Below are 57,671 nucleotides of genomic sequence, written 5' to 3' on the forward strand. Positions count from 1 at the left end.
TTCAAAAGTGCTGCTGTAGAAGTTGAGGTTGGCAGGAGAAATATTCTGGATGGTATATACGCCGGGCGTATTAAGACCGGTACCGTCCTTCGTAGAGGTGGTAACGTTGCTGCCTGTCTGGTAGCGCATATTACCACCGGCAGAAACGGAAACATCGAAATGATGAATGGCTTTTTTATAGGTAAGCAATACATCCATATTCCGCTCGTAGTTATCGAGGTTGATGATGCCATAGGCGCCACCGGGATTATTCAGGTAGCTGTTGGAAATTTTGGTTTCTCTTTTTTCGCCGTAGGTATCCAGTGCATACCGCGCCATAAAAGTAAGGGACGGCAGTATTTTCCAGTCGGCCCGGATATTACCAAACAACCGGTCTCTCACAAATCCGTTCTTTACTTCATACGCGAGGAAGTAAGGATTATTAAACACGCCGTTATATTGGGTGCGTTGCTGTAATCCTTCCTGCCCGGGCATCCAGTAGTTTGCCAGGTCGCGTATATCAATGTGCGGGGAAACGCTGTATACCGCCTGCAGCGGGTTGGCGCCACGGTCGCCGGCAGCGCGGTTGTTGGAGTTGTTGCGGCTGAAATCAATATTGGTACTTAAACTCAGCTTTGAGTTTACCTGCAGGCCGGAGTTCAGGCTCAGCGTATTTTTATAGAGATCGGTATTAGGAATAATTCCTTTGTTCGACATGTTTGCATAGGAAATGCGATAGGAGATCTTATCGTTGTTATTGGCAACAGAAGCACCGGCAATGGTAGTGATGCCGGTGTTCACGAAATTCTTCACGTTATCTTTGTGCGACACCAACGGCATCGGTATTTTTTTGCCGTTTGCATCGAGGGGACTGTTCCACTGCACTTCTTCATAACCCATATCCAGTTCGGCGCCGAAGGTGCCATCCACATTTTCCTGGATGATAGTGCCGAATGGATTGGTGAGCAGGTTGCCACTGCGGGAGAAAGGAATACCTGCCAGTTGACCGGAGCCGAATTTCGTTTGCCAGTTCAGGTATTTATAGGGAATATCGAATACGGAGTTTACATACGCATCAACGGTTACCGTATTAACTTTTCTGCCTGTTTTGGTGGTGATGAGTACTACGCCGTTGGCCGCGCGGGAGCCATACAATGCGGCGGCGCTGGGGCCTTTCAGGATGGTAACGCTTTCAATATTATCGGGGTTGATATCGGAAATGGCATTGCCATAATCCACCATGTTATCTTTACCGATCTGGCTGATGTTGTTCACCGTGTTGGCTACGGGTACGCCGTCTACTACAAATAGCGGCTGGTTATCGCTGCTGAGGGAGGTAGCGCCGCGTATGATCATGCTTACAGACGACCCGGTGGTACCGGTGGAGTTGATGGTAACGCCGGCCACTTTTCCCGACATGGAGTTGAGCAGGTTTTCCTGTGTTACGCGGTTAAATTCCTTGCCGCCCAGTTCTTCCACAGAATACCCCAGGGCTTTCTTTTCTCTTTTAATGCCCAGTGCCGTTACCAGCACCTGGCTTAACTCTTCTACTTTTTTTTTCAGGACCACCGATAAAGACAATTTGCTGGAGTCGTTGATCATATATCCGCGCAGCGTGTCGGTGGTATAACCCATTTGTGATAACACGAAATGATAGGGGCCGCCAGCAGGCAGTTTAGCAAATGTAAAGATGCCTTTTTCATTGGTGACGGTGGTGGCTAATACTTTATGGTCTGCATTCTCCATTTTCACCATCACACCGGGCAGGCTTTCATTACTTTCATTTTTGATGAGGCCAATGGCGGCAGGGCGCGGGTTTTGCGCCAGTGCGTTTCCGGCCATCAGTTGCCAGAGCAACAGCAAGAGCCAGATGATGGTGGTGGGGCGTGATTGTTTGATTTTTACACACATAATATGTTCGTTTTAGGCAAAAGGAAGTCCGTGCAGCCTCATGGAGGTTGCCTGTGTTGTAAGTATGGGAAATTAGTTTCCGGGATTATTGTACTATGTAGATAACATCATCTTTCTGATTAATAGTAAGATTATTTAACGTACCAATAGTTGTCAGGAACTCTTTTAGTGTTTCTTTGCTACTGTCGAATGTTCCGGTGAAATTCATGCCTGTAAGGCCGCTGGCTGTATATTGGATGCTGACGTGGTGTTTTTCAGACATCTGCCTGAAAACGCCTGTCAGCGGTTCATTGCTGAAAGTAATAATTTCGTTTATGCGTGAAGGTATTTTATCTTTTTTGATGACATCATTCACGGTTACCAGCATTTTTTGACGGTCGTAGCGCAGTGCCTGGCCGGGGCGCAGGTAAACGCCTGCTGCATGATCCGGTTTCACTACTACCTTGCCGCTGATCAGTTGAACTTGTGTGATCGCTTTCCGGTCCCACGCCGTTATTTTGAAAACCGTACCTAATGCGGTGGTGCCAAGCTGGCCTGCATATACGGTGAATGGCTGCTCTTTATTTCCGGTTACATGGAACAGGGCCTGTCCTTTTAAATAAACATCCCTGCGGTTGCCGGTGAACGGCTCCTGGTATTTCACTTCGCTTTGCGGGGCCAGTTCTACAACGCTGCCATCGCTCAGCTGCAGCGGCATTGTTTTACCGGTGTTGTTCATTACGGTACGTAATGCTGTTGCGGGAGCGGTATTTGTTTGCACGGGTTTTACCGCCATTGTTTTGTTGATAGGCAACGGGCGTAATATCGTCCATAGCAGTCCGCCGGAAATAATGAGCACAACGGCTGCTGCCGCTGCATACCAGCGCCTGTTTACCTGCTTCTTCTGAAAAGTCTGCCCTTCAATTACCGTCATCATTTTACCGGAAACCGCTTCCGGCAATAGCTCACCTGGCTGGAAGGAATGCCAGCTTTCTTCCGTTAAGTAAGGTTGTAAAGCCTCCGGATGCTGCGCAATGTATGCTTTTACCCATTGCTTCTCGGCTTCATTGCATTCATCCCGGAGAAACTTTTCAATAAGTGTTACTGAATGCTTCATAGTATGTATTCGTTTGAAAACGGTAAATCCCTCACTGCGTCACATTTAGTTAACAGATCAGCAGGAACAGCAGTAGCAGCAGGGAATTCTTTAACTGGCGGATCGCCCGTACAATGTGGTTTTCAACTGTTTTAGGGGAGATGGATAACTGCCTGGCAATTTCTTTATGCGGGAGACCTTCAAAGCGGCTGAGTTTAAAAACATTTTTCCGGATGGGGGATAGTTGTTCTATACTGTTATATACGCGCTTCAGTTCTTCCTTTACAGAGATATCTGTTTCCACATGCCAGTTGGTGTTATCCCTTACCAATGTTTGCGTATGGCGGTCGCGCACCTGTTGTTTGCGAAGGAGGTCGGTCATTACGCTTTTGCCTATACGAAAAATCTGTGTGGAGATATTAAAGCTGGTAGACAATCGTTCCCGCTTTTCCCAGAGGAGTATGAAAGTAAGTTGCACAGTTTCTTCCGCTATGTAAACGGAGTGTGTACATTTCAGAACGTAGAAGTAAAGTTTTGTGTGGTACTGTTGGTATACCATCTTAAAACTTCCGATATTCCCATTGATAATATCCTGTACAATACTTTCCATAATTGCCAGCAAATATCTGATCAGTCTAAACAAGATACAAGGAATTACCGATTATATTATTGTTATTTTCAACAATAGCATGCGATATCTCCGCGGTTCGTTTATTTCTTTAATTTTAATATTAGAGGTATAGTCGCTACACCGGGGATCGTTACCGTAAGGGAAAGATCCAGGTTGGTGCTGCTGATATTTTCAATCCAGTGCGGATCATTTTCTCCTTTGGCAGAAATGAGTTTTAACACCGAATCGTGTACGTCCAGGTCCCAGGTGCCGCTGTTGCCGGCAACAGGCAGGATCAGCGTGGTGCAGCCATCAATCGCAAAGGAGCCGTCGCCGTTAAACTGGTAGGTGTTATTCACGGTACAGGTGAACAGGGCGCCGCCAGGGCCGAGCAGGGGCGCCAATGCAATGATGCTGGTGCCTGCTGGAATGTTCTGTTTATTCAATTTAACGGCTACTGCCAGCACGATGTCCTGTTGTTTCCAGGTACCCGTCACCAGTTCATACTTAGGCGATTTTTGGGGTGTTGCAGGCTTATCTTTTTTACACGCGCCTGTAAACAGGCAGTATACAGGCAGTACAAGAAACAGATAACGGGGGATAAAAAAGCGCATGAGTGTTTGGTATTAAATGATGGAAGGAATTTCGTTCCTTCTATATATTCGTTTTGAAACGCCATATCCCTCACTGCTTCCCACTGCTTAACAATTGGGTAATATCATTCAGCCCTTATCCCTGAATTTTTTTGGGGATACCCCCATGATCAGTTTAAACGACCTGGAAAACGTGTATTGATCCGGGTAGCCCATTTCCTGCGCAATTTCTTTTACGGTCAAACGGGTATCTTTCAGCAGCTGGCTGGCCTTCTGCATCCGCAGGGAGGTGAACAGCTGGATGGGAGAGTAGCGTGTTTTTTCTTTAAAGAGGGCCGACAGGTACGATGCGGAAATACAGGTTTCCCTGGAGAGGTCGGCCAGGGTGAGGTGCTGGTCCAGCTTTTGTTTCATGAGCTGGATACATTGTTCAATAATATTATCTGCGCCCTTCTTCATATAATTGAAAACCGTGAGCCGGAAAGTGCCAAGGAAACTATAGAAGCGGAAATTGGCGTACAGCAGGTTCTCTATATTATTCATGAGGTCGAGATGATGGAGGATATCATCGAACTGTGCATTGCGTCCTACGAGAGGTGGTATAGTATGCGGTTTCAGGCCGGTGCCCAGGTAGCTGTATATGTCGTCTGCCAGCTTGCCGGAAAACTGCACGGCATAGATCCGCCACGGTTCCCCTTCAGCAGGACCGGAGCGGAAGGCGGCGCCTTTTGGAAAAAGCAGGTATTGATTGGGTTTGATAGTCACTTTCTTTTTCCCCGTTTCCAGCCATCCTTTTCCATGTGTTACATATAATAAGGTATACACCGGTGCGCCCTTTGGTTCACTGATTTCCAGGGCAGCATTTTCAGGATAGAGCCCAATGGTGGTGATAAAAAGGTTTCTACCAAGCGGATGCTTTTCCAGCTTGCGTTTCAGGTGGTCCGGTAAGTTCCAGGTGGTCGGTGTGTTGGCGGCCAGGTTGTTCATCTCAATAGTAATTTAAGCTATTCTTTTCATAACATTCAACATTGTTTGATCCATAAAAATTAGTAATCTTCGTGTAACGACTGTAATTTTTTTATCCACGTATTGAACTGGTTTTATCGACCAATCGGAGATTCATTATGCACCAACTGCCAATAATTGATCTGGCTGTAATTGCCATTTACCTGCTATGTATGATTGGAGTGGGGGTATGGTTTTCACGGAAAAACAGGAATGCGGCACAATTTACCACGGCGTCCGGAACTATACCGGGCTGGGCTTTGGGGCTTTCGTTGTATGCCACGTTTTTAAGCAGTAATACTTTTCTCGGCGTGCCGGGGAAATCATTTGGCAGTAACTGGAATGCTTTTGTATTCAGTTTATCTATGCCGCTGGCTGCTTTTATTGCAGCAAAATATTTTGTGCCGTTTTACCGCCGCAGCGGGGAAGTGAGTGCATACACGCACCTGGAACACCGGTTTGGCCCATGGGCCAGAACCTATGCGATGGTTTGTTTTATCCTGATGCAGCTTGCGCGGATGGGCTCTATCTTTTTTGGGGTAGCGCTGGCACTACAGGCGCTTACGGGACTTGAAATGCGTACTATCATGACCGTTACAGGGATATGCATCATTATATATACCGTGTTGGGAGGTATGGAAGCGGTGATATGGACGGAAGTACTGCAGGGTATTGTGAAAACTGCCGGCGCCGTAGTGATCCTCTGGCTGGTGATTACAGGCATGAATGATGGGGTGAAGGATATCTGGAAGATAGGAATGGCAGACGGGAAATTTTCACTGGGAAGTTTTTCCCTGCGGGATTTCAGCACGTCTACTTTCTGGGTGGTGTTCCTGTATGGCTTTTTTATTAACCTGAATAATTTTGGTATGGACCAGAACTATGTGCAGCGCTACCATACTGCCCGTTCAGAAAAAGAAGCGTCGCGCAGTATATGGCTTTGTGTGTATTGGTATGTGCCGGTGAGCATGGTGTTCTTTTTTATTGGCACAGCCTTGTATGCGTATGCGCAACAGCACCCGGAACTGCTGCTGGCGCTGAAACAGCAGGTGGCGGCGGAAAGGCAGGTACCGGTTGCATCGCTGCAGCCAGCCGATTACGGCGATAAGGTATTGCCCTGGTTTATGGTTACCAAAGTGCCGAAAGGACTCATGGGTTTAATCGTAGCAGCGATTCTTTCTGCGGCAATGAGTACGGTCAGCAGTGGTATGAACAGCACGGCTACTGTTTTTCTGAAAGATATTTATCAGCGGTATGTTGATCCGGAAATCACGCCTGCAAAGGAGATGCGGGTGTTGTATATCGCCACTACCTTATCGGGTTTGATGGCTATTGGTTTTGGTATTTCAATGATCGGTGTAAAGAGCATCCTGGACATGTGGTGGGAGTTGTCCGGCATATTTGCGGGAGGTATGCTGGGATTGTTTTTGCTGGGCATTATCTCCAAAACAAAAAATGCCATAGCGGTTACCGCTACCATCATTGGTATTGTAGTAATCCTGTGGATGTCGTTATCAAAGTATCTCCCCGCCGGGTTAGTCGGTCTGCGCAGCCCGTTGCATGCGCATATGATCATCGTGGTGGGAACTTTATCAATATTCCTGGCGGGTATGCTGCTATCGCGGCTGCAACGCTTTAAAACTTCCTGATTATTTAAACCCGTTTGTTATGCAAAAGAAATTTGTACCGGTGATGATCACCCCTTTTAATCTGAAAGCGCAGATTGACCATGACATGGTGGAGCACCTGGTAGATTTTTATCTGGATGCCGGCGTAAAGGGCTTTTTCGCCAATTGCCTGTCGTCCGAAATGTACAGTATCAGCGAGGATGAGCGACTGGAGCTCACCCGCCACGTAGTGCAGTATGTTAATGGCCGTGTGCCGGTAGTGGCTACCGGGTCCTTTGGCCTTACGATCAAAGACAAGGCGCTGTTTACACAAAAGATCTATGACACCGGTGTGGATTCCGTGATCATGATCACCGGGCACTTTGCGAACGTAGACGAACCGGATGCCGTACTGCTGCAAAGATTTGAGGAATTGTTTTCCCTCACCGGCAATATACCCTTAGGACTATACGAATGCCCGGCGCCTTATAAACGGGTGATTACACCGGAGATCCTGCAAACCTTACTGGCTACCAACCGCCTCATCTATCATAAAGATACTTCCTGCAAGGTGGAAAACGTGCGCGCCAAACTGGCCGTGACAGCGGGAAGCCGGCTGGAATTCTACGACGCCCATACGCCTAATGCGGTAGCCTCCATGCAAATGGGAGCAGCTGGCATGTCGTCTATCTCCGGAAATTTTTATCCTGAAATACTGGTATGGCTCTGTAATCATGTAAATGATGAAAGCCGGCAGGAAGATGTACATTGGATACAATCGGAGTTACAAAGAGTAGACCCGCTGATCCACGTAGCCTACCCGCTGAGCGCAAAATATTTTCTGCAGTTAAGGGGCATCCCGGTGCGCACCATCAGCCGCGCGCATGCGCTGGAGCTGACGCCGGAGCAGAAGGAAACCTTGCAGCAGATTTACCGTGATTTTAAAGGCTGGTGCGAGCGTTTACAGATCCGGGAAGTGGTGTCGGCGCCTTTGCCCTCACATTAAATCGATGTTATTTCTGACAGGAAGTTATGACGGCAACCGGCCAATGTGTAGTTTAGAGAAAGATCCTTATGCTAATTCACACAATAGATGTCAAGCAGCCCATACAATCCTCAGCAAGATGAACAGCTCCTGTGGGTCCGGCTCTGTAGCGGAGACCGGGACGCCTTCGGAGAAATATACCGGCGCTACTTCCCGTTGCTGTTCCGGTACTGTATCCGGTTTACAACAGACCGGGCGCTGGTAAAGGATATGTTGCAGGACTTCTTCTCGCAGTTATTTGCGCAAAGGGCCGGTCTTTCGCTTCCTGTCAGCCTGAAAAGCTACCTGATGGTATCCGCCAGGAGAAAGCTATTCAGGTACCTCGACAAGTCGGCCCACGGCCCTGCAAGTCTCGACGAAGGCGCCGCCTCTACTTTCGCCCTGGAGCTCTCCCCGGAAAGTATCCTCATCAACCGGCAGCATAGTGAAAACACCACCCGGTTGCTGCAACAAAAACTAAACGCCCTCACCCTCCGCCAAAAGGAAGCCGTATACCTGCGCTTCTACGAAGGCCTTTCCTACGAGGAAATCGCCGACATCATGGTATTGAAAGAAGTAAAGTATGCCCGCACCCTCATCTACCGGGCTATCGCCGAATTAAAGGAGCTGCTCGCACAGGACGAGGCCGCGGCGCGAATTTTGTCTTTCTCAGGATTACACTGATTTTACGGATTAATTTGATTTTACTTTTTGGATTTTTTATGATTTTATAAAGGAGAGAGGGAGATATAAGCGTATACAGTCGCTTATATCTCCCTTTGCTATTAAATCAAAAAATCCAAAAAAATCCAAAAAGTAAAATCAAATTAATCCGTAAAATCAGTGTAATCCTGAGAAAGACAAAATCCGCGGAAAAAGTTCCATTTCCGTGAGGGTATTTTCCGCATCCGCGTCTCTTACTATTGTACAAGGTGTTTTTTTTATGAACTATAGTGAATTTGAGGCAGCAGATTTTGCTGCGGATGACTTATTCCGTGCCTGGGTGCTGGAGGATACTGCTGCGGCTTTCTGGGAAAGCTGGATAGCGGTACACCCGGAGAAGGAGGCCGTGTTGCAGGATGCCCGCGCATTGGTGCTGGCACTACGGTTCCGTACCAACGAAGTAAGCATGGAAGAAATGGAGGCTGTGAAAGCCCGGATAGACCTGTTGCTGGACGAACCCGTTATTAAAAAAAATAACGTAGTTGTCCGCAGGCCGTGGTACTACGCACTGGCTGCCGCTGCTGCTGTGCTGCTGTTTGCCGGCATATGGTATGCACAGGGAAGTGAGCCATCCGTTGAAAACATTTTTGTTCAAACCGGCTTTGGTGAAACCAAAACCCTGCAACTGCCCGATGGCTCTGTTGTACAGCTGAATGCCAATTCATCTGTTTCTTATCCCCGCAAATGGACAAAGGAAAATGTAAGGGCCGTAACGCTCGATGGCGAGGCCTATTTTAATGTGTCTAAATCTCCCGCCGGGCTGCATCCTAAATTCCGGGTATTGATGCCGCAGGTAACTATTGAAGTAAAAGGAACCGCCTTTAATGTATATCACCGTCATGATCAGGTGAAGGTATTGCTGGAAGAAGGGAAGATTGTGGTGAACGACAGCCTGGATATGAAACCCGGCGATATGATGTCTTTTACACCGGGAGAACATCACCGGCTGCAGGCAGATCCCGTGCAGCTCACCGCCTGGAAGCAACGCCGGCTCCTGTTCAGGGATACGCCGCTGGCAAGCGTTGCGCAGCAACTGGAAGATATATATGGTTATAAGATTCAGTTCAGGAATAAGAAAATGGAAAGCCTGTTATTCACCGGCTCTGTGCCTGCTGATGATCCCCCGATGTTGTTGAAAGCTATAGCTACCGTGCATCAGCTGAAAATGAAACAAGATAATTCAGTCATCATTTTTGAATAAGGTTTTTAAAATTTACAGTTATGCAAAAGAGCTTTACGAAGCTTTATGCTCCCTGGAGAGCGATGCTGTTGTTGTTGCTGCTGCTGAACACCGAAACCAGCGCACAGCAATTAATGGTAAGAAGCGGAGATACTCCGGGGGAAGCAGGAACCATCCCACTCCGGCAAATGCTGACCAACCTCGAAACAAGGTTTAACATCAGCTTTAATTATTCGCCCACACAAGTGGCGGATAAATTTGTTGCGGGGAAACAACTCCGTGTTACCAACAGCAACCTGGAAGCACAGCTAACGAAAGTGCTTACACCACTGGGTTTGCAGGCGGTAAAATTAAGCGACCATGATTATGCGATCCGCCCTGCCGGCGGAGAAACAGGCGCCACAAAAATGCAGGAAGTAACCGTAAAAGGCATGGTAACCGATGAAAGCGGTGTAGCCCTTCCCGGTGTAAGCGTGCATGAAAAAGGCACATCCAATGGCACGGCCACTAACGTAGACGGACAGTTTACCATCAAAGTAGCCGGCAGCAATGCCGTTTTGGTATTCCGTTCCGTAGGCTATCAATCAAAGGAAACGGTGGCCGGCAGCGGTACACTGCAGGTACAGCTGGTGGCTACCATACGCAGTCTGGATGATGTGGTAGTTACCGCGCTTGGTATTAAACGCCAGGAGAAAGCGCTCGGTTACTCCATCGCCACGCTGAAAGGCGACCAGGTGAGCACGGTAAAAGAAGTAAACATTGCGAACGCTTTAGCCGGTAAAGTAACCGGTGTAAACGTAAGAAGCACCAGCTCCGACCCGGGCGGTACCTCGCTGGTTACCATCCGCGGGCAGAGCAGCCTGGAAGGCTATAACCAACCGTTGTATGTAGTAGATGGTATTCCTATTGCACCGGCGGTGCGTAATCCTAAACAGCCCGTAGGACAGGTAGTAGTGGATTATGGCAGCACCATCTCGGATATCAACCCCGATGATATTGCCAGCATCTCGGTACTGAAAGGCGCCAGCGCTTCCGCTTTATATGGCTCCCGTGCTATCAACGGCGTGATCCTCATCACTACCAAATCCGGCTCAGGTACTACAAAAGGATTAGGCGTTTCCGTTAACTCCAGCGCGATGTTTGATCAGCCCTGGCTGTTCCCGAAATTCCAGAATGAATTTGGTTCCGGCGACCGCGAAGGTTCTGATGAAACTATTTCTGACGCTTCCTGGGGACCGCGACTGAACACAGGCACCAAACACGTACAATGGAATAGTCCTTTGGATGCGAACGGACAGCCCATTCCTACCGACTGGGTATCTTACCCCGACCGGCATAAGGATTTCTTCCGCACCGGATCTACCTTCACCAACAACATTGCCATCACCGGTAATAACAAGGATGGTAACTTCCGGTTGTCGTTTACCAACCTGAAAAATGAAGGCATCATTCCCAATACCGACCTGAAAAGAAATACGCTCAACCTTGCAGCAGGATATAATTTGAATTCCAACATCAAGGTGAGTACCAATATCGGCTATACGAAAAACAGCAGCGGCAACCGGCCTACCTTTAACCGGGGAAGCGTGAGCAACATTGTATATACCACCACGCCTAACGTGGACATAAGGCAGCTGCGCAACTACTGGCTGCCCGGTAAAGAAGGATTGGAGCAGTTTTCACATGTGCCTGGATCTACCGATAACCCTTACCTCGTGGCATACGAATTTATCAACGGGTTTGACCGTGACCGTATGACAGGCAACGTGGAACTGAATATCCAGATCACGAAAGACCTCTCGCTCATGGGTCGTACCGGCATGGATCTTTATTCTGAAACCCGTGAAAGTAAACGGCCTTTCAGTGCGATAAAGAATCCAACCGGCGCGTATGCTTTTGAAACAGAATTTTTCAGGGAACAGAATACCGACTTCCTGTTAAGCTATAAGAAGAATATCAACTCAGATTTCTTTGTATCTGTTTCCGCAGGCGCCAACCGTATGAATCAAATCACTAAAGGCTCAAGCCAGAAATCAGAAGCACTGGTGATTCCCGGCTTGTACAATATTGCCAATGCCAAAGCCGGTTCGGTAGTAAATACTTCCGGCAGGTATACCAAACGTATCAACAGCGTGTATGGCATGGGGCAGGTGAGCTTCCGCAATTATGCATTTCTTGATCTGACTGCACGTAACGACTGGTCCAGCACATTGCCCGCCGGCAACAATTCCTATTTCTACCCTTCGGCTTCACTGAGCCTGATTGTATCTGATATGCTGGGCATTAAATCGGATGTGTTGTCTTTTGCAAAGATCCGCGCTAACTGGGCACAGGTGGGTGGCGATACAGATCCTTATAATTTGTACAACACCTTCAGCTTTGGCCAGGACTGGGACAAAACAAAACTGGCGAATATCAGCAACGTGTTGAAAAATAACCGGCTGAAGCCACTGATTGCTACCTCGCATGAATTTGGTGCAGACGTTCGTTTCCTGAAAGGAAGAATCGGCATCGACTTTACTTATTATAACACCGTAAACCGTAATCAGATCATCAAAATACCGGTAACAATGGCCACCGGGTATTCCAACATGGTGACCAACGCTGGTAGGATCAGGAACAAAGGTATTGAGATCGGGTTAAATGCAACACCGGTAGCAGGACCGTTCCGCTGGGATCTGCAATTAAACTATACCCGTAACCGTAATAAAGTGCTGAAGCTGATAGATGGCTTGAACAGCTACCAGTTAGGCAGTGCAGAAGGTATCCGGTTCCTGGTAGAAGAAGGTGCTGAAATGGGAGACATGTATGCACAAACCTGGGCTACTGTACCGGATGGTGAATTTAAGGGACAGCCTTTATTGAGTAGTGAAGGTGGTTACCAGCAGTTAAATGAGTATGTGAAGATAGGGAACTATAATCCTGACTTTATGCTGGGTATTAATAACACCTTTACCTACAAAGGATTTACCCTGAATGTACTGATCGACTGGCGCCAGGGCGGTAACTTCTTCTCTTATGTGGCAAAGAACCTGTTGAGCGATGGCCGCACACAAACCACTATCCCCGGCCGTGATCCGAAAACCGGTGGCCTCGCCTGGAAAGATGCGGATGGCAACAACCGTACAGATGGCATGATCCTTTTCGGTTATATAGATGACGGGAATGGCAAGTACAAGCTCAATGATAATGTTACAGATCCCGAAAACTATTATGGTGAATATTACTGGGACTATGCCGGCCGGTCTACTTTCGATGCCAGCTATGTAAAGCTCAGGGAAGCATCACTTACCTATACCTTTTCAAAGAAAACACTGGGCAAGCTGCCACTGGGCAACCTGAGCGTATCACTGATTGCACGTAACCTCTTCACCTGGACCGCTGCAGAACAGGGTTACGATCCGGAAACGGCGATGACGATCTCCAATGGTAGTTTCTCCCCGGGAGTAGCGAGCTGGGGATTGCCTTACACCCGTTCATATGGCGCTAAGGTAGGTTTCAATTTCTAAACCAATAATTATATGGTTATGCAACGCATGCCTTTTAAATACCTGATACTGGTCTTCGGCGTCCTCTTTGCTTCCTGCGAAAAAGGACTGGAAGATATCAATGTGAACCCGAATGAATCGGAAGTGATCAATCCGGAATTCCTGTTATCCTCCGTGTTGATTAACACCGCTTATGATTACCAGAAGGAGGCTTACTTCGATAAACCTGCTTCTGCCGGCCGTTATATCACCATGGTGCGTAATGAGGGAAATGATAAGTTCGACTGGGGTCCTCAAAGTTGGGATAGTTACTATTCAAAGCTGTCGGCCAACCGGGAGATGATGGACCTGGCAAAGAAGCTGAATGCACCGCAGTATGTATCTGTGGGCAAGGTGCTGGAAGCTTTTAATTTTGCCTATACCACTGATTTGTTTGGTGACATTCCTTATAGTGAAGCGTTGCTATTGAAAACTCAAACACTGGCCCATCCGAAATATGATCCGCAGCAAACGGTATACCCTGCTTTATTGCAAACGTTGAAAGAAGCAAATGATGAGCTGTCTTCCGTTACCAATAAGATAGATACATTAGCAGATGTGATGTACAAGGGAGAACCGTTGAACTGGCGCAAGTTTGCCAATTCGCTCCGTTTGCGGATGCTGTTACGCATTTCCAAGAAATATCCCACTGCCTTTACGGAAATGCAGGAGATCCTGAACGATAACAACAAATACCCCATTTTTGAAAGTAACGCAGATAACGCTGAAATCATTTACCAGGGTACCGTGAGTGCCAATAGCTGGCCGGGTAGCCCGCTGGGAAGTTCCTTTGATGAATTTGATAAGCGCAAACCCAGCAAAGAAATTGTAGATGCTTTAGTACAGCGCAATGATCCCCGCCTGAAAGTTTGGATCGCGCGGGTGGATTCGCTGACAGGAGGGACAACCAACCCGAATCCTTATGTGGGCGTACCTAATGCGATTCCTGCACCTTACGATTACAATGGTGGTAAGTATCATATTTCCCGCCTTTCTTCTTTGTTCAGCAGCCCTAATGGTGCTATGCTGAGGGGCAGCATGCTTACCTATGCAGAAGTTTGCTTTATCCTCGCTGAATGCGTGCAGGCAGGCAAAGTAACGGTGCCGGGCAAAACAGCGGAAAGCCTGTATTATGATGGCATCCATGCCAACATGAAATTCTATGGCGTAGAGCAGGCTGCTATTGATGCCGGCTACTTCAACCAGGCTTCTGTAAAATACAATGGTACCCTGGAACAACTCATTGGCCAGAAGTGGATTGCCGGTTTCCTGAAAGGCGCTGAGGCATGGTTTGATAACCGCCGCACGGGCCTGCCTAAGTTTGTACTCGGCCCAATGGCATCTACTACGGTGCTGCCTAAACGGTATATTTATCCTACCGGCGAAAGAGATACCAATGAAGACCAATACCAGAAAGCACTCACTGTATTTGGAGCAGATAAACAAACCACGCTGATGTGGTACCTGAAGTAAAAGCTATGAAGAAAATATTGATAAGCGGGTGGCTGCTGGCCACCTGCTTTTTACAACAAGTATACGCCCAGCGTTTGCGGCCCGACAGGATTGTATTAAATGTAACAGCCGACCCTTCCCGCTCAGCGGCGGTTACCTGGAGAACGGGGGAGGCGGCAGCGGTTAGCTATGCAGAGCTGGCGCCGGCAACTGCCGATCCGCGTTTCACGGCAACGGCTACACGGTATACGGCTGTTACCACGCCGCCTTTCGCAGATTCCTTACCGGTGCGGTATCATCACTTTACTTTCGATCACCTCCAACCCAATACCAATTACGTGTACCGCGTAGGGCAGGAGAACGACTGGAGCGAATGGTTTGCTTTCCGTACAGCAGGATTGCCGGGTGAACCCTTTTCGTTTATTTACCTGGGAGATGCGCAGGCGAATATTTTTTCCATGTGGTCAAGAACTATCCGGAAAGCCTGGTCCATGGCGCCGGATGCACGCCTCATCATTCATGCGGGCGACCTGGTGAACAGGGGCAATAATAACAACGAATGGCAGCAGTGGTTTGAAGCGGGTGGTTTTATTCACAGCACGGTGCCCGGTATGATGACGACCGGTAACCACGAATACTATGAAAACGCCGCAGGCCAGGATGTGCCTTCTGCTTTCTGGCGGCCGCAGTTTACCTTACCGGAAAACGGCCCGGCCGGATTGGAGGAAACCTGCTACTATACCGATGTGCAGGGCATGCGTTTTATTTCACTGAACTCGCAGGAAGTGGAAATATCCGATACGTTGCTGGCCCGTCAAAAGGTATGGCTGGAACAGCTGCTGAAAAATAATCCCAACCGGTGGACGGCCATCACGTTCCATCACCCGGTACTGTCGACCAAGAAAAGTCGCAACAACGAACGGCTGCGGGAAAACTTTAAGCCGCTGTTCGACCGGTATAAAGTGGACCTGGTGTTGCAGGGACATGACCATACTTACGCCCGTGGACGCGACGGCAACAAGGGACCGGTATACGTTGTGTCTGTAAGCGGACCCAAAATGTCGGAGATAGATCCGCAGCCGTGGATGACCCGGACGGATTCTTATACACAGCTGTTCCAGGTAGTGGATGTTAAGCCCGCGGTGGTATCTTTCCGCGCCTATACAGCTACCGGCGAGTTGTATGATGCTTTTGACCTGCAGAAACAAACCAACGGAGAAAATCTTCTGAAGAATACAATGAAATAACCGTCCTGCTATTCCTTTTTACAATCATCAGTTTATGAAATAATGAGAGGATTCCTGATCATATTATTTTTCATTCCGCAACTTTGTGCCGGGTCTGTATCACAACCCGTAACCATTGTATCAAAAGATAAGCAGGTTGCCGCGCAGGTACTACAGGAAGAAGTGAAACGCCGTACCGGCCTGGTATGGCCCATCACGGCGCAGGCTCCTGAAAATGGCGTGGTGATCATCTTCCAGACAAAGCCATGTGCACCGGAGTCGTATCATATCCGTAGAACAGGCCGTACCATTCTCGTAGAGGGCGATGGCTCCCGTGGTTTGTTGTATGGCGCCGGCTATTTGCTGCGTATTATGGAATACCGCCAAAAGGCGGTGGTGTTGCCGGAGCAGATAAATGTAGATGCCACGCCAGAGAAAGGCATCCGCGGTCACCAGATCGGGTACCGCAACCTGGCTAACTCCTACGACGGATGGACACCGGAACAATATGAACAGTATATCCGTGACCTCGCCATCTTCGGAGCCAACAGTATAGAAGCGATTCCGTTTATGCCGGCGTCGCCGCATTTCACCGTTTCTTCCAACGAGATGACCCGCCGGATCAGCGGGTACTGTAAAAAATACGACCTGGATTTTTCGGTGTGGACACCCGCTACGTTTGACCTGAAGGATACTATCAAGCGGCATCATTTCCTGATGCAGTTTGATACGCTGTTCCGCGAGGCAGTGCGGCTGGATGCTGTATTTTTTCCTGGCGGAGATCCCGGCAACAATGCGCCGCAGCTGGTGCTGCCGTTGCTGGAGGAGTTGGCGGTTCCGTTAAAACAGTATCATCCGCAAGCCGCCATCTGGTTGTCGCTGCAAGGCTACGATTCCACGGAGTGCGCTTTCGTTTATTCGTATATCCATCAACGTAAACCTGTGTGGTTAGGAGGTATTGTAGTAGGGCCCTCCAGTCCTTCGCTGGAAGATACCAGGGCCGCTTTACCGCCGCAGTACAAGATCCGTCATTACCCGGATATTACCCACACGGTTCGCTGCGATTATCCCGTAGTGTGGTGGGACCCGGCATTTGCGTTTACCCTTGGCCGTGAGCCGGTGAATCCGCAGCCGGTATATTATGCAAACATTTACCGTTTTATTGCGCCTGATATGGATGGCTTTATCAGCTACTCCGACGGCGCGCATGACGATATTAATAAGATGCTCTGGAGCATGCTGGGCTGGAATAGTAGGGCCGATGTGCGGGAGATGATGATCCAGTATGCCAATTACTTTTTTCCTTCTGCCTCACCGGAATTAATAGCAGACGGGATCCTGGCACTGGAAAAGAACTGGGAAGGACCGGTAGCGGATAACGGCGGTATAACAGCCACGCTTACACTGTGGCAACAACAGGAACGGCTACACGGAGAGTTGGCTGGTAATTGGCGCTGGCAGATGTGTTTGCTGAGGGCGTACTATGATGCGTATACCCGTGAGCGTGCCATCCGGGAAGCTGCGCTGGAAGCGGAGGTAAACCGCACCTTGCTGGAACATAAGGGTAATGAGATAGCTAACGCGGAAAGGATATTGCAACAGGCAGATAAAAAAGTAAAGCCGCAATGGCGGGATCGTATTGTGGCGTTGTGCGACGACCTGTATAAATCGGTATCCCTGCAAACCAGTGTGGCAAAGTATAAAGCCGCCGGGCCGGAACGCGGGGCGGTACTGGATTTCCTGGACCGCCCGTTGAATAATCGCTGGTGGCTGGAAGATAAGTTCCGTTATATTAAAACACTTCCTTTAGCTGAGCAGCGTAAGGCGCTGGATACTTTGGGGAGATGGGAAAACCCGGGGCCGGGCAGTTGCTACGATGATATTGGCAATGTATCGAAATCGCCACATGTAGTCCGGAAGGAAGACCTGCACACCGATCCGCTGATGCGCCGCAGTGATACGCCGGGTTTCGACTGGTGGGAAAGTGGTTACAGCCGCAAGCGGTTGTCGTGGATGGTGAGCCTGCGCTGGCCTGCTGCCATGCGTTATGATCACCTGGATACTACCGCGCATTACGTGGTAAGAATAACAGGTTATGGCGAAAGCCTGCTGCGGGCGAATGGCGTATTGCTGAAACCATCTCTTTATAACAAAGGAACAGGAGAGATAAAAGAATTCCCCATACCTGCTGAGATCAGCAAAAGCGGTACACTGCTGCTGACATGGGATGATATCAATGAAGAACATTTAAACTGGCGACAACATTCAAGGGTTGCAGAAGTGTGGCTCATTAAATTATAAAATTATTATTGGGATGAAGAAAATAGCTTTCCTGGCAGCAGCTGTGCTACTGTCGTGCTCCGCCCGTGCCGCGTCTGATCAGCCTTTTATACAGGCGGTTTCCGTTAAGTACTACGTTCCGCAGGGACTGGAGCTGATTAAAGTAATCACCGACTATAACGATAACGTGCAGGTGCTTACGAAGCAAGGCTTTTATCGGCTCAGCGGAAACGACCTCGTGCGCGATCTGCGCTTCCGCCCACTGGCACAGAAGATCCCCGTGGATGTTACCACGCGGGAAGGGAGCGGTCATTTGTATTATCTCTATGCAGATAAATGCCTGACCAATGGTTATGCGGGCATCCCGTATATTAATCTCCCGCAGGGGAAATTTAACCGGGTGGCGGTAGATGCTGCCGGTCGTATGCTGTTGTCCGGCAAGGATGCATTAGCCATTGGCAACAATGGAAAACTGCAGGAGCTGCCGCTGATCCCGGAGGGTGTGCAACGGATGGAAGCCAACGGAGGTACATTCTTTATCTTAACCAATAAGGCAGTGTATGCGCTGAAGGAGCAGCGTTTTGTGGTGGTGCATACGGTGAAAGATGCTACTGCCATGGCTTTCAAAGGAAATGATATCCTTCTTGGTACGGCGAATGGCTACTATGGTATTAACCGCAATACCGGCGATACGAGTATGTCGTTGCAAACACGTGTGCCCGTACCCGTTATTAATGAACTGCTGGTGACGAATGGACATATCTGGGCTGGTACCGGCGCCGGCGCTTTTATGCGCACTGATTCCGGTACTTATCGCTACTTCGCCTCCAAACGATGGCTGGATCAGGATATGGTAAAAAGTATGGCTGCCGACAGTCACGGGGATGTGTATGTACTCACCGGTACCGGTCTTAATAAAATTGCTTTTATACAACAAACACTGGCGCAGAAAGCGGCCTACTTTGAGCGTAAGATCCGCGAGCGGCACATCCGCTATGGCTTCATTGCCAACCTTCACCTGAACCCGCCGGGAGATGTAGGATCAGCTGAAATGGCAGATACGGACAATGATGGTTTATGGAGCAGTTTTTATCTCGGCAGTCAGGCTTTCCGGTACGCGGTTACCCACGATTCATTGGCTAAAAGATATGCCTGGGAAGCTTTTGAAGCCTTTGAAAGAATTTTATCCATCAACCAGTTAACAGGTTTTCCTTCCAGGACATTTGAAAGAAAAGGATATAAAAATTCTGATCCTGAAAGATGGCGTGATTCTCCCGATCCTGAATGGGAGTGGAAAGGTCATACCAGCAGCGATGAGTATGTAGCCTATATCTGGATCACGGCAATATTGAATGAAATGGTGGCGGAAACACCGGATGAAAAGAAGCGGGTCACTGCTTTTATTGATAAGATCATGACGCATATTGTGGATCATAAGTATACAATGGTGGACATCGACAACAAGCCCACACTGTGGGCGCGCTGGAACCCGGAGTACATCAACTGGTACCCGACTACCATTGGCGACCGGCGATTGGGCAGCACCACTATCATTGCGGGTTTGCAATTGGCGTATCAGTTAACCGGCAAAGAAAAATATAAAACAGAAGCCTATAAGCTGCTTAACAGGCACGGCTATCTGAAAAATATACAGATCGACTACCGCACTATCAAACCAACACCGGGATACCTGCACCAGGGAATTGATATGGGCATGGGCGACTGGAATCATTCTGATGATGAGATGGCCTTTCTTACTTACTGGGTGCTGTATAAATACGCCTTCACAGATGAGTTGAGGGCGCAGTATAAAGGCGCTATCCGCAATCACTGGGAAGTGGAGCAACCGGAGAAGAATGCCGTATGGAATCTTATTGCACTGGCTACCTCGGGTGATTACGACGCACCGGCTACTACCTGGTGGCTGCAAACTTTCCCGATGGACCTGATCACCTGGAAGGTTACCAATTCGAACCGTAAAGACATTACGCTGCTTCCGCCTAATTTCCGGCATCAGTACACGGAAGTGTTGCTGCCGCTGGATGAACAGCCGGTGCATCGTCATAATGCCAACGCCTTTACCCTGGATGGTGGCGGTAATGGTGAATCCGAACTGGCGGGGGATGAATATTTGCTGCCTTATTGGATGGCACGTTACCTGAAAATACTGGACTGATTTAAAATATGAAACAGATACAACGACTTTATGCAGCGGGTATCCTGGTGTTGCTGGCGGCTACCGCAGCAGCGCAGGCGCCCGCATCCAAACCACGGATTGTAGTGGGCATGATGGTAGACCAGATGCGTTGGGACTACCTGTACCGGTATGCCGCGAGGTATGGGAATGGCGGCTTTAAGCGCTTATTGCGCGAGGGTTTTAAATGTGAGCAAACCTACATCAATTACGCGCCTACGGTAACGGCCTGCGGGCATACATCGGTGTATACCGGCAGCAGCCCGGCGGTGCATGGCATCGTGGACAACGACTGGTACAGCCGCGCATTGCAGCGATCCGTGTATTGCACGGAAGATAGCACCGAAACCACGGTGGGAGCAGAAGGGAAAGCAGGGAATATGTCGCCCCGCAATCTGCTGGTATCTACTGTTACAGACGAGCTGCGGCTGGCGACCAATTTCAAAAGCAAGGTGGTAGGCGTTGCATTGAAAGACAGGGCCTCTATTCTTCCTGCAGGTCATACGGCCAATGCAGCTTTCTGGTATGATGGCAGGTCGGGTAACTTTATTTCAAGCAGCTATTACATGAAAGCATTGCCGGAATGGGCGCAGCGTTTCAATGAACAACAGTTGCCCGTGAAATACCTGGCAAAAGGCTGGGAAACACTATATCGCATCACCACCTATACACAAAGTGATGCGGACAATAAAGACTATGAAAAATCATTTGGTCATGAAACGGCGCCGGTGTTTCCACACGCTTTCACCGGCAGGGAAAAGAATTCCATACGCACCACTCCTTACGGCAACACCCTTACTTTTGCCTTTGCCAAAGCAGCTATAGAAGGTTATGGCCTTGGCGCCGGTACGGAAACAGATTTTCTTGCGGTGAGCTTTTCTTCTCCCGACGCCGTAGGGCATCAGTTTGGACCTAATTCTATCGAAGAAGAAGATCTATACCTGCGTCTTGATAAAGACCTCGAAGCATTCTTTACCTATCTTGATAAAAGATTCGGCAAAGGTAACTACCTCTATTTTATCACCGCTGATCACGGCGTGTCGCAGTCGCCCGGCTTCCTCGAAGAACACCGGCTGCCCACCGGTCTGCTGGATGCCGACATTGTATTGAAGGATATTAATACCGCTATTGCCGAACAATTTGGCGTAGCAAAAGGCGTCGTAGCTTTATCGGCCTACCAGTTATACCTCGACCGCTCCGCCTTTGCGGCGCGGAACATTCCGTTGCAACAGGTTATAGCATTAGTCATAGAAAAACTAAAGGCAACTCCCGGTATAGCCGATGCCGTTAGTTTGCACGATCTTGGTACGGCTGCATTGCATGAGCCTTTACGCACCATGCTGATAAATGGTTACAATAAGCAGCGTGGTGGTGATGTGATCCTGCTCATGCAGGCCGGCTGGAAAGATGGCGGCCGAAGTGGCGCCACACACGGCTTATGGTATCCTTATGATGCGCATATCCCGCTTGTATGGATGGGCTGGGGGATAAAGCCGGGGAGTACCTACCGTACCACCGGTATGACGGATATAGCACCCACCGTGGCGGCGTTGCTGAATATCCAGGTGCCCAGTGGGAATATCGGGGAGGTGATTTGGGAGATGTTTAAGTAGGTTTTTGTAGCGGAATATGATCCGGTGATTTTATATCTTCGGAGAAAATAAATTTGTGCGTAATCCAACCCGGAGAAACAGGAACATTGGTACTGCCAAACAAGGCCATGGCCAGCAAAATAAGCTGGTTATACCAGATGGTAACAAAGACTTCAGGATATTTTACGAGCGCCTGGGAACATATGAAAAGCAGGAGCGGGTTATTAATGGACATACTTTTCTTTTTGTTATTGAAAAGAATACGGCGTCTTTCCGACATGCCTGTACCGTAAAGGATGTCGAAAGGATGCTTAGCTATATCTCTCCCGCTGACTATGGCAGCTTAAAGCTCATTGTATTACGCCAGCCCAAAAGAAAAGAAGCCATACTTTCACCGGTTTGGGGCCGGCTTATTTACGCTTATGAGTTTGAGGACGACTTTTATCCGGCAGTTATACTGGAAGCCGCTGACTATAACAGCAAATTGAAATGGTCGCGCAAGCTGGACCCTGATGATCAGCAGGAGCTGGCAAGGCTTCGCCGCGACGGGCATAACTTTACAGAAAGCAAAAGAAATTATACTGCATTGCTGGAAGCTGATCATGTTAGAAGCACCCAACTATACAGAACATTGCTTCATGAATTTGGGCACTATGTACATCATCTGCAAGTGGTAAAACCATTTGCGGAGGATCAGGAAAAGGGGGAAGAGATCTACCTGCAATTGCCTAAGGATGAGAAAGAAAAATTTGCACATCAATACGCGGATAAACTGCGGGAGCGGTTACTGCTTGAAAAATTGATCCCTTTTGAAAGACAGGTGTAACAGTTACCCCACGGATACCTCTCCCATGCTTCAGCCTTGCGTATATCATGGAGTATCCATGCGCTTTCAATACGGTTAGCATGCACTCCCCATGGACTACTGATGCACTCCCCATGCACTATGAATGCACTATCTCCCCTTAAAGCCGCTCCGTAAGCTTTACCGTTACGGTATCCCCGGCTTCTTTTCCCAGCAGCTTTCTCAGTTCCACTTTTACCGGCAGTTTATGAGTGCCATCGCCCAAAGCCATAAACGAGCTTTGAAAAGGGTGGTTGTCGATGGTGCCTTTTACCTTTACCAGGCCACGGGTGCCGAAAAATGCCACTGAATCCGGCCATATTACGTAGGTCCAGCCACCAGCGTTGGGGCTTTTCTGCAGGGTTGCGCTAAACTGCTTGTTCAGCTTGCCTTTTGCGGGTTTTTCTTTTACAGTTGCCATGTGAATATGATTTTGTAAGATAAAGGTAGCGCTGTTACTGTGATGAGAGGGTGGGTTAAAACGACATTCTTGAGGGCGATATGCGACAATTGTGAGAATGGCCCGCTCTCAAAGCGGGCCATCTATGAGCAGTGTTACTCAAATATCCAGAACAATACTCACCCGGCTTAACCCTTCATCACTCCACTCAACGGTTTCCGGCTATCGGCCTTGCCGGCAGACATGGCAGTTAAGCTATCTAGGAATGTAACGGTCAGTTTATCTCCTTCAAAAACACATTGAATCCTGTCGCCGTGCAGTGTTTCCACAAAGCGGAGGTTCAGCTGCAACGTATTATCGTTGATCCAGGTAGCGGTGCCGGCTACTTTGGTGGGCTGATGATTCAATCCCACTTCCGGAAATTTATAGAGCTGCCGTTCTTTGTTCAGTACCCATTTTTCCCAACCCAAACGGATACTGGCCACGCCTTCGGCTGTTTGTGTGGTCCAGGTGCAACCGGCTGGTGAGAAATCGAACTGCATGGTCGTGGCGTTAAAATCGTTTTTGTCCAGTGTCCAGGTTTTGCGCTGGTACCGGGAGGCGGTGTCTTTAGCCATGTTGCCTGTTACCACGGGCAAGGCTAAACGACCCAGCGCTGTTTTGAGTGCCGACTGTTCCGGTGGATTATCCGGCAGCACGCCGTCATGAAGTGCGGGGAGCAGGTGTTCCCAGATGATGTTAAGGGATTGCTGCATATCGGCGGTTTGACTGGTCACTGCCAGCACCGCATCTTTATCAGGCATTACGATGCAGTACTGTCCGAAAGCACCATCGCCGCGGTAGGCGCCGTGCCTGCATTGCCAGAACTGGTAGCCATATCCCTGCGCCCAGTCGCCATTACCTTCCTGGGAGGAGGTCTGGTAGCCGGTGGCATCTTTTACCCAGCTTTCGGTGAGAAGTGTTTTGCCATTCCATTTTCCTTTTTGCAGATATAGCTGCCCCAGTTTGGCGATATCTGTTGTTTTAACGCGGAGGCCATACCCGGCGGTATTCAGCCCCTGCGGCGAGGTTTCCCAGTCGTACCCGGTTATATCCAGCGGCTCAAACAGGCGCGGAGCCAGGTACTGCTCCAGGGTTTGCCCGGTGATGGCGTGGAGGATTGCACCCAGCATATAGGTAGCGCCGGTGTTATACAGGAAATGCGTGCCGGGTTCAAATTCCACCGGTTGTTCCAGGAAAGTTTGTACCCAGGTTTTAGTTGATTTAAGCATGGGGGGCAGGGTGTCTGCGCCATTGCCGGTGTTCATGGTGAGCAGGTGTTTGACCGTCATTTTTTGCAGGTTAGGCGATGGGTTAGCCGGTATGTCTTTTGGGAAAAACGACACGACCGTGCTTTGGATATCCAGTTTGCCTTCTTTTACCAGCATGCCGATTGCGGTGCTGGTAAAGCTTTTCGACAAGGAGTACAACGAGTGTGTAAATTCCGCCGAGTAAGGATTCCACCAACCCTCGGCTACAATATGCCCGTGCCTTAATAATACGAAGCTATGCCAGCTGATGCCGGAAGCATTGGCGGCTTCGATAAAAGAAAGGATGCCGCGGGAAGATACTCCCTGCGATTCAGGAAGGGCGTGTGGTAGCAACACGGAGGGTCGCCATAGCTGACCAACAGGGCCCAGCACAGGAAGAAACCCGATCCCTGCGAGGCCAAGCCCCGCGCTTTTAATAAAATGTCTTCTGGATTGCATCGTGTTCATGGAAATTAGCGTGAAACGTGGAATGATTAAATAAATTTACATCTTACTAATAGCTGTTATGCCACCGGTGCTGTATCTTCCGGGGCTTTGCGCCTGCCGGCTATTACCTGCGCTATAACGAATACAACTCCTTCTCCTGTCAGTATTAACAGGTAGTGCAGCGACCTGGTTTCATATTTCCCTGACACCCAGAAAAACAGCAATGCAGAGAATGCGCATACGATGCCGGTTAATAACAGGATCCATTTGGCAAACACCATTTGTTGATATGCCTTGTGTACTTCGGGAGTGGAAGGCGTTACGCCTGGTTTTATTTTATTGAGCAGGTAGCAGTTTTCCATTACATCAAACAACCACGCGATGAGCTGAAGCCATGCCATGCATTCAAAAAATATTTCGCCGGCGGGCGTCATTTTATTTGCCACCTGTATGCATAACAAAAAGATGCTGCCATAAAAGGCCGGCATAAAAAGGAAGTCGACCCACAGCTGCCCGTGGAGGGCTGAAAGTGTGCGTGATTGCTGCGGGGCAGGCAATGCGTAGATCCCTTTGATCAGCTCCGGGATTTCTTTGGAAGAAGCGGGGAACTGCAGATCGATGATACTGAACTTGCGTACCACCACATCCAGGAGGAAGAACTGGCGCGCCTGCCGGAGCATAATAAAAGCGGTGACCAGCAGCAGGGCCGCAGAAAAACATAACCAACACCAGGCATTTGAAATAACGAGTTCCATATTTATTTTTTGAGTTGGATTTGAAGATCAGTGCGGTCGTTTTTATAGGTTTCCCAGTCGAAGTTTCTTAGAAATTCGCAGGCCGCTTTGGCGCCAAGTACAAACATGTCGATTTTATCTTTATCAGACAGGAAGAAGTTGAGCCAGTTGTACTGATCGGACGACAAGTCCACTTTTCCCACACCGCGCTGATACACTTCATTTTTAAGCAGGAAGTCTTTATCGTAGTAGTTACGGATGGTATTAAACATACGTCCGAAATACCCGGTGAGCGACCAGCTGAAGGCATTTTCCTGTTTATCGGCAGGCTTGCTGTCGTCCAGGTCGATGCCAAAGGAGGGCAACCTCGGCACCGTTACGTTGGGATTAAAAAAAATGCTGATCGGGAAATTAGACAGGATCCCCCCATCTACAAAGCGGGCAGTGGAAGGCGGCTGCGTGATACCGAAAAACTTTTTCCAGGCGTCTTTGATCCGGATGTCGTTTGCCGGAATATCATTGATCATATAAGATTCAAAGAAGAGTGGGATAGACATGGATGCGCGGATGAATCCGGCAGGGGAGAGTGTATCCACATCCGTGCGGAATAGTGAGCACATAGCGGGGAACTGGATCTTATTCTGCGTAACCAGTTCGGAGGCAATAAAGGTGACATCTCCTTTCAGTTCTTCGAGCCCGCTTTGATTAGGTACGCGCAGTTGCAGCGCCGGGCAAATAGCCGCTTTCCTATTCAGATCGCTTACCGTGGCCACCTGGTTTTCCAGCAACAACCGTTTGATCCAGTCATAAAAAACATCTCCGGGATTTATTCCATACCCGGAATTCTTCAATCTTTTAAAAAGATCAATCATATAAGAAACACCGATGCCAATCACCAGCGATAAAAATCCGCTGAGGATAAAACAGATGCCGGTCCATACATACAGCGCGGGATATTTGTTGCTCAATCCCACCAGCACCACGTCACCCACTATCAGCAGTGCAAATGCTGCCAGTACCGCCAACAGCTTATTTTTGGCTTTATCGATATAATTTTTCCGGGTAATAAAATTTTTGATCAGCGTGCGTGCGGCGGGATGTCCATCTACCAGTGAAAAGAAATCCAGGTCGCAGATGGCCTGTAATACTTCCGCTGACTTTTTATCCGACTTATTCTTAATCACTGTAATCAGCGCCGTGTTAATGGCTCCTGCGCTGGTACCGGCCAGCCGGAGGAAACGGATACCCATTTCTTCCAGGATATAAGTGTATCCTACGAGGGCAATACCAAATACGCCGCCGCCTTTCTGTACCAGGTTTACATATTGATGACCATCGGCATCCAACACGTCAGAAACGATCAGGGGCCTGCCACCACTGGCAGCAGGATCAAAGGTTTTCTTTAAACTTTCCAGCTCCGCAATCACTTCGTGTTGGTGAATAAAATCGGATACGGTTAATTTAACAGGGTTTTTCGGCGGCATAATGTTATGTATAAGGGGTATCCTTCTAAATTAATCATTTTTTTGATTTTTTTCATTCCGGCATAAGGTTGCAGAATCGTTGCTGATCGACTATATTTATCTGTTATTATTTTTCCACGTTATTCAAATGCTCCTTATGCACCGGTTGGTCCTGTTATTCATTATTGGTTGTTGCGTATGCACCGGGCCTCTCCAGGCGCAGGAGATGTCTGAAAAGGCAAACCGGTTTATCCGGTTGCTGAGTAAAGCGCAGCAGGCACAAACACTCTTTCCTTTCGATACCGGTGAGCGCTATCATTTTGCGTATGTTCCCCGGGACGACCGGAAGGGTATTTCTGTAAATGAGCTGAACCCGGCGCAACGAAAAGCGCTCATGGATTTATTGAATACGGCGCTGAGCGAAACCACGGTGAAGAAGGTGAATGATATCATGCAGCTGGACCAGGTATTGAAACAGCTGGAACACCGGGAAGAGAATGATCATTACCGTGACCCCGGCAAATACTTCGTCACCATTTTTGGTGTGCCTGCCGCCAATACTATCTGGGGCTGGCGGTTTGAGGGGCATCATGTGGCATTTAATTTTTCGGCAGATAAAAAAGAGCTGGTAGCAGGTACCCCGGCTTTCCTGGGGGCAAATCCTGCTATTGTACTGGATGGACCACAAAAAGATAAGGAGGTACTGAAAGAAGAAACAACATTGGCCTTTGACCTTGTGCATGCCTTATCGCCGCCGGAGTTACAGCAGGCATTGGTAACCACCAAAGCACCCGCAGAAATCATTACGGGCAACAGCCGCAACGCCATGATTGCACACCCGGAAGGCATCCGTTTCAAGGAGTTGAGCCCCGCCCATCAGCAATTGTTACTCCAACTCATTAACGTATATGTGCATCGCTTCACCAAACTGTTTGCCGATAAAATGCTGAAGGATATCCAACAAGATGGTTTGGATAACCTGTGGTTTACATGGGCCGGCAGCACAGTACATGCATTGGGCAATCCTTGCTACTACCGCATTCAGGGACCCGGCCTCATTATCGAATACGACAATACCCAAAATAACGCCAACCACATCCACACCATCGTGCGGGACCTGAAAAACGATTTCGGCGGCGACCTGCTGCTGGAACACTACAGGGCTGCCCATGCGAGATAATGCAGCGGATTTTGTCTTTCCCGCTGATTACGCTGATTATACTGATTTGCCGGATTTTTATTCTTTGGATTTTAAAGGATTTGGGGAGATATAAGCGGATATTTTCGCTTATATCTCCCCAAATCCTTTAAAATCCAAAATGATCAATCAAAAAAATCAGCATAATCAGCGTAATCAGCGGGAAAGACAACCTTCGCGGTAAGCCCCTATTTAACTTATGGCTTATCGCGTATTGCCTGTAGCTCCGCAGCCAGTGCGGATGCTTTGGCCGGGTATTGTGCGGCTACATTGTGTTGTTCGCCGGCGTCGGTGGTCAGGTGGTAGAGTTGTGGGGCGGTGTCGTTGCCCAGTTCGATGTTGACGTCGCGGTCGAGTTTTGCGCCTTTGGAAGGTGAAATATATTTCCAGTCGCCGGAGATAATGGCGAGGGTGCCCGCGTGTGTAACGAGGTAGGGGCGGTTCTGACGGGATTTGCCCAGCAGTTGTTGCAGCATGTCGAAGCTGTCCGGCGCTTCACCGGGCTGGATGGACTGGCCGGTTAAACGGGCCAGGGAAGCAAAGAGGTCCAGTTGACTGATCAGTGTGTTGGAAGTTTGTTTTGCTTTGATGCCTGCAGGCCATTTAACGATGAAAGGTACCCTGGCGCCGGCTTCGAAGGCGCTGTATTTGCCGCCTCTCAAAGGTCCTGTGGGGTGGTGGCTGCCGGCCAGTTCTGCTGCCTGGTCCAGGTATCCGTCGTTAAGCACGGGGCCATTGTCGCTGGAAAAAATGATCATCGTGTTTTTTGTGAGCCCCAGGCTGTCCAGCGCTTTTACAATTTCGCCTACGGTCCAGTCGAGCTGTAATATAGCATCTCCTCTCAGGCCCATGCCACTTTTACCCCGGAACATACTGTTGGGGTAACGGGGTACGTGGATATCACCGCTGGCGAAATAGAGAAAGAATGGTTGTTGTTTATTTTTGCTGATGAAGTCGATGGCTTTGCGGGTGATGATCCCGGCAATGTTTTCATCTTTCCAGCGGGCGCTGTTGCCGCCGCTCATCCAGCCGATCCTGCTGATGCTGTCTACGATGGTTTGGTTATGTCCCTGGTGCGGATCCGGATGCATGCGTAGCTTTTCCGGATTTTCCAGGCCGGTGGGATCATTGCCTATTTTATGTTTATAGTTTACTTCAATAGGATCATTGGGATCTGCATTTACTACATGATGATCTTCCACAAATACACAGGGGACACGATCGAGGGTAGCGGGCATAATAAAGGAATAGGTAAATCCTGCTTCCAGGGGACCGGGACTGATGGATTTGTTCCAGTCGATCCCGGTACCGTCGCCAAGACCAAGATGCCACTTACCAATAACAGCGGTCTGGTAGCCGGCGTCTTTCAACATGCCGGGAAGGGTGCGGCGGTCGGTGGGAAGGATCAGCGAAGCATCGCCGGGGGCAATGCCGGTATTCTTTTGCCGCCACGGATACTTGCCTGTTAAGATGCCGAAACGGGAAGGGGTACACGTAGCAGAGGTAGCATATGCATTGCTAAACCGGATGCCCTGCTGCGCCAGCCGGTCGATATGCGGTGTTTGGATCCTTTTCATACCGTAGCAGCTTACATCTCCATATCCGAGATCATCTGCATAAATAATAACGATGTTAGGTTTTTGCTGCGCAGATACCGTTAGCGAGAGTAAACCGCATAACAATCCGGTACTGATTTTTTGAAAGAAAGTAGTCTTTGTCATCAGGATAATTGTTCACTTTTATCCCCTGGTAGCGGAGGGGTGCCGGGCATAAATATAGTTTTTTCCTGCTGAAATGTCCGGCGTTGTTCCTTTATATTATCAGCCGGCATTCAGGTGTTTCAACGGATTAGCGCCAACAGCGCGGATCACCTGGAAGCTAACCGTAGCCAGTGCAATGAGTAACGTAAAACTGCCTGTAGCCACAAAGATCCATGCGCTGATACCAGTGTGGTAGGCAAAGCCCTGTAGCCAGCGATGGATCACTATCCAGGCCAGGGGAGCGGCTGTTATAAAAGCAATGGCTACCAGTTGCAGGAACTCTTTTGAAAAGAGGGTGATGATGCTGGTTACGCCGGCGCCAAGTATTTTCCGGATACCGATTTCTTTCATCCGTTGATGGGTAGCAATATGCGCAAGCCCGAATAACCCGGAGCAACAGATGAGCACCGACAGTAATGCCGCCCAACGGATAATTACTTTCCAGCGTTGGTCCTGCGCATATTCCTGCGCATTCAGGTCGTTGAGGAAACTGTAGGTAAAGGCGGTTTCCGGCAACGCCTTTTTATATGCGGCCGCCACTGCGGTTAATGCGGCCTGTTGCCTGCGAGGGGCCAGTTTTATCCATACGTCGCCGCCGTACCAGGGGCTCATGATCATCACCATCGGCGCAATGCGTTCCCGCAGGGAGCCGGCATGAAAATCTTTCACCACGCCGGTGATCGTCCTCATTTCCTTATCAAAATATTCATCCGTGCGGATGGGTGTTCCAATGGGATTTTGGAGCCCGGCAGTTTTTACAAAGGCTTCGTTTACGATTACGCCATTGGACCAGTTGTCTGTAAAGTTCCGGCCTTCTTTAAGTGTGATACCCAATGCCGCCAGGTAGTGTTTATCGATCACCCGGTGGACGGCTGCGATTTCTTTATCATGAAGATGTACCGCGCTGGCGCCACCGCGTTCACCTCCAAAAGAAAGGCCGGTGATGCCGGGTTCACTGGCCAGTTCATTTTTCAGGATATCCTGCACCTGTTTGAGGTTGCGGTCGCCGCTGATATGCGTTACCACTACCTGTTCGGGGCGATAGCCCAGGTCTTTAGATTGCACGTAATCCATCTGCCGGTAAAAGAGGGCGGTAACAATGAGGAAAAATACGGCCAGCGAAAACTGTGTAACAATCAATATGCGTCCGGGTATATTCCTGCCGGTGAGCGGCTGGTGCCCGGAAAAGGCTTTTATGGCGCTAAACTTGGCGAGCGTATATGCCGGGTAAGCGCCGGTTAATGCAATGATGAACAACAGCAATCCGGCGGCGGCCAGTCCTGTTAGCGGCTGCAATATTGCCTGGATGGAAATGGCTTTTCCGGATAGTTCATTAAATACCGGCAGCGCGGCGGCAGCCAGTACAAAGGCCAGCAGCAGGGCGATGGCGCAAAGCAGCGCGGATTCTGTCAGGAACTGACTGATGATTTGTATACTGCTGCTGCCATTAATTTTGCGGACACCTACCTCTTTACTTCTTCTCAGGGAGCCGGCGAGTGTAATATTGATAAAATTAATACCCGCCATTACCAGGATAAATACGGCGATGCCTATAAAGATCCAGGCAAATACCGGGTTGCTGCCATTGATCACACCGCCTTCGCGGTTGCCGTCGGGTGAATAGAGGGGATGAAGGTGAATGTCGGTGATCCTTTGCAGGCCAAAACTGAGGGCGGTTGCGTTATGATCCTTTGCATAGGCTGCGTGCACCCGGTTTAGTTGCTGCGTGACTGTATTTATGGTGGCATCGGGCCGGGTAACCACAAACGTGCTAAGATATACATTGTTCCAGTCGGTGTCGTTAAACGACAACTGCATAAACCGGAAGGGAAGTAACACATCAAACCGGATAGAAGAATGTATGGGAGGATCTTTCACTACGCCGCTGATCACCAGTGGTTTTCCCAGGCGCCGGGCAGAAGGGTCGGCGTCCATCCGGAGCAGTTCACCTACTACATCTGTACGGTTAAAATATTTCAGGGCCGTACTTTCGGTAATAACGGCCGATCCAATGTCGTTGAGTGCAGTGGCGGAATCGCCTTTTACCAGGGGAAAAGAAAAGACCTGGAAGAAGCCAGGGTCTACAAACAGGAGCTGTTGCTTGAGTACTTTGTTGCCGGCGATGATATCCCCGTAAATATCCCCGCCCATCACCCGGGTGTAGGCGGTTATTTCCGGTACCTGCGCTTTGAAAGCCGGGCCGTGTAACTGACCGGTGCTGCCCGTCCACTGCGGGCTGCTACCCGGTTGGGTTACAGCAGTGGTGATACGGTAAAGATGCGGGTTCTGATGATGAAACCGGTCGAAGCTGTTTTCATCTTTCAGATATAAAAATGCCAGCAAAACACAGCTGATACCAATGGCCAGGCCAATGATATTGATGCCAGCATACAGCTTGTTTTTCCGGTGGTGACGAAGGGCTATTTTCAAATAGTTAAAGAGCATACAGGAAGATAATATTTTTATGGTTGTTTATAAAGGAAGATGCAGGGTGCTATCCAGTATAAATGCCGCCCTTTCCGCCACGGTGGTTTCGGGGAGCTGAACCAGCTTATATTCCAGCCGGCTGTATACTTTTATCATGCTTTCATAAGTTTGCACGGCTACCTCAAAAGATTGTTTACGTTCCTTATCGTGTTCATAAATGGCTTTCCACGGAGGGGTGAGGAATACGGTTGGATGGTACCGGTATAAGGCGGCGGCACGCTCCATTTCTTCCGGAACGGGCAGGCCGCATAGTTCAAGGTAACCGATGGTATCCGCAATGCCCCGGTCGAAAAAAACGGGGCGGCCGGCGGCTGGCTGTTCCAGGTAATCCTGCAGAGACTGCTCAAACATCAGCCAGGCAAATGCCTGCCGGTTGGCCCAGGGCAATGCTTGTCCGCCGGCAGCTACCTGTTGCCGGATAATTTCCCGGCCCGTTTCCGGAACGGTGATATGTCCCTGTTCACGCAGCACCGCTATGATAGCGGTTTTGCCCATGCCGGGCCCACCCGTGACGATAAAAAAGTGATCTCGTACTTTTTTGTTCATCTTAATAAATTAAAAAAATAAATAATTGGATTAAAGGAAGTGGGGAGAGGGGTAAAAAAATATTCCGCCGACAAACGTTATAAAGTATCTTTACGGCATCTATGCTGCAGGGAGTCAAGCAATTTCTATACCGTTCAGCCGAATATCACTGGAACAACATCGTGAATGTTGGTGTGCATCCTGCTATGCCCTATATAGAATCCAGGCGCACAAAATTATTGAATTTATTGTCATTGCCCTGTATTCCTTTCATGTTTTTTTATTGCATCTTAAATACGATCCAGGGCAGGTATATATTGGCGGGCCTGAATGCTATTACCACCACTACTTCCGTGCTGGTACTGATATTCCATAAGTACCGGATGTATCTCAGCGCAAGGATAGTGCTGATCTGTATCAGCATCCTGATCTATACGTTTACCGGTGTTTATTTTCATAACGGGGCGGAATATTTTTTATTGAACATTCTTTTTATCGTGATCCTGATTTACGATAACAAATGGATAGTGGGGAGCCTGAGCGTGCTGGTGATCACGGCTTTTATGCTGATTATATTTATGCCGCGGTCGTGGTACCTGGCGCCACCGGTGCCGGTGGAAAGGGTATGGTGGAACGTGGCGGTGGCATTATTATTTGTAGTGGTGGCGCTTAGCTTTTTTAAGTATATCCAGGCGGACTACCAGCAGGAAATTGAGCAGCAGCGACAGGCATTAGTATCGATGAACAAGGATAAGGAAAAACTTTTTTCTATTGTGGCGCATGATATCCGCAGTCCGCTGGCTACACTGGAAAGCCTGCTGGACATGTTCCGGAAAGGACAATATCCCCGCGAGGACATGGAGGAAGCGGCAGACGTGCTGCACAAAAAAGTATCGCAGCTGGGTGTTACGCTCGATAACGTATTACGCTGGAGTACCCGCAGCATGAAGGGGATCCAAACCCGGCCCCGGCATTTTTTACTGGCGCCCGTAGTAACAGAAGTACTTCATTTTTTTGAACTGATCATACAGCAAAAACAAATTACAGTAGAATTGCAGATACCCGTAACTACGGCTTTGTATGCGGACCGCGACCAGGTGTCGGTGATCCTCCGGAATCTTTTCAGCAATGCGCTGAAATTTAGTTATACCGGCGGGCAGATAGAAGTAACGGCGCTGATAGCAGAGGATGTGGTGATTACTATTACCGATCACGGTGTGGGCATGTCGCCGCAGCAACTCAGCACCCTGTTCACTTCCCACCAGCATCCGAAGTACGGTACAGATGGTGAACGTGGCACGGGCCTCGGCTTATTGCTCTGCGGGGAGTTTGCGGCCCAGAATGGGGGCACTATTAAAGTAGCAAGTTTGCCCGAAAGCGGCACCAGCTTTACCCTGCATTTTGCCAAAGGGGATTTTTCCCCGGAAGACGAGGCAGCTTTCAATTAATACATTATTGCAGGGCTTCCTGCATGCGGATCACGTGCTCCCGGTTATTGAGTCCCCATTGATCAATAGCTACCACCACCGGGAGGATACTTTCTCCTACAGCAGTGAGGTAATATTCCACTTTCAGCGGGATGCCCGGAAAGATCTTTTTGCATACCATTCCATACTCTTCCAGTTCGCGCAGCTGCATATTGATCACCCTCGGGGCGGCGGTATTGATAGCGGCATGCAGCTCACTCGGCCTGCGGATACCTTTGCTGATACTGTCCAGGATACAGGCTTTCCATTTGCCGCTCAGTACTTTCATGCTCACATTAATACCGCATTCCAGGTCTTCAGGTATTTTTCTCTCGTACATATACAGGTATTTATTCCACAATTTTAAAGAATTATTGGCGGACGGGGAATAAAGATTCCCGCAGGGAATAATTATTCCCTTATTTTTTCTCTGCGCTGTTCTGTGGAAGTTTGTGTTATAAAATGCTGAATGTATGACACAAACAATTAAGCAAGGAAGCGCAGTTACCGTTATTGGTTTAGGCGCGATGGGTATTACGCTGGCACAGCTTTTACTGGCGGCAGGATACAAAGTAACCGTATGGAACCGCAGCCCGGAAAAAGCAGCGGCGCTCATTACGGAGGGAGCGGTGCTGGCGCCGGATGCCGCATCGGCCATTGCTGCAAGCCCCGTTACGGTGATCTGCGTATACAATCACGCCGTTACAATGGACATACTCGATACACCACCCGTACGAAGCGCCATTGCCGGCCGTACTTTATTACAGCTTACAACTATCAGTCCGGCGGAAGCACGCTTTACCGCCACCTGGGCCAGTGATAACGGGGCCGCCTATATGAATGGCGCTATCCAGGCAGCCCCGTCGCAAATGGGCCGGCCGGATACGCCGATCCTGGTTTCGGGAGCAGAAAGTACCTACACGTTGCTTACGCCCGTGCTACAGGTATTTGGCGGCGGCCTCTCTTATCTTGGTGCGGCTATTGGCGCTGCGCCCACGATGGACCTGGCCACCTTATCGTATATCTACGGATCGGCGATCGGTTTCCTGCACGGGGTACGGATCACGGAATCGGAGGGCCTGGGAGTAGACCAGTATGCTGCCATTGTAGCTGGCATTACGCCCACCTTTGGCGACTTCCTCCTGCATGAAGGCAATATGATCCATACCAATAATTTCCAGGTAACGGAGAGCCCTATGCGAATTTCCATAGAAGCCACGGCGCGGCTGGAAGCCACCGCCCGTGAAGCTGGTATCAATACTGCGTTCCCGGCCTTTGCTTCCGCGTTGTTTAAGAAAGCAGCGGCAGCGGGTTATGCAGATGAAGAAGTGGCGGCACTGATCAAAGTACTGCGTAATCCTGCCTGAGCGGTTACCAGCGGGGATATTTCCTGATCCATCAGGACACTACAGGATAGTTTATTACAGGTATTCATTATCTTGTTCTATTCCACGTTTAACTGTTCGATATGAAAAAATACCTTGTTCCTGTTGCTGGATTATTGTTATTCACTGCAGTGGTTTCCGCCCAATCTGCCAAAGGGCCTGCGCCCCTGAAGTTTGAAAAGCGGCAGATCGCTGCTGAAAGCTATGAATCGGTCGCCGTGATGGATGTGAACAACGACAAGATCCCCGACCTGGTATCCGGTGCTTACTGGTATGAAGGACCGGCTTACTTCAAGCGTCATTATATTGGACCGGTAAAGCAGTTTGGCGAATACTGGGATGACTTCTCCACCATTCCTTTTGATGTAAACGGCGATGGCCGCATGGACTACGTGACCGGCGGCTGGTTTGGGAAAACGCTGGTATGGAAGGAGAACCCGGGGAACGACAATGAATGGAAAGAACACGTGATCGCCACTCCCGGCAATATTGAAACCACCCGCGCATGGGACCTGGATGGCGACGGTATTCCCGAAATAATTCCCAATACGCCGAATGATCCGCTGGTGGTATATCATTATACCAAAGGCAGTGCAGCATTTACGGCGCATACAATACTGGACCGCAAATCGGGCCATGGCCTGGGCAGCGGGGATATTAACGGTGACGGACGTACGGACCTGGTGGTGCCGGAAGGCTGGGTAGAAGCGCCGGCATCGCCTTATAGTGCTGCATGGATTTTCCATCCGGAGTTTAACCTTGGCACGGCCAGCGTGCCGGTAATAGTAGCCGATGTAAACAAGGATGGATTGCCTGATCTTATAGCAGGGCAGGGGCATGATTATGGGCTCGACTGGTACGAGCAAAAGAAGGACAGCAAAACAAATAAGCGGCTATGGATCAAACATGCTATTGATCCTTTCAATTCGCAATATCATACCATGCTGTGGGAAGATATCGATGGTGATGGGGAGCCGGAGCTGATCACCGGAAAGCGTTACCGTGCGCACAATGATCATGACCCGGGTTCCGATGATCCCTGCGGTATCTATTATTTTAAATGGAACGGCGCTTCTTTCACCAAACAGGTGATCAGCTATGGATCAAAAGGAGCGGGGTTATATTTTGTGACGCATGATCTTACGGGATCCGGCAAAAAAGATGTGATCGTCGCCGGCAAAGATGGATTGTTCATCTTTTATAATAAAGGAAACCAGTGATCAGCATCTCTGTAAAAATACTGCCTGCAAGATAAGCAGGCAGTATTTTTTTTTAAATAAAGTTCAGGAATTATGTTTCGCCAGCCAGTTCTCAATGGCGGCCCCAATATTAGCGGTGAGGGAAGTTTCATTATCCTTGCCCTGTTCAAACCAGTGGTTAGCTCCTTCATTGTCCTGCCTTTTTTCCACGTAAATAGTTTTTTCAGGAAGACGAACGATAAACACATCTTCGTCGCGGCGCGTAACCCCGGTTTCGTGATTGCCGAGTTGTATGTTAAAGGTATCCATGTCGCAAAGTTTATCTTTTGCGGTACAATCATTATGCCTTATGTGGGTTGGTTGGTCCTTTTTTTGTTTCTTCGCAGCTGAGTCCTCTTTATCCTATTTAACCAGACCAACAAAATGTGCGTATGATCATTAAAGAGTTACCTGTTGTCATTGAAACTCCGAGAGGGAGTAGTGAAAAATACGATTTCGACCCTGCATCGCGGTTTTTTGTACTCAGTAAAATATTACCCGCCGGTATGGTTTTCCCATATGATTTTGGTTTTATCCTGGGAACCAAAGGGGCTGATGGAGATCCACTGGACGTGATGGTGATCTCTGAGTTTAAAAGCTTTCCCGGCTGCATGATCAAATGCCGTTTGCTGGGCGCTATCAAAGCAGAGCAGAAGGAAAGGGATGGCGCCATTGTCCGGAACGACCGTTACATAGCGGTGCCGGTGGTATCCAAGTTATATAAAGGAGTGGATGCGGTGTCGGCGCAAACCATCCGGGAAATAGAGCTTTTCTTTATTACCTATAATGAGCAGGAAGGAAAACAGTTTACGCCACTTGGATATATAGAAGCAGCTCCTGCTTATGAGCAAATAAAATTTCCTGAAAAATGAATGCCGCGGCTAACCTGTGGGGACAAGGCGATCAGTTAAATGTGCTGCAGATGTCTGTCAGGGCGGTAGCCATGTATTTTGTTGCCCTGACCCTCATCCGGTTGGGAGGGATGCGCATTTTTGGGAAGAAATCCGCTTTCGACACGATTATTGTAATTATGATGGGAGCAGTGCTGGCCAAGGTGATTGTGGGCGCCTCGCCGTTTTTAGGTACCGTAGCCGCCGCCGCTGTGATGGTGGCTATCAACCGGAGCCTGGCCTGGATCTCTTTGAAAAGCAATATGATCAACCGCCTGGTAAAAGGAAAGCCGCTGCTGCTATATGATGCAGGAGAAATTAAATGGGAGAATATGAATAAGGCGTGTTTGAGTAAATCCGATCTCATGGAGAGCCTGAGACTGGAAACACTGAAGGCCTCGCTTGCTGAAATAGAGCAGGCATATATGGAAACGAACGGAAGGATCAGTTTTATAATGAAGCCGGAATAGATGATGATTGTGCATTTTATTACACGGTTTTATAGTTGATTGTGGAATTTTAATGGCATCCCCATCTTACGAATCAACCAGTAGATATTTTAGGATTATATATTTTGTACAATGATAAATGCCCCGACAAAGGCAACTTTAGGTGAACCGGCTGCGGCGTCAGATAAGTTTCCCTCCGGTGGAGGTGAAACGGGTGAGCTGATCCGTTCTTTTAACTGGACAGATACTCCCCTTGGGCCGGCAGATCATTGGTCGCAAAGTTTAAAGACCTGTATCCAGATTTTACTCTCCTCCGTGCAACCCATGCTGTTATGCTGGGGTAACGAAAGCATTTTTATTTATAATGATGCCTGCCGGGAATTACTTGGCAGCCAGCATCCATTGTCCATGGGACAACCGGCAGCAACGGTATGGCCTGCCTTGTGGTCGGCCACTGATGCGGCGGTAACAGCTCCACAGCTACAGCTGATGCGGCCGGATGGCAGTTGCTACCAGTTTAATGGTATGCCTGTAAGAGACGATTCCGGCGATACCGGCCTCCTGTTCATGGGGGCAGCCCTGCATAACGGCAAGGCGCCTACGTTTGTTAAAACAGATCTGGGCAATTTCACCAGGACACTCCTGGAGCAGGTAGAACCGGTGATCCGGGAAGGAGGATTAACCCTTGTTATTAACCTGGATATTGTTCCGGAAGATATTTATATAGACAGGGACATCTGGGAACAGATCCTGTTGTCGTTGCTCACTAACGCGATCAGCTATACGTTGAAGGGTGGAGTGGCCGTGAGGCTAAGGCAGGAGGGCAACCAGGTATTGCTTTCCATAGCAGATACGGGTATCGGCATTACGCCCGGCCTGTTGTCTGAAATCAACGCTGCATTGCAGGGGCCGCCCCGGAACCGCCGGGGCCTGACCGTAGCCAATGAAGGCATTCTTCTGCACGGCGGGGAGTTGCAGATCAGCAGTATTCCCGGCGAGGGAAGCACGTTTACCGTGTCTGTTCCGGTGGGTTATGCGCACTTACCTGCTGCGCAGGTGGTTCGCAGCGCTACCCCGGTACACAAGGCCTATCATGGTTACCTGCCGTACATGGCTGCAGAGATGCGGCTCTGCCGGGAAAAGCTCCAGCAGCAAGGTGCGGGGTTGCATTACCGGCAATTGCTGGAGGCATTGCCCGCCGCTGTATATACCTGTGATAAGGAAGGCCGCGTACTCCTTTATAATACAGCTGCCGTTACACTGTGGGGCCGGGCGCCCGTTGCAGGAGTAGACATGTGGTGCGGTTCCTGGAAAATATACGACCCCGACGGCGTTACTCCCATTGACCTGGATAGCTGCCCGATGGCAGAGGCCATCAAAGGCGCCGTGCCGGTGAGAGGGAAGTTGATCATGATAGAAAGACCCGATGGCTCCAGGCGCATCATCCAGCCATACCCCGACCCGATTTTTGACAGCGCCGGCAATCTGCAAGGTGCAGTGAATATGCTGGTAGATATTACCGATCAGAAAACCGCGGAAGAATATGTATCCAGGCTGGCCGCCATCGTGGAAAATTCAGATGATGCCATTATCAGTAAAACGCTGGATGGTGTGATCACCAGCTGGAACCCCGGCGCAGAAAGGTTGTTCGGGTATACTGCCGCAGAAATGAAAGGGGAACTCATCACCCGCATTATCCCGGAAGACAGACTGGACGAAGAAACCCGGATCATTGAGCAGCTCAGATCGGGCAACAGGGTAGATCATTTTGAAACAAAGCGCGTCACCAAAGACGGGCAACTGCTGGATATTTCCCTGACCATCTCTCCGATAAAAGACCTGCGGGGAAATGTAATCGGCGCATCCAAAATAGCCAGGGATATTACACAGCAAAAGAGATTATTCGAGGCGCTCCAGGAAAGTGAAGCCCAGTATATGCAGCTGGCCATTAAGCTGGAGGCCATGGTGGAACTGCGAACCAAAGAACTGGTGGAAGCAAACTTCTATCTCGAAAAATCAAACCGCGAACTCGAACAGTTTGCCTATGTAACCAGCCACGATTTGCAGGAACCCCTCCGGAAGATCCACACTTTTGCAGGGATGCTGTATAACGTGAACAAAGATATCCTTTCGGAAACATCGCGGATGTACATTGAGAAAGTAATGCAAAGCGCCAAACGGATGTCGCTCCTGATCAGTGAACTGCTGGATTACTCCCGGCTGGTGCACGTAAAAGATCCGTTTGTGGAAACAGATCTCAACGAAATACTGAAAAATGTACTGACGGATTTCGAAGTGGTGATCGGTCAGCATGAAGTTACCATTGACGCAAAAGAACTGCCCAGGCTTACCGTAAGCCCGCTGCAGATGAACCAGCTGTTTCATAACCTCATCGGTAACGCTATTAAGTTTTTGTCGCCCGGAAGAAAGCCGGTGATCAACATTTACGCGGAGCCGCTCAGCGCTGCCGACGCAGTGGCATTACCGGATCTGGACCCGGGCAGAACCTACTGCACCATTACAGTTTCGGATAATGGTATCGGGTTCGACCAGATTTATGCCGATAAAATCTTCCAGATCTTTCAACGGTTAAACGACCGTACTACCTATGAAGGAACAGGAATAGGGCTGGCCCTGTGTAATAAAATCGTACTGAATCATAAAGGAGGAATTTATGCGAACGGTGTACCGGATAAGGGCGCTGATTTTAAAGTGATCCTGCCAATGTAAAGGTGCCCGATCTGTTGTGTTTTTGTTAATTGTGTTTCTTTTCTGAAGAAAGGAGGGCTATTGCCGGTCGCTGATTTTTTCAGGAACATTTCCTGCTGTACTTTTGCAGCAGTTACAACTTTTCTTTTTCCTCTTTTGTTTTTCATAGTACGAATTGTTACCGATTTATCCTGCCATTAAAACTGCCCTGCAATGAGAGAGAAATTAATCAGCTTACTAATTGATCCGGACCGCGACCGGCGTAACCAGTTTTACCTTGCGCTGGACCTCCTGAATGTGAGCAAGGCCTGCATTGCGCAGGATAACACCAGCAAAGCGCTGGACTATTTTAAGAAGCACCCCGGCCTTGTCCCGGATTACATTTTCTTAGACAGCCTGTTACCTTCAGATGAAACGCCTCATTTTTTGCGTGAGCTGAGAAAGATCAAACGCCTGAAACAGGTGCCGGTTATCTGGTATGCAGCTTCTTTTGAACCCGATCAGCAACAGGCGATCAGGGAAGCAGGATTTGCTGCCGGTTTGGCTAAACAGAGCGATCTGTACAGACTGAAAGGAAATCTCCAGGTGCTCTTCCAGAGTGAGCTGCAGGAAACCGTTATACCGGATGAAACATCTGCTGCCACCCGCTTTAAGATGAAGATGAAAGAGATGTTACTGCAAACCCAGTCGTTGCTGGAAGCGCCGGAACATCTGCTTACCCACTCCTGATTTATTTTATTCCGATTGCAATGCCTTTACAGGATTGGCCATCGCAGCTTTCGTACCCTGGTAGCTGATGGTCAGTAATGCAATGACCGCAGTAAGTATGCCTGCCGCCGCGAACATCCACCATTGCAGTGATATGCGGTAATCTATATTGCGCAGGGCGGCCTGCATGGCCAGCACCGCCAGCGGCACCGTAATCACAAAGGCAATGAATACCGGTTTCAGGAATTCTTTGGCGAGCATATACCAGATCCGGCCTACACTGGCGCCCATAATTTTACGGATACCGATTTCTTTGCTGCGCCGTTCTGCGAGGTAGGTAGATAAACCAAATAATCCCAGGCAGGAGATCAGGATAGCGAGACTGCTGGTCCAGTTGAACATGAAGCCCGACGAACGCACGCCGTTGAACATTTTCTGATAGGCCTCTTTGGTGAAGCTGAATTCAAAAGGAAATTCTGGATTACTTTTTTTGAGAGCCGCTTCTATTTTGGCAAGGGCTGTTTCCGGGTGATCTGTTTTACGGAGCCGCACAAAAATATGACTTACAGGACCGTTGCCTAAATAGATGACCAGCGGTGGCGCGGCCTGGTAAGGGTTATTAATTACAAAGTCTTTCACCACCCCGATGATCGGATTAGTGCCGAGTAACGTACCCACCACCGGTTCTTTCAATCCCATTTTCTTTACTGCGGCTTCATTCACCAGGCACCCGGTGGAATCGCTGCCATACTCGGGGCTGAAATCGCGTCCTGCGGCCAGTTGCAGCCCGGCAGTTTTTACCCAGTCGTATTTCACCCAGGTAATATTAACAGGGAAATTCTGATCCGCTGTTTTCCCCGGCCAGGCAATACCATCGGTGGCGCCGCCAAACCGCAGCAGGTCGTCTGTACCGGCAGACACGTTTTCTATTTCAGGAATACGCAGCAGATCTTCCTGCAGCAGGTTATACTTGTTAGCCATTTCGCCGCGGGCGGGTATTTCCAGGAGATTATCCTGGTTGTAACCCACCGGCCGGTTTTCGCCGTATTGCAACTGCCGGTATATCACGATGGTGGAGATAATGAGAAAAATAGAGATGATAAACTGGAAGGTGACCAGGCTTTTCCGGAATAGCCCGCCGCCACGATTGGTGGATATCACGCCCTTCAATACTTTTACAGGCCGGAAGCTGCTGAGGAAAAAGGCCGGATAACTACCCGCAACGAGGCCGGTGAACAGGAGCAGCAATAATATCCCTGTCCATACCTGCCAGTTCATAAAATCGAGGTGGATATTTTTGCCGGATACGCTGTTGAGGCCCGGCAGCGCCAGTTTCACCAGCAATATACCCAGGAGCAAGGCGCCAAAGGTGATGATCAGCGCTTCTATGAGAAATTGAAAGATGATGGTGATGCGGGAGGCGCCAAGCGCTTTTCTTACGCCTACTTCCCTGGCGCGGCGTTCTGCACGTGCCGTGGAAAGGTTCATAAAATTAATACACGCAATCAGTAAAATAAAAAGGCCGATGGTGCCCAGCAGCATCATGATCTCTATCCGGCCGCCGCTGGGCTCACCATTTCTGAAACCACCGTGCAGGTGCAGCGCGGTGAAGGGATAAGCAAACAGGTAGCTGGTACTATCCGTGGTACCTGTGAGCCTTGCCTTCTTCAGCTTTTTGTTAAAGCCATCCACGCCGCTTCCCGGTTGCAACAGCGCAAAGCTGCCAACACGGTAATTGTCCCAGCGGTTGATCCAGTCGGCATTCTCCAGTTCATAAAGGCGGAAGGGGAGTACTACGTCGAATTGAATGGAACTGTTTTCCGGTGCATCGCGGATCACCGCTGCTACCCGGAGGTGATGCTGATTATTATGTTTAACAATACTGCCAATAGGGTCTTTGTCGCCAAACAGCCTGTGGGCAGCACTTTCCGAAAGTATGATGGCGCCGGGGTCCTGAAGGGCGGCAACCGGGTTACCGGATATAGCCGGGAAAGTAAAGATGTTGAAGTAGTCAGGATCTACATACACGCTTTGCTGGTAAATACTTTTCTTACCGGTGCTGAGCAGTTGCTGCCCGCCATAAACCTGGCGCGTAGTATATTTTACTTCGGGGAACTCCCGTTTTATTTTCTCTGCCAGTGGCGCCGGTGTAACGTCGCCAGTAAACCACCGGCCTTCGTGGTACTGATTATTCATCAGCAGATGAATGTCCGTATTATGCTGGTGGAAGGAATCATAACTGACTTCCCCATGGATCCACAACAGGATGATGATGCCGGTAGCCAAACCAATGGAGAGGCCCCCTATATTAATAAGGGTGGAGAGTTTGTTTTTAAGGAGATTTCTCCAGCCGTGCCTGCAATAATTTTTGAACATAGCGGATAGTTTTGGGTGGAGAACGGGGTTCTCCTTTATTCCCTAAAAATAACTGCCCGCATGAATCCTTTATTTACAATGTGACAGAAGTCTTGTTTGCTGTGATGAAAATAGTGTTGTGTTATGTGGTGGCCTGCTTCCTCCATGCCAGGATAAATCCTGCCGCTACCGCTATCAGTAATCCGATAGAGGATATCGTGGAGATCTTTCTTCCGAGGAAGAAGGTGGCCGGTTCAAACCGGAATACAATTTCATGTTTTCCTGCCGGTACCACGAGGCCACGCAGGGCATAGTTCACCCGGAGGATAGGTGTTTCCTTTCCGTCGATAAAGGCTTTCCAACCGGCAGGGTAATAAATATCGGAGAACACGCCGAGGCCCGCCCCGGTATTCACAGCAGTATATTTCAGTTCGTTGAGACCATATTTATCCAGAACGATGCGCGCATTACTGTCGGCCGCAGGTGTGAAGGCGCCGGTGGTTTGCTGAAAGCGCTGGTCAATGATCACGGTATCTGCCGGGTTAAAATGATCGAGTGCTTTCATTTCTGCGTTGGCGTTGGGCGCCCATTGGATGGCTTTTACAAACCAGGCGTTGCCCAGGGCGCCGGGGTTGCGTTGGGCCACCGGCTGACCGCTCCGCTGATCGGGCACAATAAAGTAGCGGGCGTTCAGCATGTTGAACACGGCCATATTGTTTTTGGTGAGCTGGTGTTGGATCAGGTCTTCATAGATCCAGAGCTTCGCCGGGCTCTGGCCGCCTATGGATTTATGAAAGTAGCTGGTATTGGCATCGAGGAAAGGATTGGTGGTAGCGTTGAGCACCCGGTAATACGGATCTTTATCGCGCAGGATCATTTCATCTGCCGGGGATGGGGCAATATAGTTTTCCAGTTGGGACACTTCCATGAAGCTGTCTTCATTAAGATAACTTTTATCCACCTGGAAAAGATCGAAGAGTACTGCAAAGGCGATGATGCCTGTTGCGTATACCGGTTTTAATTTTTCTTTCAGGGAGAACCAGAGGGCGGCAAAGGCGATCAGCATAAACACCAGTGCGCGGATGCCATCGGCCCGCAGGATGCTGCTACGGTCCTGTTTGAGGGCATTCAATAACCTGGCTGCGGGAATTTCGCCTCCCAGCATTTGTGTATACCGCGCAAGAATGTTACTGTCGTTGGGGCCATTGAAGGCATATACCACACTGCCGCCAATGGCCAGCAGTAATACCAGGCCGCCGGTTACATACAGCGTCATTTTGAGATGTTGTTCGAGCCAGGCTTTTGTCTGCTTGCCATATAATAACTCCTGTAAAGCCCAGCATGCGAGGATCACCATTGTTACCTGGGGAATCACCAGCGCCATGGTAGGCGCGCGGAACTTGCTGTATAACGGAAGATGATAAAAGAGGAAGTTGTTCAGTTCCGGGAAGTTGGCGCCCCAGCTGAGGAGGATGCCGATGATGGTGGCGGCTATCAGCCACCATTTATGCCAGCTGTGAACGATGAACAGGCCAAGCACAAACAGGAAGCAGATGATCACGCCGATGTAAACGGGGCCACCGGTGAAAGGCTGGCCGCCCCAGTATAGTTGCCACGACGGACGCTCCACGGCTTCCGCTGCTTTTGCCGGCGGCACGCCGATATCGGTGAGGGTTTGATAAACATGCGAGCTGGTCGACAGTTTCTCCGCAGTAGACCCGCCTACCAGGTGAGGCAACAGCATGGTAAAAGTTTCTCCTTTGCCGTAGCTCCATTGAAATGCATAGGCGATATCCAGGCCGCCGGATTTTTTGGCGGCTTTATCCGGCTGCGTTAACTCCGATTGGCTGCCCCGGATAGTATAGTTCGTATACTCTTTCATGATAAGCAGGTTATCCATGGAGGGCAGGATCGCCAGGATACCGGCTGCCAGTAATAGCAGGGAAGCTTTGAGAAACGCCGGCAGCTGCTTTTCGCGGAAGGCGTGTATGCCGGCGGCTACGGCTGCGCATAAGGCAATGATGCCGGTGTAATAAGTGATCTGCGGGTGGTTGTTGTAGATCATCACCGCTGCCGCCAGGGCAGTGAGACTTCCGCCGGCGAGGTATTGTTTGCGGTAGGCGAGGATGATGCCGCCCAGCACCGGCGCCATGTAGGCCATGCTCATTACCTTGGTGATATGCCCCGCGTCGATGCTGGTAATAGTGAAGGTGGCAAAGCCATAGGCGATAGCCCCGGTTATCCGTATCCAGTATTTAAACCCGAGTACACACAGCAGCACATACATGCCCATCATCAGCACAAAAAACATATCTATCGGGTTGGGGAGGTATAAGGCAAACGCGCGGTTCAGGATGCCTACTTTATTGGTGGAGGGACCGGTGTAGATGACATAAGTAGGCATACCGCCAAACATGCTGTTGGTCCAAAGAGGAATATCGCCGGTAGCTTCATAGTAATCGGCCGCTTCTTTTTGCATGCCTTTGTAATGCATCATGTCCGATTGCAATAGTTGTTTGCCATCCAGTACGGGGCTGCAAAACACAAACGACAGGGTCACAAAAAGGATTAATGCGCCCAGGTGAGGCGTTAAAGCTTTAAACCATATATATTTCATATTATGCTGGTTTTCATATATTTTAGAAAGGATAATTAATGAGAATTTTAATTAATTTTCATCTTTACTTAAAGTTTTACTTTAAGTGTGCGTTTACAGGGAAAGGAGTTCTAATGTGCGGGAGAACATGGCGGCTGCGCTGTCGCGCCAGGCATCATGACCAGGGATGACATAAGCCGGGTTGCGGAATTGTTGTTTCACTCTTGCTACGCTGGCGGGCCATGCTTTTACGTTGCCATCGCCGGTATAACCGATATCTTTTGCCTTGCTGCTTTTAATAAAGCAGCCGCCGTACAATACTTTTGTGGCAGGGAACCAGGCAACGATATTATCTTTCGTATGTCCTTCACCGGGATAGTAAGTTTGTATTTTCACACCGCCTATATTAAAAGTGGTGTCTTTGGTAAATACATATTGCGCCTGTTTTTCTCCTTTGGCCTTGCACAACTCCAGGGTGGCAGTGCTGCTGTAGGTTTTTACGCCCAGTTTTTTGAAGAAGTCGAGACCGGCGGTTCTGTCTTCATGAAAATGCGTAACGATGCAGTAAGTAATTTTGCGGTGGTGCTTTTTCAGGATGCTGTCTGCCAGCTGCCGGGTTTGATCCACGCTCCAGGGCGTGTCCATTACTACCACGCCCTTTTTTGTTACCGCATACACGCCATTGGTAGGGTAGATCACATTTTTGAATTCTCCATAAGACGTATATACGTACAGGTTACCGGTGAGATGGGCGATGTTAATCCGGAACCTGCTGCTGTCCTGGGCAGATGTGACGCCTGCTGTCAGCAGGGCGCAGATAAAAGCAAAAACTGGTCTCATAAAAAACAGGATGAGCCGCAAAATTACATATTATCCCGGCCTGCTGCTTATTTTCTTCTTTTAAAACATTACCCTACTAATTTAGTAGATTATTCATATCTTACCGGTAAATCCCACACCCGTATGGATAACAAGCATACCCAAACATTAATCAGTTTACTCAGGAAAACGCATCATGCGGAGTGGGAAGCTACGCCGTCTGCCCAGGATGCCATTACCTGGCTGAATGACCTGGTTGGTTTTTTATTCCCGGGAAATCATCTCCCTAAGCAAACCTCCTATGAGGGCATCTTAAAAAAGAACCAGATAGACCTGGAGAATATCCTGCTCAGTTACCTCGATCCCCGCGAGGTACCTATAGAAGAAATTGTAAACGCCTTTTATAACTCATTGGGAACCATTTATCAGCACCTTCGCCAGGATGCTGCTAAAATACACGAATACGACCCGGCGGCCACCAGTGTGAACGAGGTAATTGTATCGTACCCGGGATTTTATGCCATCACGGTATACCGCATTGCCAACCGGCTAACGCAACTGGATATACCGGTATTGCCACGGATCATCAGTGAGTTTGCGCATGGCAAAACTGGGATCGATATTCATCCCAACGCTACCATCAGTGTACCCTTTATTATAGATCACGGCACGGGCATCGTGATTGGCGCCACCAGTATTATCGGCTCCAACGTGGTGATATACCAGGGCGTAACGCTGGGTGCGCTGCATGTAACGAAAGACCTGTCGGATGTAAAGAGGCATCCTACGGTGGAGGACAACGTGATCATTTATGCGCGCAGCACCATCCTGGGCGGCAATACCGTGATCGGGCAGGGCAGTATTATTGGCGGCAGCGTTTTTATCACGAAAAGTGTTCCGCCATATTCGCAGGTGTTCAATACCCACCAGGTGCGGATTACCACCAAAACAGGCGTATAACAGTTCCACACAAATAGCGGTTGCATTCGCAGAAATATTTATATCTTAAGCCGAAAGATGACCGTCTTCCGCGGCGGATAAAGAATTACTGACATGCGAATGAGCGTTTTGCCGGCAGGCATTTTATTAACCATGCTATCCTTTTCTCCGGGGCTAAAGGCCCAGCAGGACACCCTGCAGCAGTTGCCGGAGGTGGTGGTGCAATCCTATTATTCAAAAGCCTCGCTGCAGCGTGTGCCCACCGCCGTGAGTATCCTGTCGCCCGCCGACATGCAGCTTCAGCAGGGCGCTTCCCTGTTGCCCGCCATAAATACGGTGCCGGGTATACGAATGGAGGAGCGGTCGCCGGGCAGTTATCGTTTATCCATCAGGGGTAGTTTGCTCCGTTCTCCTTTTGGTATCCGGAATATTAAAATTTATGCAGATGATATCCCGCTGACCGATGCAGGAGGCAATACTTATCTCAATCTTATAGACGCCGACGCGATAAGCCGGGCGGAAATACTGAAGGGACCGGATGGCAGCCTGTTTGGCGCCAATTCCGGCGGGGTGGTGCGACTGGATCTTTTCCCGCCGCCGGCCGACACGCACCACCTGCAGGTGAACCTGCAGGGAGGCAGCTATGGCCTGTTTCATGGCAGTGCAGCCTGGCAGCAGCAATGGAAAAATTACCAGGTACAGGTATTCCAGGGATACCAGCGGGCAGATGGCTACCGGGAAAATACCGCCATGAAACGCTCTTATACCCAAACGGCCCAACGCTGGGAATACAAACCCGGCTACGCACTGAAGCTGCTGGCGTTTTACTCGGATTTGTCGTACCTCACGCCGGGAGGACTAACCCTGGCGCAGAGCGAGGCCAATCCCCGTGCCGCCAGACCCGGTACGCCCGCTACGCCGGGAGCGGTAGCACAAAAGGCCGGCATCTATAACCGTACTTTCCAGGGCGGACTGGTCCACGAAGCGCAGTTTACCCCACGGCTACAGCACGTGCTCTCGGTGTTCGGGGCCAACACCCATTTCGAAAATCCTTTTATCACCAACTATGAAGCGCGGGATGAAAATACCGCCGGCTTCCGCACCTACCTGCAATGGACCAACGATCCACAGCGCCCTTCCCCGTTCCAATGGAAATGGCTGAACGGCGCCGAGTGGCAGCAAACCACCACCGACGTGATCAATTATGGCAACAAGCAAGGCAAGCGCGACACGGTGATGGCCGCCGATAAACTAAAAGCAGATCAGTACTTTTTCTTTACCCGCTTCCAGGCCAATGTGAACGCATTTACCTTTGAGGCAGCCGCCAGTTTAAATTATTATGGTTACCGCTACAACAGCAACGGGCACACGAAAATCAACTTCACGCCGCAGCTAATGCCGCGCTTCTCGCTGTCGTACCTGTTTACGCCACAGGTAACGGGCCGTATTACGGTTAGCAGGGGCTATTCCCCGCCCGCTACGGCAGAAGTTCGTGCATCCGACAACGTAATCAACACGGCGCTGCAACCGGAAACCGGCTGGAACTATGAAGCCGGTGTACGCGCGGCTTCCCGCAACCATACGGCAACGATCGATGCGGCCTTCTTTTATTATAAAATGCAAAATGCCATTGTGCTCCGGCAGCACGACAATGGCGAGGAGTTTTTTACCAATGCCGGCGGTGTTCAGCAGAAAGGGATAGAGGTACAGGGCATGTGGTGGCTGATGAAGCCACGCAACAGCGGTGTGTTACGCGGCATCCGTTGGCAGGAAGGGTATACGCTGAGCGACTTCCGGTTTAACCATTATGTAAGCGCCGATGGGAAAGACTATTCGGGGAATGCACTCACCGGCGTGCCGCAGCATGTGCTGGTGAGCAGTTTGTTGTGGCAGTTCCCTGCGGCAGTGTCGTTATATGCGCAGCATACTTTTACCAGCAGCATACCGCTGAACGACGCCAACAGCGTATATGCCGGCGGCTATCATTTGCTGCAGGCCAATGTAAGCTGGAAACTGCCGCTGCGTTCGCGTTGCAACATCCGCTTGCGCGCGGGGGCCGACAACCTCCTGAACGTAAACTATAGCCTGGGCAACGATCTTAACGCCTTTGGCGGCCGTTATTACAATCCTGCCCCGGGAAGGAATTATTTCGGCGGCATCAGTATGCAGTTATAATAATGAAGTAGCTATTACCACAGATAATGCAGGGGAACAACATTCCGCTGCATTTTTTTTGTGCAGTTGGGGAAGATAATGACCGTAGTGTGAAGGGACATCCTCACGGGATCTTACTCCTGTGCAGCAGCTTCCGGTGCTGTGGCGTCAAAAAATCCTATGACAGCGGGGCCTGACGTTAACATCTGAGTATTTAACAAAAGCGGCATAGAATTGTAATAAGTGAGTAAGCATTAACAAGAAGATGAATTCTACCAACGGAAAATCGGATAAGCCGGTCATTACCGCAAAAATTGATGGCTTTTTTCTCCAGTTTTATCATATCGCCGCCTTTATAGGTCGCTTTTTCAGGGAGGCATTCCGGCCTCCTATTGAGTGGGGCGAGTTTGTACGGCAATGTTACCAGGTGGGGTATAAGTCGCTGGCCCTTGTTACGGTAACGGGGTTTATCACCGGCGTGGTGTTTACGGAGCAATCCCGTCCTACTTTATCGGAGTTTGGGGTTACCGCGTGGCTGCCGTCGCTGGTGGCTATTGCGGTGGTGAGAGCGCTGGCGCCGCTGATCGCGGCCCTGATCTGTGCAGGTAAGGTGGGCTCGAGCATCGGCGCGGAACTTGGGTCGATGAAGGTAACAGAACAGATTGATGCGATGGAGGTATCTGCCATTAACCCTTTCCGTTACCTGGTGGTTACCCGCGTTATTGCCATGACGGTTTGTTTGCCCCTGCTCATGTTTTATAACGCCCTCATTGGTTGTTTGGGTTCTTACTTTGATGTACATGCGCACGAACAAACCAGCCTGGTATCGTTTTTTGATAATGCCTTTGCGCAGATCACTTTCCTGGATTATACCACCGCTCTTACTAAAGCTATCCTGTACGGGTTTACCATCGGCATTGTGAGTTGTTACCAGGGCTTTAATGCGAGCCAGGGCACCACGGGCGTGGGTAAGGCAGCGAATGTATCCGTGATTGTATCCATGTTCCTGATATTTATAGAAGAAGTAATTATTGTTCACGTGTTTAATTCCATCCGCTAGTCATGAAAACAAACGATCACCAGATAGATATGAATGAAACCGTGATCAGTATCCGGAACCTTTATAAGTCTTTTGGAGAGAAGCATGTGCTACAGGGAATCGACCTGGATCTTCATAAAGGCGAAAATGTGGTGGTGCTGGGCCGTTCCGGTACGGGTAAATCGGTGCTGATAAAAATTATCATCGGGCTGCTGCGGCCGGATGCAGGTACCGTGAATGTATTGGGGGAAGAGGTGGATCAGCTGAAAGATGCCGACCTGCGTGCATTGCGGCTGAAGGTAGGGTTCTCTTTTCAAAGCAGCGCCCTGTACGATAGCATGACGGTAGGGGAAAACCTCGCCTTTCCGCTGAAACGTAATCAGCGGGACATGACCAAAGAGCAGATCCGGAAAACGATCGACATTGTACTGGAAGCCATCGGGTTACCGGAAACCATTAACCAGATGCCCTCGGAGCTGTCGGGTGGCCAGAAGAAAAGAATAGGCATTGGCCGTACCCTCATCCTGCGGCCGGAAATTATGCTGTATGATGAACCCACTGCCGGTTTGGATCCCATCACCAGTATGGAGCTGAATAAACTGATCATCGCTGTACAGGAAAGATTCAATACCAGTTCTATTATTATTACCCATGATCTTACCTGTGCCAAGGAAGTGGGCGACCGGGTAGCCGTGATGGATGAAGGAAAATTTATACGGCAGGGAAGTTTTGAAGAAGTATTTAACGAGAAGGACGGACTTATTAAAAGTTTTTACGACTATAATTTTATACAGTAAGTTATGGAAGCAGGAAAAAAACGCGCTGTCATTGTAGGCATCTTTGTATTTGTGGGCCTTGCCATTTTTGTAACCGCCGTGATGATGCTGGGCAAGCAACAGAAACTATTCAGCAAGTCCATCCAGGTGAAGGCTTATTTTAAAGATGTGAACGGTTTGTCCGTGGGCCGTAATATCCTGTACTCCGGCGTAAAGATCGGTACGGTGAAAAAGATCAGTTTTGTGAGAACCAACCAGATCCTGGTGTTGATGAATATTGATGAAAGCTCGCAGGAGTTTATCCATAAAGATGTAGAGGCCCGCATCAGCTCTGAGGGGCTGATGGGTAATAAGATCGTGATGCTGTCCGGCGGTACGCCCAACATGCCGGTAATAGAAGACGGCGATCAGCTCCATGTGGTCAGCGGTTTAAGCACCGAAGAAATTATGAGTACCCTGCAGGTAAACAATAAAAGCCTGGTGGAAATAACCGACAACCTGAAAGTGATCACCAAAGGCATTGTAGACGGGAAAGGCACTTTAGGGAAATTGATTACCGACGATACTGTTTACAAAGATCTGAATGCCACCATGGCCGGCTTGAATGCCGCAGTGGTAAACACCCGCCGGCTTACGGGGGCTTTATCTTTATATGCCGCCAAGCTGCAAACCAAGGGCGTATTGTCCAACGACCTGGTAACGGATACGGTGGTATTTGCGCAACTTCGTGCAGCCGTTACCGAAATGAACAGCGCCGCGCTCAACGCCAATCAAACTGTTCAGGAGCTGCGGCAGGCCAGTGCAGGGGTGCGGGCCAACCTGGATGATCCGGAAGCGCCGGTGGGCATGCTCTTAAAAGACACGCTGCTGGCGGATGCCTTTAAAGAAACGATCTATAACCTCGAAAGCAGTACCCAGAAACTGGATACCAATATGTTAGCGTTGCGGAACAACTTCCTGTTCCGCGGCTATTTCAGGAAACAGGCGAAGCGGGAAAGAAAAGCACAGAAAGAAAGGGAAAAGGCGGAGCGCTAGGCGCAGAAATAACTACGCCCGCTTCCGGTAATTTCATATCAATGTCCTTTTTCGGAGAACGCCGTAATAGGCGTGAGGTCCACTTTCCGGAATTCCACTTCAGACCCTTCCGCCTGCAGGGCGATTTGTCCTTTGCTGGCAGTGGCATTGGTGCCATAGTTCACCAGGTCGCCGTTTACCCATACTTTAATGGCGTTGCCTACGCATTCCACGATCATCGTATTCCATTCTTTCAATGGTTTTTCGGAGCCATCAGTAAGATTGATGATGCGGCGCTTTTTACCATCCACAGCTCCCCATTCGCTTTTCGGCCCCCGGCGTTTTTCCATATCCGGTACGGTGATATCTTCACCTATACACCAGAAATCACCGGCATCCTGGTTTTGCAATTGTACTTCGATGGACTTCGGGAACATATCATATAATACCCGTGGCGTAGAAGCGAACACCAGTACACCGCAATTGCCTGGTTTGGCCGGGAAGCGGTATTGCACCTCCAGCCGGAAATTCTCGTAGGTGGCATCAGTAATAATGTGCCCCTGTGGATTAGCCAGGCTCACAAAAACGCCGTCCCTTACAATGAACGGGCTTTTCACGTTCGGATCTTTATCCATGGCAGGAACATCAATATGCCACCCACTGAGGTCCTTAAAGTTAAAGAGACTGCGCGTTTGTGCTTTACCGTTAGCTATACCCGCCAGCAATGCAGCGGCCGTGAGAACAAGGAAAATATACTTCTTCATGAACTAAATATAATAAATTCCATGCGGCGAAGGTTGTCTTACTCAGGATTAAACTTATTTCACTGATTACGCTGATTTGATCACTTTGTGATTTTAACAGATTTGGGGAGATATAAGCGGATATTTTCGCTTATATCTCCCCAATCATTTTAAAATTTTAAAAACAAAATCTAAAAATCAGTATAATCAGCGTAATCAGCGAGAAAGACAAAATCCGCGTCTCCGCTTTTATCTCCCCAAATCTGTTAAAATCACAAAGTGATCAAATCAGCGTAATCAGTGAAATAAGTTTAATCCTGAGTAAGACAACCTACGCTGCACCCTGCTAGTTGAGGACTAACTCGACCACGGGGATTTCCACGTTGGGTTGTTTGTCAGGCAGGGTTAGTGTGACGTTGTTGCCATCAGTGGTGAATTTTACTTCTGAGTTGTCGTGCAGCAGCTGAGCATATTTGATTTTGCCTTTGTATTGCGGTAACTGGAGGCGGTTGTTGTATTCCAGCAGGTGTACGTACAATCTTTTGGTGGTGGGATTGTAGGTGAGCATGGTGTTTTTGGGTGTTTCGAAAGTCTCCGGTGCGTAGGTGCAGCCGTAGATGGATTCGCTGTTGCCTTTCATCCAGTCGCCGATGTTGCCGAGGGCGCTTTGTGCGCGGTAGTCGAACAGGCCGCGGGCGGTGGGGCCTACGTTGAGGATGAGGTTACCGCCTTTGCTTACGGAGCCGATGAGGAGTTCCAGCAGCTGGTGGGTGCTTTTCCAGGAGTTTTCATCGCGGTAGTAGCCCCATGAGCCGGAGAAGGTTTGACAGGTTTCCCATGTTTTGCCGCGGTATTGTGCCAGCTCTTCCACCTTTACCTGTTCGGGGGTGAGGAAGTCGGCGCCATCTTCATATTCCTCGAGGTTGAGGCGGTTGTCCACGATGATGCCGGGTTGCAGCTTGCGGATCATTTTCAGGAGGTTTACCGCGTCCCAGTCGTCTTTGCCTTTGCCGTTTTTGCCGGGATAGGAGAAGTCGAGCCAGAGGATGTCCACTTTACCGTATTGAGTTAGCAGCTCCGTGATCTGGTTGCGGAGGTACTGGCGGTATTTGTTCATGTCTTTGCCTTTGTTGAGGCGTGCGTAGGTGCTGTCGGCGCCGTTCTCCACCCGTTGCGGATGTACGCCATCGATGGTGAAATCGGGATGGTGCCAGTCGATCAGCGAGTAATAGAAGCCTACTTTGATGCCTTCTGCGCGGAAGGCATTTACAAATTCCCGTACCAGGTCGCGGTGGGCTTTGGTGTTGGTGGCTTTGTAATCGGTGTACCTGGAGTCAAACAGACAAAAGCCTTCATGGTGTTTGGTGGTGAGTACGGCGTACTTCATGCCCGCGGCCTTTGCCTGTTTTGCCCAGGATTTCGGATCAAACTGGTTGGGGTTAAATAAGTCGAAATAATTCTGGTATTGTTCGTTGGTGAGTCTTTCGTTATGTTTCACCCATTCGTGCCGGGCGGGCATGGCGTACAGTCCCCAGTGGATGAACATACCGAAGCGGTCGTGTGTCCACCAGGCCATGCGTTTTTCCTTTTCGGCGGGCGTTTCATGTCCGATCCATTTTTTCTCCTGCGCCTGCAGGGTGATGATTGGGCTGCATAACAGCAGGATGATCCCTAATTTCCTAAGTTGTTTGTTCATGATGCAATTGCTATTTATCTCTGATCAGTAATACGTTGCTTATCCGGATGGTTTGTTCCGCGGGATTGGTAAAGGTACCGGTGAATCCTACGGTGATGGTGGTGGTGGCTGTTAGCGTGAAGGCAACAGAGGCGTATTTGTTGTTGTTGTCTACAATCCTTGCTGCGCCCAACGCGGTATTTACCTGGTCTACATCCGGTAAGGCGTTGCCTTCCGCTACCAACAGCCAGGTGTTTTCCAGGGTGTTATCTATATTGGAGGCGGCTGCTTCGAAGCGGTATTCACCTGCCGGCAGGGTAATGGTCTGGTAAATTTTGCCGTTGGTGATAGGGCCGTTGCCCCAGATCCACATGGTGAGCCTGCCGCTGCCGTCGATATTATCATAGGTGCCGTTCCTGGATGCTTCAGCGTTGTATTGCCAGTCTTTCACCTGCCCGAAGCGGCCGCTAAACGGTTTGGTATTGTCCAGTATGAAAGGGTTGCCTGGGTTACGTATATACGTTGCAGTGATATTCTCCTTTACGCCTTTTGTTTCATAAGGGGTGTGAAAGGTATCTACCGAAAGCTTATCCGGCATGTACAAGGTACGGTAACGGAAGGTGCTCATGGAAAGATAGTTGTTAAGAACGGTTACCTGGCCTTCCGCTTCTGCAGCAATAACGGTGTCGTGTGCTACGTTGTCGGCGGTGGTGTATTGCAGTTGCATACCGATGATACCGCCGGTGGTGTCGATGTTGGCCCAGCTTATTTCCGCGTTCCCGTCTTTCATTTCCGCGTTGCTGAAGGCCCTGGTCAGCAGGGCATCTTCATAAAAACTACCATATACAAAACCGGTTGCTTCTGATCTTACGGAGGTGTTACCATCGCGGTCGAAGTTATACACTTCAAACGTATAGGCCCGTTCTTCGAGATTACTGATAACGTAGCGGATGGTGTCTACGCCGCTGGTACGTTTAATATCGAGCATGGCGGAGTCTTTGTGGTTGTTCCAGTAGATTTTTGCGCGGCTGATCTTTGGATCGGAGATCAGGAGCCAGGATAGCTGCACGCGGTTGCGGCCTGAATGTACCAGCAGTGAATCTGCTTTACCGGTGTACAGTATTTCACCGTTGCCCAGGTATTTTTTATAATCGCTTTGTTTGGTGCAGGCGCTGATGGTTGTCAGCAGTACACTATATAATATGATAGAATGAAGGATGCGCATAAATTTTGTTTTAGGTAGATGATCATCATTTGTCGTTACCCCAGAACTTCATTTCCTGGATGTTGGCGGCGTATCCGCCGTCGGTCCAGGTACGGAGTATTTTCACGCGGATATATCTTACGCGTGGTGCATCCAGTGGTACGGTCATTTGTTCGCCGGCGATACTGGCATCTATGTCGTCCTGTGTTTTTTGTCCTACGGGCAGGCCGGAAGGCTTGATCACCGTATGTTCCACGAGGCGGGTCCAGCTGTCCCAGCTGCCATCGGAGGCGGGATTGGTGGAGCCCCATATTTCAAACTTGCGGACGTTGTTCTGCAGGTAAATCCATTCATTAGGGCGTTGCCACAGGGTAATGCGGCTCAGTT

45 protein-coding genes (2 of these 45 running past the window's edge) are annotated in these 57,671 nt (G+C 49.5%); 24 read left to right on the top strand and 21 right to left on the bottom strand.

Annotated features, from left to right (window positions below; genetic code table 11):
- From AB6805_RS16320 to AB6805_RS16340, 5 genes are all read right to left on the bottom strand, one after another.
- Nucleotides 1–1,890: the 5' portion of a TonB-dependent receptor plug domain-containing protein gene (locus AB6805_RS16320; protein ID WP_370910500.1), read on the bottom strand. It extends 216 nt beyond the left edge of the window; the window shows 1,890 of its 2,106 coding nt (coding positions 1–1,890); it begins with the start codon at nucleotides 1,888–1,890; its stop codon lies off the left edge, out of view.
- Nucleotides 1,891–1,975: 85 nt separating this feature from the next.
- Nucleotides 1,976–2,986 (bottom strand): FecR family protein, encoded by a 1,011-nt coding sequence (locus AB6805_RS16325; RefSeq protein WP_370910501.1) that lies wholly within the window; start codon nucleotides 2,984–2,986, stop codon nucleotides 1,976–1,978.
- A 49-nt stretch (nucleotides 2,987–3,035) separates the two neighbouring features.
- The gene (locus AB6805_RS16330) at nucleotides 3,036–3,575 is read right to left on the bottom strand and encodes a sigma-70 family RNA polymerase sigma factor (protein ID WP_370910502.1); all 540 of its coding nucleotides are present in this window, start codon (nucleotides 3,573–3,575) and stop codon (nucleotides 3,036–3,038) included.
- Nucleotides 3,576–3,676: 101 nt separating this feature from the next.
- On the bottom strand, nucleotides 3,677–4,189 hold the full coding sequence (locus AB6805_RS16335; protein ID WP_370910503.1) for a hypothetical protein: 513 nt from the start codon (nucleotides 4,187–4,189) through the stop codon (nucleotides 3,677–3,679).
- 108 nt (nucleotides 4,190–4,297) lie between these two features.
- Nucleotides 4,298–5,155 (bottom strand): AraC family transcriptional regulator, encoded by an 858-nt coding sequence (locus AB6805_RS16340; protein ID WP_370910504.1) that lies wholly within the window; start codon nucleotides 5,153–5,155, stop codon nucleotides 4,298–4,300.
- Nucleotides 5,156–5,292: 137 nt separating this feature from the next.
- Between AB6805_RS16340 and AB6805_RS16345 the strand changes: the two genes are divergently transcribed.
- From AB6805_RS16345 to AB6805_RS16395, 11 genes are all read left to right on the top strand, one after another.
- Nucleotides 5,293–6,822 (top strand): sodium:solute symporter, encoded by a 1,530-nt coding sequence (locus AB6805_RS16345; RefSeq protein WP_370910505.1) that lies wholly within the window; start codon nucleotides 5,293–5,295, stop codon nucleotides 6,820–6,822.
- A 19-nt stretch (nucleotides 6,823–6,841) separates the two neighbouring features.
- Complete coding sequence (locus AB6805_RS16350; RefSeq protein WP_370910506.1) at nucleotides 6,842–7,786, top strand: dihydrodipicolinate synthase family protein; 945 nt, start codon at nucleotides 6,842–6,844, stop codon at nucleotides 7,784–7,786.
- A gap of 87 nt (nucleotides 7,787–7,873) precedes the next feature.
- Nucleotides 7,874–8,488 carry an RNA polymerase sigma factor gene (locus AB6805_RS16355; protein WP_370910507.1) on the top strand — a complete coding sequence of 205 codons (615 nt, stop codon included), beginning with the start codon at nucleotides 7,874–7,876 and terminating at the stop codon, nucleotides 8,486–8,488.
- A gap of 259 nt (nucleotides 8,489–8,747) precedes the next feature.
- Nucleotides 8,748–9,728 (top strand): FecR family protein, encoded by a 981-nt coding sequence (locus tag AB6805_RS16360; RefSeq protein WP_370910508.1) that lies wholly within the window; start codon nucleotides 8,748–8,750, stop codon nucleotides 9,726–9,728.
- Between the two features lie 20 nt (nucleotides 9,729–9,748).
- A complete protein-coding gene (locus AB6805_RS16365; RefSeq protein WP_370910509.1) occupies nucleotides 9,749–13,216 on the top strand; it encodes a SusC/RagA family TonB-linked outer membrane protein in 3,468 nt (1,155 codons plus the stop codon).
- A 12-nt stretch (nucleotides 13,217–13,228) separates the two neighbouring features.
- Nucleotides 13,229–14,707, top strand: coding sequence for a SusD/RagB family nutrient-binding outer membrane lipoprotein (locus AB6805_RS16370; RefSeq protein WP_370910510.1), 1,479 nt, complete (start codon nucleotides 13,229–13,231; stop codon nucleotides 14,705–14,707).
- 5 nt (nucleotides 14,708–14,712) lie between these two features.
- Nucleotides 14,713–15,933, top strand: coding sequence for a fibronectin type III domain-containing protein (locus AB6805_RS16375; protein WP_370910511.1), 1,221 nt, complete (start codon nucleotides 14,713–14,715; stop codon nucleotides 15,931–15,933).
- Between the two features lie 42 nt (nucleotides 15,934–15,975).
- Nucleotides 15,976–18,213 (top strand): glycoside hydrolase family 20 zincin-like fold domain-containing protein, encoded by a 2,238-nt coding sequence (locus AB6805_RS16380; RefSeq protein ID WP_370910512.1) that lies wholly within the window; start codon nucleotides 15,976–15,978, stop codon nucleotides 18,211–18,213.
- Between the two features lie 13 nt (nucleotides 18,214–18,226).
- Nucleotides 18,227–20,368 (top strand): hypothetical protein, encoded by a 2,142-nt coding sequence (locus AB6805_RS16385; protein ID WP_370910513.1) that lies wholly within the window; start codon nucleotides 18,227–18,229, stop codon nucleotides 20,366–20,368.
- Nucleotides 20,369–20,376: 8 nt separating this feature from the next.
- Nucleotides 20,377–21,999 (top strand): alkaline phosphatase PafA, encoded by a 1,623-nt coding sequence (pafA, locus tag AB6805_RS16390; RefSeq protein WP_370910514.1) that lies wholly within the window; start codon nucleotides 20,377–20,379, stop codon nucleotides 21,997–21,999.
- A gap of 55 nt (nucleotides 22,000–22,054) precedes the next feature.
- Entirely contained in the window at nucleotides 22,055–22,804 is a 750-nt protein-coding gene (locus AB6805_RS16395; RefSeq protein ID WP_370910515.1) for a hypothetical protein, read from the top strand.
- 139 nt (nucleotides 22,805–22,943) lie between these two features.
- Here the strand turns inward: AB6805_RS16395 and AB6805_RS16400 are convergent, their stop codons facing one another.
- The 4 genes from AB6805_RS16400 to AB6805_RS16415 all read right to left on the bottom strand — a co-directional run bounded on the left by AB6805_RS16400 (nucleotide 22,944) and on the right by AB6805_RS16415 (nucleotide 27,176).
- Entirely contained in the window at nucleotides 22,944–23,243 is a 300-nt protein-coding gene (locus AB6805_RS16400; RefSeq protein ID WP_370910516.1) for a DUF1905 domain-containing protein, read from the bottom strand.
- A gap of 167 nt (nucleotides 23,244–23,410) precedes the next feature.
- On the bottom strand, nucleotides 23,411–24,970 hold the full coding sequence (locus AB6805_RS16405; protein WP_370910517.1) for a serine hydrolase domain-containing protein: 1,560 nt from the start codon (nucleotides 24,968–24,970) through the stop codon (nucleotides 23,411–23,413).
- 65 nt (nucleotides 24,971–25,035) lie between these two features.
- Nucleotides 25,036–25,713 (bottom strand): hypothetical protein, encoded by a 678-nt coding sequence (locus AB6805_RS16410; protein ID WP_370910518.1) that lies wholly within the window; start codon nucleotides 25,711–25,713, stop codon nucleotides 25,036–25,038.
- Nucleotides 25,714–25,715: 2 nt separating this feature from the next.
- Complete coding sequence (locus tag AB6805_RS16415) at nucleotides 25,716–27,176, bottom strand: patatin-like phospholipase family protein (RefSeq protein ID WP_370910519.1); 1,461 nt, start codon at nucleotides 27,174–27,176, stop codon at nucleotides 25,716–25,718.
- A 136-nt stretch (nucleotides 27,177–27,312) separates the two neighbouring features.
- Here AB6805_RS16415 and AB6805_RS16420 point away from each other — a divergent pair, with 136 nt between their 5' ends.
- Nucleotides 27,313–28,335 (top strand): DUF3500 domain-containing protein, encoded by a 1,023-nt coding sequence (locus AB6805_RS16420; protein WP_370910520.1) that lies wholly within the window; start codon nucleotides 27,313–27,315, stop codon nucleotides 28,333–28,335.
- 215 nt (nucleotides 28,336–28,550) lie between these two features.
- Here the strand turns inward: AB6805_RS16420 and AB6805_RS16425 are convergent, their stop codons facing one another.
- The 3 genes from AB6805_RS16425 to AB6805_RS16435 all read right to left on the bottom strand — a co-directional run bounded on the left by AB6805_RS16425 (nucleotide 28,551) and on the right by AB6805_RS16435 (nucleotide 33,146).
- Nucleotides 28,551–30,074: an arylsulfatase gene (locus AB6805_RS16425; RefSeq protein WP_370910521.1), complete on the bottom strand. Its 1,524-nt coding sequence runs from the start codon at nucleotides 30,072–30,074 to the stop codon at nucleotides 28,551–28,553.
- Between the two features lie 99 nt (nucleotides 30,075–30,173).
- Complete coding sequence (locus tag AB6805_RS16430) at nucleotides 30,174–32,558, bottom strand: ABC transporter permease (RefSeq protein ID WP_370910522.1); 2,385 nt, start codon at nucleotides 32,556–32,558, stop codon at nucleotides 30,174–30,176.
- A gap of 27 nt (nucleotides 32,559–32,585) precedes the next feature.
- Nucleotides 32,586–33,146, bottom strand: coding sequence for an AAA family ATPase (locus AB6805_RS16435; RefSeq protein ID WP_370910523.1), 561 nt, complete (start codon nucleotides 33,144–33,146; stop codon nucleotides 32,586–32,588).
- A gap of 101 nt (nucleotides 33,147–33,247) precedes the next feature.
- Here AB6805_RS16435 and AB6805_RS16440 point away from each other — a divergent pair, with 101 nt between their 5' ends.
- Entirely contained in the window at nucleotides 33,248–34,573 is a 1,326-nt protein-coding gene (locus tag AB6805_RS16440; protein ID WP_370910524.1) for a sensor histidine kinase, read from the top strand.
- Between the two features lie 4 nt (nucleotides 34,574–34,577).
- On the opposite strand, the gene AB6805_RS16445 is transcribed toward AB6805_RS16440, so the two are convergent.
- On the bottom strand, nucleotides 34,578–34,931 hold the full coding sequence (locus tag AB6805_RS16445) for a winged helix-turn-helix transcriptional regulator (protein ID WP_370910525.1): 354 nt from the start codon (nucleotides 34,929–34,931) through the stop codon (nucleotides 34,578–34,580).
- A gap of 133 nt (nucleotides 34,932–35,064) precedes the next feature.
- Between AB6805_RS16445 and AB6805_RS16450 the strand changes: the two genes are divergently transcribed.
- Both AB6805_RS16450 and AB6805_RS16455 read left to right on the top strand, forming a co-directional pair.
- Complete coding sequence (locus AB6805_RS16450) at nucleotides 35,065–35,958, top strand: NAD(P)-dependent oxidoreductase (protein WP_370910526.1); 894 nt, start codon at nucleotides 35,065–35,067, stop codon at nucleotides 35,956–35,958.
- Between the two features lie 101 nt (nucleotides 35,959–36,059).
- Nucleotides 36,060–37,196, top strand: a complete 1,137-nt coding sequence (locus AB6805_RS16455; RefSeq protein ID WP_370910527.1) for an FG-GAP repeat domain-containing protein — start codon at nucleotides 36,060–36,062, stop codon at nucleotides 37,194–37,196.
- A 63-nt stretch (nucleotides 37,197–37,259) separates the two neighbouring features.
- On the opposite strand, the gene AB6805_RS16460 is transcribed toward AB6805_RS16455, so the two are convergent.
- Nucleotides 37,260–37,484: a hypothetical protein gene (locus AB6805_RS16460; RefSeq protein ID WP_370910528.1), complete on the bottom strand. Its 225-nt coding sequence runs from the start codon at nucleotides 37,482–37,484 to the stop codon at nucleotides 37,260–37,262.
- Nucleotides 37,485–37,606: 122 nt separating this feature from the next.
- Between AB6805_RS16460 and AB6805_RS16465 the strand changes: the two genes are divergently transcribed.
- The 4 genes from AB6805_RS16465 (at nucleotide 37,607) to AB6805_RS16480 (ending at nucleotide 41,991) form a co-directional block, all read left to right on the top strand.
- Nucleotides 37,607–38,086: an inorganic diphosphatase gene (locus AB6805_RS16465; RefSeq protein WP_370910529.1), complete on the top strand. Its 480-nt coding sequence runs from the start codon at nucleotides 37,607–37,609 to the stop codon at nucleotides 38,084–38,086.
- Complete coding sequence (locus AB6805_RS16470; protein ID WP_370910530.1) at nucleotides 38,083–38,574, top strand: DUF421 domain-containing protein; 492 nt, start codon at nucleotides 38,083–38,085, stop codon at nucleotides 38,572–38,574. Before AB6805_RS16465 ends, AB6805_RS16470 begins: the two co-directional genes overlap by 4 nt.
- Nucleotides 38,575–38,685: 111 nt before the next feature.
- Entirely contained in the window at nucleotides 38,686–41,283 is a 2,598-nt protein-coding gene (locus AB6805_RS16475) for a PAS domain S-box protein (RefSeq protein ID WP_370910531.1), read from the top strand.
- A gap of 192 nt (nucleotides 41,284–41,475) precedes the next feature.
- Nucleotides 41,476–41,991 carry a hypothetical protein gene (locus tag AB6805_RS16480; RefSeq protein ID WP_370910532.1) on the top strand — a complete coding sequence of 172 codons (516 nt, stop codon included), beginning with the start codon at nucleotides 41,476–41,478 and terminating at the stop codon, nucleotides 41,989–41,991.
- A gap of 6 nt (nucleotides 41,992–41,997) precedes the next feature.
- Here AB6805_RS16480 and AB6805_RS16485 read toward each other — a convergent pair whose 3' ends face one another.
- From AB6805_RS16485 to bla, 3 genes are all read right to left on the bottom strand, one after another.
- The gene (locus tag AB6805_RS16485) at nucleotides 41,998–44,346 is read right to left on the bottom strand and encodes an ABC transporter permease (RefSeq protein WP_370910533.1); all 2,349 of its coding nucleotides are present in this window, start codon (nucleotides 44,344–44,346) and stop codon (nucleotides 41,998–42,000) included.
- A 121-nt stretch (nucleotides 44,347–44,467) separates the two neighbouring features.
- Nucleotides 44,468–46,942 carry a YfhO family protein gene (locus AB6805_RS16490; RefSeq protein WP_370910534.1) on the bottom strand — a complete coding sequence of 825 codons (2,475 nt, stop codon included), beginning with the start codon at nucleotides 46,940–46,942 and terminating at the stop codon, nucleotides 44,468–44,470.
- A 93-nt stretch (nucleotides 46,943–47,035) separates the two neighbouring features.
- Nucleotides 47,036–47,761, bottom strand: a complete 726-nt coding sequence (gene bla / locus AB6805_RS16495) for a BlaB/IND/MUS family subclass B1 metallo-beta-lactamase (RefSeq protein ID WP_370910535.1) — start codon at nucleotides 47,759–47,761, stop codon at nucleotides 47,036–47,038.
- A gap of 123 nt (nucleotides 47,762–47,884) precedes the next feature.
- Here bla and AB6805_RS16500 point away from each other — a divergent pair, with 123 nt between their 5' ends.
- The 5 genes from AB6805_RS16500 to AB6805_RS16520 all read left to right on the top strand — a co-directional run bounded on the left by AB6805_RS16500 (nucleotide 47,885) and on the right by AB6805_RS16520 (nucleotide 53,683).
- On the top strand, nucleotides 47,885–48,700 hold the full coding sequence (locus AB6805_RS16500) for a serine O-acetyltransferase (protein ID WP_370910536.1): 816 nt from the start codon (nucleotides 47,885–47,887) through the stop codon (nucleotides 48,698–48,700).
- A gap of 93 nt (nucleotides 48,701–48,793) precedes the next feature.
- Nucleotides 48,794–50,854 (top strand): TonB-dependent receptor, encoded by a 2,061-nt coding sequence (locus AB6805_RS16505; protein WP_370910537.1) that lies wholly within the window; start codon nucleotides 48,794–48,796, stop codon nucleotides 50,852–50,854.
- Between the two features lie 244 nt (nucleotides 50,855–51,098).
- Entirely contained in the window at nucleotides 51,099–51,893 is a 795-nt protein-coding gene (locus tag AB6805_RS16510; RefSeq protein WP_370910538.1) for an MlaE family ABC transporter permease, read from the top strand.
- A gap of 2 nt (nucleotides 51,894–51,895) precedes the next feature.
- Entirely contained in the window at nucleotides 51,896–52,669 is a 774-nt protein-coding gene (locus AB6805_RS16515) for an ABC transporter ATP-binding protein (protein ID WP_370910539.1), read from the top strand.
- A 3-nt stretch (nucleotides 52,670–52,672) separates the two neighbouring features.
- A complete protein-coding gene (locus AB6805_RS16520; protein ID WP_370910540.1) occupies nucleotides 52,673–53,683 on the top strand; it encodes an MlaD family protein in 1,011 nt (336 codons plus the stop codon).
- A 38-nt stretch (nucleotides 53,684–53,721) separates the two neighbouring features.
- Here the strand turns inward: AB6805_RS16520 and AB6805_RS16525 are convergent, their stop codons facing one another.
- The 4 genes from AB6805_RS16525 to AB6805_RS16540 form a co-directional block, all read right to left on the bottom strand.
- Nucleotides 53,722–54,426, bottom strand: coding sequence for a DUF1080 domain-containing protein (locus AB6805_RS16525; RefSeq protein WP_370910541.1), 705 nt, complete (start codon nucleotides 54,424–54,426; stop codon nucleotides 53,722–53,724).
- A 325-nt stretch (nucleotides 54,427–54,751) separates the two neighbouring features.
- Nucleotides 54,752–56,101, bottom strand: coding sequence for an alpha-L-fucosidase (locus AB6805_RS16530; protein ID WP_370910542.1), 1,350 nt, complete (start codon nucleotides 56,099–56,101; stop codon nucleotides 54,752–54,754).
- A 10-nt stretch (nucleotides 56,102–56,111) separates the two neighbouring features.
- The gene (locus AB6805_RS16535) at nucleotides 56,112–57,305 is read right to left on the bottom strand and encodes a DUF4998 domain-containing protein (RefSeq protein WP_370910543.1); all 1,194 of its coding nucleotides are present in this window, start codon (nucleotides 57,303–57,305) and stop codon (nucleotides 56,112–56,114) included.
- Between the two features lie 25 nt (nucleotides 57,306–57,330).
- A protein-coding gene (locus AB6805_RS16540) for a DUF5000 domain-containing lipoprotein (protein WP_370910544.1) crosses the window boundary here: on the bottom strand, nucleotides 57,331–57,671 show its 3' end. It continues 820 nt past the right edge of the window; the window shows 341 of its 1,161 coding nt (coding positions 821–1,161); the start codon falls outside the window, past its right edge; the stop codon is at nucleotides 57,331–57,333.

It is taken from the genome of Chitinophaga sp. RCC_12, from assembly GCF_041360695.1.
GTDB lineage: Bacteria > Bacteroidota > Bacteroidia > Chitinophagales > Chitinophagaceae > Chitinophaga.

Coding starts and splice junctions, on each gene's coding strand:
- AB6805_RS16325 (WP_370910501.1), bottom strand. CDS start 2,986: ATGAAGCATTCAGTAACACTTATTGAAAAGTTTCTCCGGGATGAATGC.
- AB6805_RS16330 (WP_370910502.1), bottom strand. CDS start 3,575: ATGGAAAGTATTGTACAGGATATTATCAATGGGAATATCGGAAGTTTT.
- AB6805_RS16335 (WP_370910503.1), bottom strand. CDS start 4,189: ATGCGCTTTTTTATCCCCCGTTATCTGTTTCTTGTACTGCCTGTATAC.
- AB6805_RS16340 (WP_370910504.1), bottom strand. CDS start 5,155: ATGAACAACCTGGCCGCCAACACACCGACCACCTGGAACTTACCGGAC.
- AB6805_RS16345 (WP_370910505.1), top strand. CDS start 5,293: ATGCACCAACTGCCAATAATTGATCTGGCTGTAATTGCCATTTACCTG.
- AB6805_RS16350 (WP_370910506.1), top strand. CDS start 6,842: ATGCAAAAGAAATTTGTACCGGTGATGATCACCCCTTTTAATCTGAAA.
- AB6805_RS16355 (WP_370910507.1), top strand. CDS start 7,874: ATGTCAAGCAGCCCATACAATCCTCAGCAAGATGAACAGCTCCTGTGG.
- AB6805_RS16360 (WP_370910508.1), top strand. CDS start 8,748: ATGAACTATAGTGAATTTGAGGCAGCAGATTTTGCTGCGGATGACTTA.
- AB6805_RS16365 (WP_370910509.1), top strand. CDS start 9,749: ATGCAAAAGAGCTTTACGAAGCTTTATGCTCCCTGGAGAGCGATGCTG.
- AB6805_RS16370 (WP_370910510.1), top strand. CDS start 13,229: ATGGTTATGCAACGCATGCCTTTTAAATACCTGATACTGGTCTTCGGC.
- AB6805_RS16375 (WP_370910511.1), top strand. CDS start 14,713: ATGAAGAAAATATTGATAAGCGGGTGGCTGCTGGCCACCTGCTTTTTA.
- AB6805_RS16380 (WP_370910512.1), top strand. CDS start 15,976: ATGAGAGGATTCCTGATCATATTATTTTTCATTCCGCAACTTTGTGCC.
- AB6805_RS16385 (WP_370910513.1), top strand. CDS start 18,227: ATGAAGAAAATAGCTTTCCTGGCAGCAGCTGTGCTACTGTCGTGCTCC.
- pafA (WP_370910514.1), top strand. CDS start 20,377: ATGAAACAGATACAACGACTTTATGCAGCGGGTATCCTGGTGTTGCTG.
- AB6805_RS16400 (WP_370910516.1), bottom strand. CDS start 23,243: ATGGCAACTGTAAAAGAAAAACCCGCAAAAGGCAAGCTGAACAAGCAG.
- AB6805_RS16405 (WP_370910517.1), bottom strand. CDS start 24,970: ATGCAATCCAGAAGACATTTTATTAAAAGCGCGGGGCTTGGCCTCGCA.
- AB6805_RS16410 (WP_370910518.1), bottom strand. CDS start 25,713: ATGGAACTCGTTATTTCAAATGCCTGGTGTTGGTTATGTTTTTCTGCG.
- AB6805_RS16415 (WP_370910519.1), bottom strand. CDS start 27,176: ATGCCGCCGAAAAACCCTGTTAAATTAACCGTATCCGATTTTATTCAC.
- AB6805_RS16420 (WP_370910520.1), top strand. CDS start 27,313: ATGCACCGGTTGGTCCTGTTATTCATTATTGGTTGTTGCGTATGCACC.
- AB6805_RS16425 (WP_370910521.1), bottom strand. CDS start 30,074: ATGACAAAGACTACTTTCTTTCAAAAAATCAGTACCGGATTGTTATGC.
- AB6805_RS16430 (WP_370910522.1), bottom strand. CDS start 32,558: ATGCTCTTTAACTATTTGAAAATAGCCCTTCGTCACCACCGGAAAAAC.
- AB6805_RS16435 (WP_370910523.1), bottom strand. CDS start 33,146: ATGAACAAAAAAGTACGAGATCACTTTTTTATCGTCACGGGTGGGCCC.
- AB6805_RS16440 (WP_370910524.1), top strand. CDS start 33,248: ATGCTGCAGGGAGTCAAGCAATTTCTATACCGTTCAGCCGAATATCAC.
- AB6805_RS16445 (WP_370910525.1), bottom strand. CDS start 34,931: ATGTACGAGAGAAAAATACCTGAAGACCTGGAATGCGGTATTAATGTG.
- AB6805_RS16450 (WP_370910526.1), top strand. CDS start 35,065: ATGACACAAACAATTAAGCAAGGAAGCGCAGTTACCGTTATTGGTTTA.
- AB6805_RS16455 (WP_370910527.1), top strand. CDS start 36,060: ATGAAAAAATACCTTGTTCCTGTTGCTGGATTATTGTTATTCACTGCA.
- AB6805_RS16460 (WP_370910528.1), bottom strand. CDS start 37,484: ATGGATACCTTTAACATACAACTCGGCAATCACGAAACCGGGGTTACG.
- AB6805_RS16465 (WP_370910529.1), top strand. CDS start 37,607: ATGATCATTAAAGAGTTACCTGTTGTCATTGAAACTCCGAGAGGGAGT.
- AB6805_RS16470 (WP_370910530.1), top strand. CDS start 38,083: ATGAATGCCGCGGCTAACCTGTGGGGACAAGGCGATCAGTTAAATGTG.
- AB6805_RS16475 (WP_370910531.1), top strand. CDS start 38,686: ATGATAAATGCCCCGACAAAGGCAACTTTAGGTGAACCGGCTGCGGCG.
- AB6805_RS16480 (WP_370910532.1), top strand. CDS start 41,476: ATGAGAGAGAAATTAATCAGCTTACTAATTGATCCGGACCGCGACCGG.
- AB6805_RS16485 (WP_370910533.1), bottom strand. CDS start 44,346: ATGTTCAAAAATTATTGCAGGCACGGCTGGAGAAATCTCCTTAAAAAC.
- AB6805_RS16490 (WP_370910534.1), bottom strand. CDS start 46,942: ATGAAATATATATGGTTTAAAGCTTTAACGCCTCACCTGGGCGCATTA.
- bla (WP_370910535.1), bottom strand. CDS start 47,761: ATGAGACCAGTTTTTGCTTTTATCTGCGCCCTGCTGACAGCAGGCGTC.
- AB6805_RS16500 (WP_370910536.1), top strand. CDS start 47,885: ATGGATAACAAGCATACCCAAACATTAATCAGTTTACTCAGGAAAACG.
- AB6805_RS16505 (WP_370910537.1), top strand. CDS start 48,794: ATGCGAATGAGCGTTTTGCCGGCAGGCATTTTATTAACCATGCTATCC.
- AB6805_RS16510 (WP_370910538.1), top strand. CDS start 51,099: ATGAATTCTACCAACGGAAAATCGGATAAGCCGGTCATTACCGCAAAA.
- AB6805_RS16515 (WP_370910539.1), top strand. CDS start 51,896: ATGAAAACAAACGATCACCAGATAGATATGAATGAAACCGTGATCAGT.
- AB6805_RS16520 (WP_370910540.1), top strand. CDS start 52,673: ATGGAAGCAGGAAAAAAACGCGCTGTCATTGTAGGCATCTTTGTATTT.
- AB6805_RS16525 (WP_370910541.1), bottom strand. CDS start 54,426: ATGAAGAAGTATATTTTCCTTGTTCTCACGGCCGCTGCATTGCTGGCG.
- AB6805_RS16530 (WP_370910542.1), bottom strand. CDS start 56,101: ATGAACAAACAACTTAGGAAATTAGGGATCATCCTGCTGTTATGCAGC.
- AB6805_RS16535 (WP_370910543.1), bottom strand. CDS start 57,305: ATGCGCATCCTTCATTCTATCATATTATATAGTGTACTGCTGACAACC.